Genomic DNA, 55,107 nt, shown 5'->3' on the forward strand with positions numbered 1-55,107 from the left:
AGGCCGTGCTCGACGGCCGCAGCGAATGTTTCGATGACCTTGCCGATGGAGTCGAAGGTCTTCGCGTCGTGATCGAGGAGATAGTGGACGCCGTGGTCCACCCAACTGCCAAGCGGGATGATTTCAGACATGGGAACCTCGATGGTGCGTAAGGACCTTCAGGACATTGGTCTTGTTGATCGAACCGCAGTACGAACCGTCCGCTTCGACGACCGGCAGCGGGGCGGGACTTGCGACCACGCGATTCACGACCTCGTCGAGCGCGACGTGACGCTCGATGCATTCGATCGGATTGATGCGCGGCGCGGCGTTGCCGTTCGCATCACGTCCGACGAAACCGCGGATGCGGCGCTCGGCGTCGAGCACGAACGCGTAGTCGGCGCTGCCGTTGAGCGTCGCCGCGACGCTCGATGCGTCGATCTGCGGCGAATGTTTGATGAGCGGCACGTCGTCGGTCTGCATCAGATCGCCGGCCGTGAGATAGCGGCTCGTGTCGATGCCTTCGAAGAACGCTTCCACGTAGTCGTCCGCGGGATTCGTGATGATTTCCTGCGGCGTGCCGATCTGTACCACGCGGCCGCCTTCCATGATCGCGATGCGCGTGCCGATGCGCATCGCCTCTTCGAGATCGTGCGACACGAACAGGATCGTGCGGCGCTGCTCGCGTTGCAGATCGAGCAGCACGTTCTGCATTTCCTTGCGCTTCAGCGGATCGAGCGCGGAGAACGCTTCGTCCATGATCATCAGCGAAGGATTCACGGCAAGCGCGCGGGCGAGACCCACGCGCTGCTGCATGCCGCCCGATAGTTGCGCAGGTAACTTTTGGGCGAACGGAGCCAGGCCGACCTGCTCCAGCACGGTCATGGCGCGCGCTTCGCGCTCCTTCTTGCCGACGCCCGCGACCTCGAGGCCGAATGCGGCGTTGGAAAGAACCGTGCGCTGCGGCATCAGCGCGAAGGACTGAAACACCATGCTCATGTCCTTGCGCCGCAGGGACGTGAGTTCGGAGCGCGGCACGGCGGCCACGTCGCGGCCATCGATCAGCACCTTGCCCGCCGTCGGCTCGACCAGCCGGTTGATGAGCCGGATCAGCGTGGATTTGCCCGAGCCGGAAAGGCCCATGAGCACGAAAATCTCACCTTCCTTGACGTCAAAGGAGACGTTATGGACGCCGACGATCTGTCCGGTGCGCTTGAAAACCTCTTCCTTCGTCGCACCACCGGCCAGCATGTCCAGCGCCTGTTTGGGACTGTTGCCGAAAACCTTGCACAGTCCTTCGACTACCACCTTGGGGGAATTCATCGAATATCTCCTGGCGTGTGCGGACGTGCGTCCGCGCTGTGCATACATAGTTGCCAGAAAAAAGTCACATCAGCCGACTATTTGCGACAACCACATGTGGAAATACGACACCGGAATAAGCGCGAAAGTGCCAGCGGTCGATCGAATCCTTGCTGGATAAGGGTTTGCGGGAAGCGCAGCGAACGATCTTGCGATTTTCGGCATGTCGCGCATGAACAAGTCGCGAAGCCTTTTTGCGATGCAGGCGGCTTGCGAACCGCGCGTCAGCAATACGAAAGAAAGAAAAGACTGGCGTCGCGCAGGAAGCGCGAAGAAGGGATGCGTTCGGCAGAAGCCGAAGCGATGTGGAATTGCTAGAAAAACTACATAAAACGGAAAACTGGCGGGCGGGTCGTACGGCTCGTGCCGTCGTAAGTTGCTGGTGTTGCGTTTCCCGCGCCGCCGTCAGCTGCGCATTACAGGCGGAAGCCGAAAGCCGTGCCGCGCGCCTTGCGCTGACGCTCGGATTCACGGAAACGCGCTTGATACGAGTAGTCTTTGTCCATCGGCAGGTGGGCCGATTCGAACATCGAAGCAAATTTTTGCAGCAGGGCGAAGAGGTAGCTCATGACTGACTCCGGTTAGTTACAGAGGGTTTTCCCTTAGAGAGGATTATAGGGTTGTCCCTAACCGATTTCTAGTGCAATGCAACATTTCGTGGCAAGAAACTTGGTAGTTTTTCTACATTCTTACCGGTTTGCCGTCTCCTTGAAACGGGGACGGATCTGCGAAGCCCGTACGACGGCATTCCGATCCGAGGACGAGCAGCTGCGCGACACGCCGCCGCAGAACGGCGTGTCGCGCGAATCTGACAGCGGGAATCAGTGCGCCGAGGAAGTGGCGCGATGGTGCGCGTGACGCGTGTGCTTTTTCGGCGCGGGATCGGGCGTCGCGGCGCTGATCGGCCGAACCGGTGATGCGTCCGTCAGGTCGGGAGGACGGCGCACGCTGATATTGGCGGAATCGGTATCGAAGAGCGACGCGAGCGTCGCCTGCTGGTTGAGCATCAGTTGCTCGGTGCGGTCCTGCTGCAGCTTGCTATCGTGGTTCATGCGCAGCAGTACAGCGGTTTGCGCGATGCCCGTCGCCACCGTGACGAGCACCACGCAGACGATGATCGTCAGCATCGTCTTCATGCGGCGCGCGTGGGCGGCCGTCGAAGTGCGCTGCTCCGCGATCACCGCATAGAGCGCGTCGATGGTGTCCGCGAACGCCGTGGCGCGGGCGCGGTCGAGTTCGGGCGCGGCGGCATCGCGGATGCCGGGCTGCGCGAACGGCGCCGCTTCGTTGCGGTCGCCGCGAGCCCCGCGATCGCGGGCGATGAGCGCTGAAGCGAGCGCGGCGAGCGATGGCGCCGCATTCTCCGGCGCAACCGACGTGCTGATGCTCGCCGATCGCGTCGTCACCGCGGCCATCGCGCCGGTTTTCGCGGCTGGTTGGCTCGCGTCCGGCGGCGGGGCATCGATGAGAGGGGAATCGTCCCCGAAGAGGCCCTGCTCCGGCGCAACCGATGTCACGCCGCCACGCGCCGCCCTTTTCGCGACGACGGATTCCGGCGCGTTCCCGCCATTCGATTGCACGGCCGCGAGAAACACTTCTGGCAGTTCGAAACCTTCGAACGTGCCTTGGCGGATATCGGTGTTCATCGCCTGAAGTTGCGCGCGCTCGGCGTCTTCGGCGAACAGATCGAGCGTTTCGCCCGCACGCGCGCCTTCGCTCAGTTGTGCGAGACGCTGCGCGGAACGTGCGGCGCGAGCGAGTTTCTTTTCCGTGTCGGCGCTGGTCTGCGGCGCCCGCATCTCATGCTTTTGCGTTGCGCGCCGGCGGCGGGACGAGGCGTCGGCGTCTCTCTTTACTGCGGAATCTGACATAGGTTCGAAAGGCGGCTGCCCGAACCGGCGTGCAAGGCGCACCGGCGCATCGGCGATTATTTCGAGAGGCCGCATTGTCGCATGGCTGCGCGTGCAAACCCGCATCCCGAAGGCGATTTCAGGCGGCATCGTCCTCACGAAACTCGCGCACGACGTCGAGTTGACGCAAACGATCGCAAATCGCGCGATATTCCACCGCAGATGCACGCGACAGTTCGACTCGCACCTCGTCGAGATCGGGCGAATCATCGCTTTGCTGCACGACGAACTGCTTCACGCGCACGCTGCCGGGCCCGAGCGCCTCGTGCAGCGCATGAAAACTGAGCGCGCCGCGATCGACGAGCATCGTCAGTTGACGGCGCTGCTTCACGCTGATGAAGCGGCGTTCGAGCGGCTTGATCCCCGCCAGAATGATGAGGATGATCGCCGTCGCCGCGATCGACGCCGTATAGAGCCCGCCGCCGACCGCGAGGCCAATGGCCGCGACCGACCAGAGGCTCGCCGCGGTCGTCAGGCCGCGCACGATCTCGCCGCGCAGCAGAATCGAGCCCGCGCCGAGAAAGCCGATGCCCGACACGACCTGCGCCGCGACCCGCGACGGATCGAGCACGACGTGGTCGTACTTCAGCGCATCCTCGAAACCGTAAGCCGACACGATCATGATGAGCGCCGAGCCGACGCACACGAGCATGTGCGTGCGCAGTCCCGCCGCCCACGAAAGCCGCTCGCGCTCGAAGCCGATCACGCTGCCGAGCGCCGCGGCCATCATGAGCCGCGACACGAGTTCGATATTTCCTATCATGTTCTCGTCCTCCTCTCGGTGAGTCGCCCGCGAATGCGTCGCGCTGCGGGCCGGTTTTGCTATCCTTTCCCGTTGCGTAGGCGCCTCACGGCCGCGCATCCCCCGAAACAATAAGAGTCGTCCTATGCAGGATCAGCAACCAAACGCATCGCCGGCGATGCAATCGGCGAACCCGGAATCCGCCGCGCCATTGCGTGCGCATTACGCGAACATCGTGCTGCCCATCTGGCGCGGTCCGGGCTTCAACGCGGCGCTCGGGCTCGCCTATGAAGCCGTCGCGCCGGGGGATCACGCGCCGCTGCCGCCGAAGCGCTATCGGGCGATGGCCTGCGCGCGCCAGCTCTTCGTGTTCTCGGAAGCCGGCGATCTCGCGCACGCCGCGACGCTGTTCGAATCGCTACGTCACTATTTTCAGGACAAACGCAACGGCGGATGGTTCTACAGCGTGGACGCGAGCGGCGCGCCGCTGGAGCGTCAAAAGGATCTCTACACGCATGCGTTCGTCGTTTTCGCGTGCGCGCATTACGCGAAGAAAAGCGGTTCCGCCGATGCTTTCACGCTGCTCGATGAAACGTCGCGGCTCGTCGAGGCGCGCTTTTCGAGCGGCGGCGATCTGCTGAACGCGGTGCTTGCCGAGGATTTCGGCGCGACCATCGAGACGCCGCTGCAAAATCCGCTGATGCATCTCGCCGAAGCGTGGCTCGCGGCGCGCGAAGCGACCGGCGAGCCCGCCTACGACAAGCGTCTCGCGCAGCTCGCGAAATCCGTCGCGGATGCGTTCGTGCACGAGCCGAGCGGCTCGATCGCCGAATTGCCGATGGGCACGGCGGGCAACCGGCTGGAGCCGGGCCATCAGTTCGAGTGGTATTTTCTGGCGCTGGGCAGCGGTCACGCCGCATTCGAAGCGGCGGGGCTGAACGAACGGCTCGCGCGCGCGTTCGACTTCGCGCAGCGGCACGGCGTGGACGAGCAGACGGGCGGCGTTCATGCCGCCATCGACGAAACCGGGCGCGTGATCGACGGGACGCAGCGCATCTGGGCGCAGACGGAATATCTGCGCGCGCTGGCGACGCGCGGCGACGCCGTCGGTCCGCAAATCGAGCGGTTTCGCGCGCGCTTCCTGCACGAAACCGGCTGGGTGGAATGCCGCTCGGCGACGGGCGAGATCAGCCGCGCCGAGATGCCGTCGACGACGCCGTATCACCTCGCGACGTCGTACGCGGCCTTGCCTCTTTGAGCGAACTCAGACGAGCTGAAACACCGAAACCGCAGCCTTCAGTTGCCGCGTCTGCTCATGCAGCGACGACGCGGCAGCCGCAGCCTGCTCGACGAGCGCCGCGTTCTGCTGCGTCATCTCGTCCATCTGCGTGACCGCCTGATTCACTTGCTCGATGCCCACGCTCTGCTCGAGCGACGACGCACTGATCTCCGCCATCATCTGCGTGACGCGTGAAATCGACGCCGACACTTCGCGCATCGCCGTGCCCGCGCGCTCGACGAGCACCGAGCCGTCGCTCACTTGCGCGACCGACTCGCCGATCAGTTCCTTGATTTCCTTCGCCGATTGCGCCGAACGCTGCGCGAGACCGCGCACTTCGCCCGCGACGACCGCAAATCCACGGCCCTGCTCGCCCGCGCGCGCCGCTTCGACAGCCGCGTTCAACGCGAGGATGTTGGTCTGGAACGCGATGCCGTCGATGACCGAGATGATTTCCGCGATCTTGTCCGAGCTCGACGCAATGCCACGCATCTTCTCGACGACATCGTCGACCACGCTCGCGCCGCGCGACGTCGCGTTGAGCGCTTCGCCCGCGAGCGTGTTGGCCTCGCGCGCGTGCTCGGCGTTCTGGCGCACCGTCGCGGTCAGCTCTTCCATGCTCGATGCGGTTTCTTCGAGCGACGCCGCCTGATTCTCCGTGCGCGCGGACAAATCCGCGTTGCCACTCGCGATTTCATCGGCGCCGAGGTTGATCGAATCCGACGTTGCGCGCACCGTTTTCACCGTGTTCGCGACGCTTGCCTGCATCGTCGCGAGGCCCGCGAACAGACGGCCGATTTCGTTCGTGCCGCGATCTTCGATACGCTCGTCGAGACGGCCGTTCGCGATGCGCTCGAAATGGCGGCCCGCTTGTTCCAGCGGCTCGATCACGGCACGGCGCAGCGCGACGTGCACGAGCGCGATGCCCGCGACCAGCGTCACCAGAATCGCGATGCCGACCGCGCGGAACCACGCGTAGCGCGTGTCGATCGACGACAGATAGCCGCGGCCCGCTTCATCGCCGAAATCGACGAACTTCTGCTGTTCCGCGAGATAGCGATCCTGGAAGCCTTGCGTCGGCTGGTCGAGGAACGCCTGGAGATTGCCCGCGTCGAGATACTGCACGAGCTCGCTCAGCGCCTTCGAATACTCCGCGTATTTGGCCTGCAGCGCGCTCATGCGCGCCGTGTTTTCATCGCCGGTCTTCGGCGCGTTCAGGAACGCCGTGAACGACTTGTCCGCCGCCGCGATCTGCTCGCGCGCGTGCTGGACGATTTCCGTCGGCTCGCTTCCGCCGCGCACCATGCGCGTGCCCGCGCGCGACAGGTTGATGCGCGCATCCATCAGATGCTGGGTGGTCTTGTTGACCGCGTTGACCTGCTTGAGCGCGATGTTGGACAGACTGCCGACATCGTCATGCGTGCGCGACAGGGACCAGAAACCGAGCCCTTCGGTCACCAGTTGAAAGAGACAGAACACCACCAGAACGGCGAGCAAACCCGATGAAACCTTGATCTTTCCGAACATCACTAGCACCCACACTTTCCGAATTAAGGCCCGCCGATGCGGGGACACTGCGGGTTTACGGCAGTCGGGCGACAAAGCTTGAATCGTTTGCCGCAGCGGCTTGTCTATGCGAATGCAGGGAACGCGCCGCTTCGGCGAATCGTCATCGGAGAGCGCGCGTGCCGCCCGAAACGCACCATTGCACAATTTTTGCGTGACTTCCTTGCAGTGCGCGCGATCGCTTCCTATTGTCTTTGCAGGACGGCACCGAACCCACCCAAGGAGTGTCCGAATGGCCGAAATTGTCGATATCGCGCGCGGTGCGCTTAATGCGCAACCGTTCAGCGCCTTGCTCGGAACAAAACTGATGCAGGTCGATTCAGCGAGTCTCACGCTGTGTCTGACGATCAGGGACGAGCTAAGGCAACAACACGGCTTCGTACACGGCGGGGTGGTGAGTTATCTCGTGGACAACGCCCTGACCTTCGCGGGCGCGCTGCGGCTCGGGCCGAAGGTCGTCACCGGCGAATACAAGATCAACTATCTGCGCCCGGCCGTCTCCGGAACGCTGATGGCGCGTGCTCGCGTCGTCCATGCCGGCATGACGCAGGCAACCTGCCAGTGCGACGTGTTCGTCACCGATGGCGGCGCCGAGCGGCTCGTCGCGGTCGCGCAGGGCACGATCACGCGCATCTCCGAAGGCGTTGCGGCGGAACCCGTCTATCACGCCTGAACTTTTCGAATCCCGTCGTCCGAAACGAAAAACCTCGCCGCGGCGAGGTTTTTTGTCGTTGCTGCGGGCCGATTACTGCGCCGCGACGGTCTTCTGCGTCTGCTCGCCGAGACCCTGAATGCCGAGCTTCATCGTCTGGCCGGCCTTCAGGAAGACCGGGTTCGGCTTCACGCCCATGCCGACGCCCGGCGGCGTGCCCGTCGAGATGACATCGCCCGGCTGCAGGCTCATCACCTTCGACAGATACGCGACCAGTTGCGCGACCGTGAAGACCATGGTCTTCGTGTTGCCGTTCTGATAGCGTTTGCCGTCGACTTCGAGCCACAGATCGAGCTTCTGCGGATCCGCGACTTCGTCCTTCGTGACGAGCCACGGACCGATCGGGCCGAACGTGTCGAAGCCCTTGCCCTTGTCCCATTGCGTGCCGTGTTCGAGCTGCCATTCGCGCTCGGAAACGTCGTTGATCACGCAATAGCCCGCGACGTAATCGAGCGCGTTGGCTTCATCGACATACTTCGCTTCCTTGCCGATGACCACGCCGAGCTCGACTTCCCAATCGGTCTTCACCGAGTTGCGCGGGATTTCGACGTCGTCGTTCGGGCCGCAGATCGCGCTCGTCCATTTGTTGAAGATGACCGGCTCGGTCGGCACCGGCAGATTCGATTCGGCGGCGTGATCCGCGTAGTTCAGGCCGATGCACACGAACTTGCCGACGCGCCCCACGCACGGTCCGATGCGCGGATTGCCGTCGACGACCGGCAGCGTCGCCGGATCGGTCGCGCGCAATTTGGCCAGGCCCGCTTCGGTCAGCGTCGCGCAGGCGATGTCATCGACGACCTTCGACAAGTCGCGAATCTGGCCTTCGGCGTCCAAGAGACCCGGTTTTTCCTGACCCTTGGGGCCGTAACGAAGCAGCTTCATCTGATGTGATCCTCCTGGTTCCAAATAACGTGAGCGGTCGGTCAGTTCGACCAGCCGCCGTCGATGATGTGAATCTGTCCCGTCGTGAACGACGATTCGTCGGAGCCGAGATACAGCGCGAGCGCCGCGATTTCTTCGGCGCGGCCGACGCGTCCCATCGGCTGGCGCGCGACGAACGCGGCCTGCACCTGATCGACGCTCGCGCCCTGCGCCTTCGCCTGCTCCGCGATGCGGTCCTTGAGCGACGGCGATTCCACCGTGCCCGGACAGATCGCGTTGCAGCGAATGCCGCGCGTGACGAAATCGGCGGCGACGGATTTCGTGAGGCCGATCACCGCCGCCTTCGACGCGCCGTACACGAAGCGGTTCGGCACGCCCTTCACGCTCGATGCCGCCGACGACATGTTGATGATCGAGCCGCCGCCTTTTTCCAGCATCTTCGGCAGGAACGCGCGAATCGTCCGATACATCGCCTTCGCGTTCAGATCGAAGGCGAAGTCCCAGTCTTCCTCGCTCGCCTCCAGAATCGAGCCGGCGTGCACATAGCCCGCGCAGTTGAAGAGCACGTCGATCGCGCCGATCTCGCCGGCCAGCGCGTTGATCGCCTGCGGGTCGCGCACATCGAGCTTGCGCACTTCGAAGGGCTTGCCTTCGAGCGATTGCGTGCGGATGTCGGTGGCGATCACGCGCGCGCCCTGTGCCGCGAACAGTTCGGCGGTCGCGAGCCCGATGCCTTGCCCCGCCGCCGTGATCAGCGCGGTCTTGCCTGCCAGTCTTTGTACCATCTACTGCTCCAGTCGGAAGTGTTTTTGAGACATGCCGGGTATATCAGCCGTTTCTTAGGCGATAGAAGGCGCGGGCGTTCGCGCCGAAAATCGCGTCCTGCTGCGCCTTTTCGAGATGTGACGTGAGATTGCGCGCCGTGTCGTGCCACGCCGCGTAGCTGCCATTCATGTCGAGCACGGGCCAGTCGCTACCCCACATCAGCCGTGCATATCCGAAATGTTCGAGCAGATGCGCGACGTAGGGTTTCAGCGTTTCGTCGGTCCAGTTCGGGTTCGCTTCGGTCGCGAGTCCGGACAATTTGCAATGCAGCTTTTGCGGCAGTTTCGCGAGTTGCGCGATGCCATCGGCCCACGGTTGCCAGCCCACGTCGATGCCGTCGCGGATCGGCGGCTTCGCGCCATGATCGACGACGATTCTTAGTTCTGGATATCGCTCGACGAACTTCACGAGCGACGGCACATGCCGCGCGAAGATCAGCGCGTCGAAGGCGAGATCGAGATCGATCAGACGCTCGATCGCGTCCTTGCGCGGCGCGTGCTCGATCCACGTATCGTCGGGCAAGTCCTGAAGCATCGGGCGCACGGCCTTGAACTTCGGCTCGCGCGCGAGTTCGTCGATGATCGCCGCGGCATCGGCCGAATCGAGCGGCACCCAGCCGACGACGCCCGCGATCGAATCGTCGCTGCGCGCGAGATCGAGCAGATAGCGCGTTTCGTCGACCGTCGGCGCGGCCTGCACGACAACCGTTTTCTGAACGCCGGCCGCCTTGCGCAGCGGCGCGAGATCGTCGGGACCGAACACGCGATACAGCGGCTTCATGTCGGGCGTGAGCCAGCCATAGTCGCCGCGCGCGGGATCCCAATAGTGTTGATGCGCGTCGATGTTCACATTCGATGTCATCGCGGCACCGGTGCATTCGCATGAAGCAGACCTTCCGCGCGCAACGCGTCCCACAGCGCGGACGGAACCGGCGTCGCGAACGATGCAGCATTCTCGCGCACTTCGTCCGGCGTGCGCGCGCCCATCAGAACCGTGGCCACAACTTTATGCGCATAAGGAAACTGGATGGCCGCCGTCGACAGCGCAACGCCATGCGCGCGACATACGCGTTCCAGCTTGCCGACGCGCTCGACGACGTCCTTCGGCGCATCGCCGTAATTGAACTTGAGATCGCCATGCGCGTTGGCATCGAGACCACGCGCGAGAATGCCCGAGTTGAACGCGCCACCCAGCAAAATACTCACGCCGCGCTTCTCGCATTCGGGCAATAAATCATCGAGCGTGTTTTGCTCGAGCAGTGTGTAGCGGCCGGCGAGCAGCGCACAGTCGATGTCGAATTCGGCCATCGCTTCCATCACTGCCGCGCCTTCGTTCACGCCGAGGCCGACCGCTTTCACGCCGCGCGATTGCTTCAATTCTTCGAGCGCGCGGAAGCCGCCTGCATCGGTCAGTTGCTTCCAGTAGTGCGCGTTCTTGTCGCCGTGCGTCACGCGGCCGATATCGTGGATCAGCACGATATCGATATCGGTCATGCCGAGCCGCATCTGACTGTCTTCGAATGAACGAAGGATGCCGTCGTAGGTGTAGTCGTAAATCGCCTGAAACGGCAGCGGCGCGGCCCAGCCTTCCCTGCCGTCGTCGGGCGTCGTGCGCGGCACGAAGCGGCGGCCGACTTTCGTCGACAGCACGAAATCGCCGCGCGGATAACGCCGCAATGCATCGCCGAGCCGATGCTCCGCTTTCGTGTGGCCGTAGTGCGGCGCCGTGTCGAAGAAGCGGATGCCCGCCTGCCACGCGGCATCGACGGTCGCGCGCGCCTCGTCTTCCGTCAGCTCGTGATACAGACCGCCGAGCGGCGCGGTGCCGAGCGACAACGCGGTGACTTCCAGCGACGTGCGGCCAATCCTGCGTCGACGTGAAACTGCCTCTTGCGCTTCTGCGGTCATCTGCAAACCCCGAATGATTTAGAGATGGCGAAACTCAAGCCGCCACAGTAACGCGTCGCGCGGCGCTCGGCAAACACGCGGGGCCGACCGGCTCGAAGGTTTTGTAAGTCAGGATGAACTCCTGATGCCCGAGCGCCTCCGACTTCGACGCCGCGCCCGCCGCCACCGCAACGGTCACGTCGACGATCTCGCGGCCCACCTCGTCGAGCGTCGCGCGGCCCTCGAGGATGCGGCCCGCGTCGACGTCCATGTCGCCGGACAGATTGCGATACGTCGACGGATTCGCGCAGACCTTGATGACGGGCGATATCGCCGAGCCGACGACCGAGCCGCGCCCCGTCGTGAAGAGAATGACGTGACAGCCGCACGCAATCAGCTCGCCGATCTCCGCGTTGTCGCTGATATTCGGAAAGCCGAAGCGCGGCTCGCCATCGGGCACGACATCGAGCAGATAGAGACCGCCGGTCGGCGGAATATCGCCCGGCTTGATGATGCCGACGATCGGCGACGCCCCGCTCTTCGAATATGCGCCGAGCGATTTCTCTTCCTGCGTCGTCAGTCCGCCGTCCGCGTTGCCGACCGAGAACGAGCCGTGGCCCATCGTCGTGTAATAGCGCGCGGCCTTTTGCACGCATTCGACGATGGCATCGCCCAGTTCGGCCCGCGCCGCGCGCCGCTTCATGTGGAATTCGCAGCCGACCAACTCGCCCGTTTCCTCGAAGATGCACGACGCGCCTTGATCGATGAAAGCATCGAACGCGCGCCCCACGGCCGGATTCGCCGTGATGCCGCTGGTGCCGTCCGAGCCGCCGCAGATCGTCCCGACGATCAGTTCGTCGAGCGCCATCGGCACTTTCTGTTGAGCCGCGAGCGTCGCGCGCGCCTCGCGCACCCAGTCGAGACCGTTCTGGATCGTGCTGCGCGTGCCGCCTTTTTCCTGAATCGTGAGCACGGCGGCGGGACGGCCGCTCGCGCGCACGACATCGGCGAGATAGTGCTTGTTCATGCTCTCGCAGCCGAGCGACACGAACAGCACCGCACCTACGTTCGGATGCGTGCAGATGCGCTCCAGCATCTTTTCGGCGTAGCTATTGGGATAGCAGCCCGGAAAGCCGATCAGATGCACGGGCGGTTCGACTTGCGGATCGAAGGAATCGAAATCATCGAACGATGGACGGAAGTGCGCGACGATCTCGCGCGCAACGTGATGCGCGCATTCGACGAGATACGCCACCGCGACGACATTGCGGATGCCTTTGCGGCCATCCGCCCGGAGATAGCCCTGCAGTGCGGAAGTGTCCATGGAAGTGTTCAGTGCTGCACGTAGGCGTGTGCGGCATCGTGCGTGTAAGTGGGTAGGTAGTCGCTTTCCAGGTTGTGCGTATGCAGATGCTCGCCGCGCGCGACATCGACGCTTACGTGGCCGATGATCGCGCCATAACGCAGTACCTTTTCGTCCTTCGACAACGCGCGCCGCGCGATCTTGTGCGCAAGCTCGATGGTCGTCACGAGCGTGACAGACTCGCCTTCGATCATCAGCGTCTCGCCAGCGGGCAGGCGCGCGGCGGCGATCAGGCAGTTGTCTTCCGGACTGAGAAGAATCAGGCGCGGATCGGTGGTTTCTTGCATCGTCGATCTCAGAAGGAGGATTGCGCCGAACGTCCAAAGCAAGTCGCCGCGGGAAAACGTGGATGCAACGATTCATCAGTGAACGTAATATTCATAGACGCACCAGTCGAAGTCAACAATGACGCAACCCGGATCGATCAGTGATTTCCCTAGCCGGCGCATGCGAATGGGATCGCGCTCCCTGACGGAAGGCTTAAACTCGCGCGAATTCATGAACCAACTCAGACAGCACATGGACGTGGAAGACAACGACGCCGATCGTTATCGCGCGCCCGCGCTCGATAAAGGGCTCGATATTCTCGAATTGCTTTCGGAACAGAAGTCGGGCCTCACGCGTGCGGAAATCACGAAGATGCTCCGGCGCAACGCGAGTGAGATGTATCGGATGCTGGAGCGGCTGGTCGCGCGGCAGTACGTTGTGCGCTCGCCCGAAGGCGATCGTTATTCGTTGAGCCTGAAGCTGTATGCGCTCGCGCATCGGCATCCGCCGATGAATCGGCTCATCGCCGAGGCGCTTCCGGCGATGCAGCGATTCGCAGATGCAGCCGAGCAATCCGTGCATCTCGTCGTCTACGATCGCGGAAATTTGCTCGTCATCGCGCAAGTGGACGGCCCCGGCACGTGGGGCATTTCAGTGCGGCTCGGCTCGCGCGTCGGGTTGATCGACACGGGCTCCGGCCGCGTCATGCTCGCGTTTCAGACCGACGAACAGCGCGAACACATGCTCGCCGAGCATACGAAGGTCAAAGGCGAACTCGCGGTCGATCGCGCCGTGCTCGACGCCGACTACCGGCGAGTTCGCGAACTCGGCTATTCGCAAAAGGATAGCCAGCAGACTTTCGGCGTGACGGACGTGACGTATCCGCTGCTCGGGCCGTCCGGCCAGGCGATCGCCGCCCTCACCTGCCCGTACCTGCGGCGCATCGACGAATACGTGGCGCCGTCGATCGAAGACGTCACGTCCTTGCTGAAAAATGCAGCCGCGTCGCTTTCGATGACGCACGACTGAATGGCGCACGCTTCGCGCGTTAGAATGGCGGCCCTCTCAAAAAGACGGCGCGCCGCGATGGCGTGCCGCCGTATACAATCCGACGCATTCCCGATGGCGAAACTCCTTTCCGACTCCGAATTCCTCCGCTTCACCGAACTGCAGCAAAAACAGGCGAACTTCACGATCACATCCGAAGAAGCCGACGAACTGCGCGAGATTGTCGCCCGCGCGCAAAAGAAACGCGACGATCGCGCGGCCGCGATGCAGGCGATCGAAACGTATATCGCGCAGTTCGACATCACGCCCGACGAGCTTTTTTCGGCCGAGCAGATCGGCGATGCGGCACGGACATTCGGCCTGATTCCCGCCGCGAAGAAGGAGCGCACGCTGCCGCCGCAACTGACGTACAACGGCAAGCCGTATCAGTGGACGTCGCGCGCGCTGCCCGACGACATTCGCGTGCCGCTCTTCGATGCGTTCACTTCGGGGCAATCGGTGAAGCCGTTCATCGCGACGTTGAAGGACACGTCGCGATGCGCGTTGACAATCGCGCGCCTCGAAAAGGAAACGGGCAGTTTGTACGCCGAAGCATTGCTCGACGAGCTTTCGCTGTCGCGCGCCCAGATCGACGACGCGCTCGCCAAATTCGCGGCTTAATCGCCGCGCGGCTGTGACGGCGCATCGCACAGCCGCATCCTGAAACCGACGACGCCCGGGTCGTCGGTCTTCGTCACTTCGAAGCCGGTGTTGCGTGCGAGCGCGATCATGCCGGCGTTCTCGCGCAACGCCTCGCCGACCATCCAGCGGGTGCCGCGCTGTCTCGCGTAGTCGATGATGCGCGACAGCAGCAGCGAGCCCAATCCCCTGCCCTTCATGTCCGAGCGCGCGGCGACGGCGAATTCCGCGGTCTCGTTGTCCGGATCGGCGATCGCGCGCGCGACACCGAGCGTCTCGCCCGTGCCGTCACCGTTCGCTCGCGTGACGATCAGCGCCATTTCGCGGTCGTAGTCGATCTGCGTCATGCGCGCGAGTTGCGAATGATCGAAGTTACGGACAGCGCCAAAGAAGCGCAGGCGCAAATCCTCGGCGGTATTGGCCGCGACGAACGCCGCGTGCGCTTCTTCGTCTTCGGGACGAATCGGCCTCACGGTGACGCGCATGCCGCGCCAGTCGAGCGTCTCTTCGAGGCAGCGTGGATACGGCACGATCGCCAGCGGCTTGCGATGCGCGCCGAGCGTGAGTTGCGGTTCGTGAACGGCGACTGAATCGCGCGTCACGCGCAACGTGAGACGCAGCGCAACGATTTCTTCGATATAGCAAACGAGTTGCGATAACGCCGTCAGCGCATTGAGCAGCGACTCGGCGGGCAGTTCGCGCGAACGCGGCGAGCGCATGACGAGATCGCGCGAAAGCACTGGATTGAGCGGCGGCAAGGCAAACTCGTGAAGTGCGTCGGCAAGGCCGAGCGCGCCTTCGGCCTTGAATTCGAATACCGGACCGAACACGCGATGGTTGAGCAGGCGCGTCTGAATTTCGACGGCATCGCTCGTAAGCGAGTCGGGCGGCCCCGGTTTCACCGAGATGCCGAAACGAGCGAATACGCGCGCCGCACGTTCGCCATTCAATTCGGCGATGCCGTTTGCGAGCGCCGTGCGAATCTCGTTGTGCGCGGCGTCGATGTCTTCGGGAATATTCGCGGGGAGGCCGTCGGGCGTTTGCATCAAGAGTTCGCGGCCCTGCCGGAAATCGACGAGCCGGGCAAAACCGCGCGCCAGCCGATGCGGCGTCGTGTGCACGGGAATGCCGTTCGCGTGCAACTCGTCGCGCGTGGCGGCATCGACACAGCCGAAAAAGCACGCGAGCAATCCGCGATATGCGTGACGTCGCTCGGCAATCAACGTGCGGGCGACTTCGGCGACGGGCGCGCTATGCGTCGGCGCATGCACGACGAACACTGTGCCGGTCTCGCGATGCGATGCGAGCGCTTCGAGCGCCGCGCCGAAATCCGCGGGCGTGGCGTCGTCGCCGAGAAGAAGTGGATTGCCCGCGCGAGCGCGAGGCAGCGCGGCGGCGACGGCGTCGCGCGCGGCGATCGGCCATTGCGCGAGGTCGTCGCCGGCTGCGCCAAAGGCGTCCTGGGCAAGTGCTGCGACGCCGCGGTCGCTTGTGATGACAGTTGCGACATCGCTTGTCGCGACGCGGCCGATGCCCAAGGTCTCGATCTCATCGAGCAGATCATCGAGCGAATCGACGCGGACGAGTCCGGCACGGCGGAAGGCCGCGCCGTAGAGGCGGTCGAAAGGGTCATCGCGACCCGTGCGCAGCACGAGCACCGGTTTGTTTCGCGCGGCGGCGCGCGCGGCGGACATGAATTTGCGCGCCGACCGAACCGTTTCGATGGCGAGCAGAATCGCACGCGTCGATGCATCGCTTGCAAGGAAATCGAGGATGTCGCCGGAATCGACGTCGGCTTCATCCCCGAGCGCGACGATTCGCGAGAAGCCGAGTCCGCGAGCACGCGCCCATCCCAGTACGCCGTTCGTCAGCGCGTTCGATCCCGACACCCACGCGACGCCGCCCGATTTGACACTGCATGCGGGCGCGCCGAGACATGCGCCGATTGCCGGCGTGACGACGCCGAGACTGGCAGGTCCGATCACGCGCACAAGAAAAGGCCGGGCGGCGGCGAGCGTACGAACGGTCCATTCGTCGGCGTCCGCTGCGGAAGACTCTCCGCGTTGCTTCGCTTCGCCGACGATCACGACGGCTTTCGTTCCGCGTCGGCCGAGGCGCTCGATGAGGTCCGGCCAAGTGTGCGGTCGCGTGCAAATCACGGCAACGTTCGGCGCTTCCGGTAACGCGTCGACGTCGCGGTACACGGTTTCGCCGGTCAGCGAGTCGTATTTTGGATTGACTGGCCAAAGAGAACCTGTGAAGCCAGCGCATTGCACACGCGCCCAGACCATCTGGCCGATGCTGCCTGCACGCGAGGAAGCGCCGACGACAGCGATCGACTTCGGCGCGAACAGGGTGTCCAGGTTGCGAACGGTCATGGAGGCTCCGGCATAGGCGCAGTTGTGTCAGCGCCTAGGATAGGCGATTTCGTTTTGCAGGTGATGACTGGCGTCCAGGCCACCGAGGGAGTGCGACTTTATGCGCATAAAGGCGAGGCGGCGGTGCTTGTAAGACCCGCCTCGCCATAGGATGGCGGCGGCTTTATGCGCATAAGGTCGGGCACTTCCGACGCCGGCGCCGCCGGCCGGACAAGGACTTTATGCGCATAAACCTCGGCCGAACGGCTAACGCGAGTCAGTTGTTGCGGAATATCACTGGAAAAACAACAACGACAATGTAGAATTCAACGGACTTCAAAATACGGAGTGGAACGTGGCGGCGGAAATCATAGCGATCACGCAACAAAAGGGCGGCGTCGGCAAAAGCACGATTGCGATGCATCTCGGTGCGGCCTTTCACGAAAAGAAGAAGCGTGTGCTCGTAGTCGACGCCGATGGTCAGAACACGCTGATCCATTGGTCAAGCGCCGCATCGGATGACGCAAGCGGCATCCCGTTTCCAGTCGTCAATCTCTCGGAGGCCGGCGGGCAGATTCATCGGGAAATCAAGAAGTTCGTCAACGACTACGACATCATCGTCGTGGATTGCCCGCCGTCGATCACCGAGAAGGTATCTGGCGTCGTGTTGCTGGCGGCGAGCGTCGCGGTGATTCCGACTTCGTCATCGCCGGCGGACTATTGGTCGAGCGTCGGCCTTGTCAAGCTCGTTCAGCAAGCGCAGGTGATGAACGAAGATCTGCGCGCCGTCTTTCTGCTCAACAAGACCGAAGAAAAGCGCATGCTCACGCGCGAACTCAAGGTTGCGCTCGAAGAGCTCGGCTTTCCCTTATTGAAAACGCAGATCCCAACGCGCGAGTGTTACAAGCAGGCGATGGCGCTTGGACAGACCGTGCTTCAAATGAGCGATCGCGGCTCGCGCCTCGCAGCGGCGGAAATCCGCTCGGTCGCGGACGAGATCCTCGACATGCTCTCCTGACTTTATGCGCATAAAGGACCCTGAATGAAACCGTCCCAATTTGCCAAGGGCTTCAAGGCTCGGCCCGACACGACGAGCAGCGAGAAGCGCACTGCGCTGGATCGTCTGAATGCGATCGATGGCATCGTCGACATTCAACATGTGGGGCAGGCCGCCGCGAACGGCCGATCGAGCGCCTTCGTGGCCGACGAGCCGGGCGACATCAACGCCGGACCTGAGTCCGATGAATATCGTGCGTGGCGCCGTGCAAACCGCTACACGGCCGGACAGATAATCGAGTTGCCGCTCAAGTCGATCAAGCCCAGCCCGTTCAACCCGCGCCATTTCTATCTGAAGACGTCAATCGCGGAATTGGCCGTCAATCTGGCGAAGCAGGGCCAGCAACAGGCGATTCACGTCATTCCCGATTACGAGAATCCGGGAACGTTCTTCGTCAGCGATGGCGGTCGGCGCGTGCGAGCACTGAAAGAGGCAAACAAGGAAACCGTGAAGGCAGTGGTCGTCGATCTGCCGATCGGCATTCAGAGCTACAAGCTCGGTTATGACCTGAACGTTCAGCGCGACTCGCAGACTGTTTTCGACAACGCCGTGGTCTGGCGACGCTTTCTCGACGAACAGCATTTCCAGAGCCAGCGCGAACTGGCGGATCACCTCGGGCTGGACGAATCGACGATCGCCGTCGCTTTGTCGATCGCGAAGCTTCCTGAGAACGTCATGCACGAGATGGTTGCGCGGCCGGACCGATTCGGCTCGAACATGGCCTATCAGATCGTGCGCTATCACGCCGCGCGCGGCACCGACGCCACGCTGCGGCTGATCAACAAGATCACGTCGGATGACCTGAGCACGCGGCAGGTCGCCGATATCGTCAAGGGCCGCGCGAACGCTCAGGAAGCGCCGAAGACGCCTGGCCGGCAACGCTATGCGCGGCGCCTCGAAATCAAGCTGGACGGCGTCGCAGTCGGCGATCTGAAGTCATACGGCGAAGATCGTCTCGAGTTGCGTTTGCGCGGCTTGTCGCGCGAGAAGCGCGATGAGCTACTGCATCAGATCGAACTGATGCTTCAGCCTGTCGAGACCAAGAAGTAAATGCACACGATGGCCGCCGAGATCATGGACCGGCGGCCATTTTCGAATCGGACGTTTTCGGTTGCGCGCGGAGACTTTAGCGCGATTGACTGAGCGTAAATGCCAGCAAGTCGCCATCGGTCGGCTCGCCCCACGTCTTTCGCGCCAGCCAGTCGAAGAAGGATGTTTCCGCCAGCTTCGAATCCAGTCCGCGCTTGCGCCAGTCGTCGCGCATGTGGGCACCGAGCCCCGGCAAAACGTCTTCCTCGAAGGATTGACGCGCGACCTCCCGTTCTTCCTCACCTTGCTCGTCGTACAGCACGCGCGCTTCCTTGCGGCGGTACGCCGAGAATTCGCTCAACAAGCGGGCTTTGAGATCGTCGGCGGCAGCCGGCGTGCGGGAGGCCGTACCGCTCGTTGCCGGGGGCAGCGCTTCTACCGGTGGCGCGTAGCCCTTTTTGAGCGCGTCCTTGAAAAGCGCCGCGCCGCTGCGAACCGGCGGCAAAGTCGTGCTGCGCATGCGCTGTTCGGTCATCTGCAACGCCGCGCGGATGCGGTTTTCTTCGCTGTCGGCATACAGCGTCTGCGCGTCCTTGAGCGGAATGCCAATCTTCACCATCCGATCCACCAACGTGCTGTCGAAGACGTTCGGATGTTCGTCCAGCGCGAGCATCGGCTGCTTTTGTTCGGTCACGCGGAACTGAATCTCAGCCACGCGGCGCCCTTCGCGGTGTTCCACCAGTTCGACGAAGATATTGGTCACCGCATTCACCTCGGCGATTGCGGGCCGCAGATAATCGCGTTTGAAGTATTTGTATTCGCGCTTGGCTTCGTCGCCGGCTTCGGTATCGGGCGTTCCTGAAAGAATAGGCCGCCACCATTCCCACGTCTCGCGCATCGTCAGATGGCTGGGATTCGTGAGATAGCGAACGCAAATTTCATAGAGTGCGAGGCCGGCGCTGCTGCGCAACTGACTCTGGAATTGCAGGCTCAGGCGCGCATACTGCACAGGATCCAGCAGCTTCTTTTTGATTTTCGGCGCGAATGAAAATTCGACCCAGACGCGGCGCGTCGTCGGATCTTCGAGGATTTCGGCGTCGGCGATCAGCGTCGATATGCCCCACTTGCGACCCGGCTTCTGACTCGATGTGCCGGTGCTCCATTCGACCTGCACCGACACCATGCGACGCAAATGCTCCTTCACGAGCGCAGTGTCGTTCGAGTCGAACGCCGAATTTGCGACGATATCCGACAGCAGCGCGCGATACGTGTCACCGGAGTCGTCGGCTTGTTGAGCAACGGCTAGCAGCACATTGAACAACTTTCTGGTGAGCAGCGTGATCTTGCCGCTTTTCGGCTGAATCGCAATGGCCTCGACTGCCTTGCGCAGTTCCGCCGAACTGGGGCTGACGACATCGGTTTTCTTTGCGCGCTTGGTGGCCATGAAATGGTCAAGATCGATATTGCGAGCAAGGATACCGATTGGGGTGAAGCCCGTCTATAGGGACACCCTCACCACACAGGGGTGATTGCCAGACAGACAGCACGGCTCACTGCGGTGCGCTCCCGAAAACACTCACCGCTCACCGATCGAGGGTATCTTTTAGCTGTAGTGTCCACGCGGGTAAACGGATTGCGACGGTTTTTCGGCGCCATCCGGGAGCTAAAGCAGTCTCCCGAATAGGCTCACCTTAAAAATTTTTCGGCTCGTTGAACGACGTGTGGCGCGGCAGAGACAGCCGAAAGTCCGTCCTTCTCCGCTTCGGCCGCGCATCGGTGCGGTGCAAAGTTATAACGGCGCGCACTCACTTCAAAAGATCGGCATCGACAGGTCCCGAAAAGTCTCACCTCATCGAGTTTTCTTCAACCCGATCGCCGCCGTTCAGCCCCGTTCTACGGGCTTCGCGCCGCCTATGGCCCCCGAAAACTATCACTTTTGACCTGCTGCACGTCATATCGCCTGTCCCGCAAATGCTCACCCTGCTGCGTCCTGCAAAGCCTCACCTTTTTTCCGTCGTCGCTCAAAAATGGTGCTCTCCCAGGCACTTATCTCGCTTTCGACACAAAACGTGAAGAAGGTGGCTCCCGTAAATCCTCACCGACGGTTTCTTGGCACTATCCCGCACCGACGCTCCTAGCTCCCGCATTCCCTCACCATACCGTGTTTCCGCTAAACGCAACGACAGACCATCCTGGTCTATCCACTTGTTTCTAATATGTTTTTTCATGCGCGCGATTTCTCATCTAGTGCAGCGACAGTTCTCGTACAGCGCGCGTGATCCCGGATTTCCTCACCATGCGAGGCGCATGACAGGGAAGATGCACTGAAAAAGCAGGCGCAGACACTCCTGGAAAGGCTCACCTTAGACGCTCTCACCGGCCCTGCGAGCCCATCCAGGAAGAGACCACGGCTGCACCGAGACGTGCATCTTCCATTTCGCTCCCGGAAAAGCTCACCTCAGACATCGGCAGATGAAAATTTCAGCGAAAAGCAGCCTTCGCCCCCGAAAACGCTCACCTTTCTCTCGGAAATTACCCTGAAAACCCTCACCGATCGGTAAGCGTTACCCGAATCGACTCCAAAATGGTGCGATTCGAATGCTCCCGAAAATTCTCACCGAACGAAGCCGACAGACCAGGGGGGGCGCCCTCGGAAATCAACGCGTTAGCGTGCGCGTGCCCCGAATAAGCTCACCCATCATTTTGGAACCTCCCCGAACCCGCTCACGATTCTTCCCGAGAGCCCTCACCGATCATCCCGAAGCCCGTCACCGTTCGCTCCCGCAGAGTTTCACCATAGTTCCCGTACAATCTCACCTGACGTCCGGCAGAGCCTTATCCGATAAGGGTTCTGGCTGGCGTTAACGATGTTAACAAGGTTCAAAGGTGTTAACTTCTAATACTCTCTAGCGGTGCAGTGTTTTGCACGCAGTAATCAGAAAAATGAAAAGCTGCGTGAAACAGACACCCATGGCGCGTATGGGACTAAAATCCGCGACAAATCATCGACTTGCAGCGGTATCTTCAGGATGTTTCACGACGGCGGACATGTGTACCATGCCAAGTTGTCGAAAACGGCCTAAATGCTCTGTTATCGACGTTGGTGTCAATGATCGAACGAAAAACATAACGATCAACACGTAAAACGTTATGATCATCATGTTGAACTGCTAGATTTTCGCCATGGATCAATCTACTCGCGACACGCTGCGCCAAGAAATAGAAGCGATGCGCGCCACCGGCGCACGGCGGCAAGACCTCTCTCAACACGCCTGCAAGCGACTCTTCTTCGACCTGGGCGTTCGGCCCTCGGTTACGACTGTCCGCGAACTGACTCAAACCGGCAGCGCAAGCGACATCCCCAAGGACATCGAGGCGTTCTGGGCCGGTCTGCGTTCGACGTTGCGCGTTCGCATCGACGCTGGGGCGATGCCGGAATCATTGCAGGAACGTGCCGGCGAACTGCTGGCGGCTTTATATGACGAGGCTCAAACGGCCGCGCGTGCCGCCCTTAACGAGGAAAAGGCCCGTCTGGACATGGCCATCCAGGCCGCGCAAGCCCAGGCTCGCGATGCCGATATTCGTCGCGAGGCGATCGAGCGGGCTCAGCAGCGTGCCGAGGCGCGCGCCGAAGCAGGCGCTGCTCAGATCGCGGCGCTGGAAGCCGAATTGAAGACGCTGCGCAGTCAAGGCACAGACGCTCAGGCGGGCTTGCGCGAAGTCATCGCCCGATGGGAGAAGGAGAACGAGACGCTCTCGGCGCGTCTGCAGCAGGAGCAGGACGCTGCGGCACGGCTGCGCGACCGCATCGACGAGCTTCAAAACGAGCTGCGCCACAGCACCGAGCACTACGCTCAGCAGATCAAGGACGCGGTCAAGGAGGCCGAACGGCGCGTGCATCCGATGCTCGTCGAACTCGACTCCCTGCGCGGCATGGCCGCCACCTATCAGACCAGCGCACGCGAAGCGAGTCAGAAGGAATTCGATTTCATTCAACAACTTAGCGCAGCCCGAAGCCGCGCCGACCGGCTCGAGTCGCAAGTGCGGGCGCAGTCCGACGAAATCGATGCGCTAGTTCTCGAGCGCGATGCACGGCGGGTTCAATCCTGTGCGAGCGCGGAAGTCGGCGCGTTGATCGCGTCGCTGGCGGCGCAGGGGCGCCTCACTTCCGCCGAGATCGCCCGCCTCGGCACGCAGATTGACGCGCACGTCGCCGCGCCAACTTCCTGTCCGGCGTGCGAGGCTGGCGAACCGGAACTGCAGCGCCACGAAGACGAATACGAGCTTTCCTGCCCGAACTGCGAGCGCACGTCCGGGGCCACGGCATCGAAGCTTGCGGCCGTCGACGAATTTATCCGGTCGGCGCGCGTCAGCACCTCGTAATCGCGCGTCGAGTGAGCGCCGGCGTTAAAGGTGAGGGTTTTCGGGATCGTCGACGGACATGTGCCGTTCCCCGTCGGCGCGCGCGTGAGCAATGTCACGCTCCCGTATTTGCTCACCCATCCATTCTTGCCAGGCACGATGCAGCCGGTGAACCGAGATCGTCTGCTGGAATCCGAGCCACTGGCCGACGCGATCGGGGTCCGTGCCATCCTCGAACAACTCCGCCGCGTACGTGTTGCGCAAGGTCTGCGGACTTGCGCGCGCGACGCGCGATGCCGCTATCCCGGATGCGGCCACGACGGCGTCGATCGCGCGCAGCATCGTCGCCTTGTGCATGGAGCGTCCCGTCGGTGCTGCCGGGAATAGCAATTCGCCTGCAAGGCCAGCCGTCTTGCGCTCGCTGATCCAGTTGTCGAGCAGTTCGACCGCGAACGGAGCGAGCCGCGCCTGCCGGATCAGCAGCGGATTCGACGCGTCGACGGTCACGTAAGGCGCGCCGGCCGCGTAGCAATCGACGGTCAATTGCGCCGCTTCGCCCGTTTTCACGCCTGCGCCGAGAAAGACGGCGACCAACGCCCGGTCGCGCCGCTCGCGCCAGCGCTGCCCGGCCGGCAAGGCGCCGATCGGAGAAAACAGATGCGCGACGAGCAGCGCGCGCTCATCGTGGGTGAGAAAGCCCGTCGGCTCGTTGTCGCGTGCCTTGCGCCATGCCGCGTCGCCGTCCTGAGCGATGAAGCGCGCCGGATTCGTCGCCGCCGAGTCCACTTCCCGAACGTGATCCAGCACGCGCTCGATCAGCCGCAGATACCGCATGCGCTGCGGGCGTCGGATGTCCAGTTGCGCGACGAACTGTTCGATGACCGGACGTTGCACCGTATGCAGCGTCGCGCGTTTGGTGGCCAGCCACTCGAGAAAATTTCCCCATTGCGCGCGATACACATCGGCCGATGACGCCCTGAACGATTGCTGGGCGAGCCATGCATCGAACGCGGCGTGCGGGTCCGCCTGCCAGTCGGCGCGCTGTTGGTCGAAGAGATCGGAAGTGTTCGGCATATTGTTCGAAGGCGCGTTGCGCGCTGTATTGCACTGCGCACAGGGTCGGGCTTCGGGCGCGCGACGTCAAGCGCGTGTGTCCGCCAAAGTGTCGATAACTGTCTTGGCGGGCGTGCGTTTCGTCGACTACTGTCGTCTATACGGCTTCCTTCCATCCACGAACACAAGAGCAAAAAGGAGCGAGCGATGCCCCAGCAATCCTGGCAGGAACGTCGCGCGAATGGACGCGCCAGGCGCGAACGCACACCGCGGGCCGCGCAAGAGGCGATCGGCGATGTCGATCGCGATCCCATCGAGCTTCTGCGGACAAGCAGCAAAGGCCGCGTCGATGCGCTGATTCCCTTGCGTTACGGCCGCATGCTCGTTTCGCCGTTCACGTTTTATCGCGGCAGCGCGATCCTTCAGGCGCACGACCTGGCCGGCACACCGGACAGCGGCATCGCCATTCAGATCTGCGGCGACTGTCATCTTTCCAACTTTGGCGGCTTCGCAACGCCGGAGCGCGCGCTCATTTTCGATCTCAACGACTTCGACGAAACCGCGCCCGGTCCGTGGGAATGGGATTTGAAACGGTTGGTCGCGAGCTTCACGATCGCCGGCCGGCATCTCGGCCACGGCGATCTGGCTGCGGACGAGTTCGCGTTTGTCGCCGCGCGCAGCTATCAGACGCATCTGCGCGAGTACGCTGAAATGAGCGTGCTCGATCTCTGGTACGAGCGCATCACCTTCGATCGCATGTACCAGGCCGTGCAGAGCGAAGACGCGCGGCGGCGCATCAAGCGCGGCATCGAACGGGCTTCGCGCCGCACGCACGAAACGATGCTGCCGAAACTCGCCGACCGAACCGGCGACACGTGGCGCATTCGCGATGCGCCGCCTGCCGTGTTTCACATCCACGGCAAGAGCACGCTGATCGATAAGAACGACGGCTGGATGACGCTCAAAGCCAGTCGTGAAGATGCGCTCGCGACGCTCGTGCGCGATTATGTCGCGACGCTTACGCCGGAGCGCGCGAGATTGCTGTCGCAATTCAGCCTGCAGGATGTCGCGTTCAAGGTGGTCGGCGTGGGCAGCGTCGGCACGCGCTGCCTCATTTTGCTGCTCACGGATCATCACGACAAGCCGCTTTTCCTGCAGATGAAGGAGGCATCGACGTCGGTCGTCGCGAGATTCACGAAACATGCGAAGCACGCCGACGATATCAAACACGACGGGCACCGCGTCGTTCACGGACAACGTCTGATGCAGGCCGCCACGGACCCGTTTCTCGGCTGGGCGACGGGACCGCTCGGGCGCACGCTCTACATCCGCCAGTTACGCGACATGAAAATTTCCGCAGAACTCGATACTTTCAGCGACGACGTCTTTCGCGAGTACGCCGTGCTTTGCGGCTGGGCGCTTGCCCGCGCGCACGCGAAGTCCGGCGGATGCGCGCCGGAAATCTCGGGCTACCTGGGCAACAGCGATCGAATGGCCGACGTTCTAGTGCGCTACGGTCGCGCCTACGCGGATCAGGTGGAAAAGGACTACGAGGTGTTTCGCGTTGCGTGCCGGGACGGCAAGCTCGAATCGCGTTCGGATGCGGACATCGCGGCGGAGTTCGCGCCGTGAAACGATCCGCTGCGCGATGACATGAACCGGGGCACGCGGGTTCAGTCGCGTGCCGCGGGGATGCGTCAATGCGCAGCGCTGACTGCTCGTGGCCGATCCTGTCGCGATGCGCGCTCGTAGGCGTCTACGGCGAAGGCGAAAACGGCGGGCAAGGCATCCGAGGATGCAACGTCGACGACGTCATCGGTTTCGGGGAAATGAAAGTCATCGGGACGCGCGAACAGCTCGCGCAAGGCGGCTTCGTGTCGTCCCGCGAATCCGAGGTCCGCGACGGCCTCCGCCTCGATGGCATGCAACAGCCGCCAAGTCAGCGGCACTCCTTTATCGATGTAACGCCCCGCGATCTGACGCGTGATGCGCTCGAGGTCATGCACCGCGCGGGCGAACTGCCTTCTGCTCAGGTTTTCACCATTCGACTCCATGATCCACCCCTTCCAGCCGGTCTTATTGTACTGTACAAATATACAGTACTTGTTGCAATGAAAATAGCGTCGCGCGAGTCGAACCGGCTGTATGTGCGATTCCGCCTACGTGCGTTTCAGACATGCGCGGCTATGCGCGCCTGCCGACAAAGCGCATCGTTTAACCGTGCTTGGGAAACTCCTGAGCGGAACGCGCAGGCAGTTTCTGCGTTCGTTCGACGGCACCGCGCGGCCAACAGCGCTGCAAACCACGGGAGAACTGACATGAACAAGGATCAAGCCGAAGGCGTTGGCAAGCAGGTCAAGGGAAAGATCAACGAGGGCGTCGGCAAAATGACGGGGGACACGGCTCAGGAAGCCAAGGGCGACATGCAGCAAGCAGCCGGCAAGGTCCAAAAAGGCGTGGGCGATGCACGCGAGGATCTGAAGGACAGCGTGAAAAAGAACCCGTAAGACGGGCCAACCGGCGCCGCGACTCCGGCGCCGCTTTGAGCGGGACGTGCTCGATGCGCGTCCCGTTTTTATTGGCGGGCGCACGGCGGCGCGCCGACTTTATGCGCAAAAAGTTCCGGACGCTCAGCGCATCAGCCGTGGATGACGACGAGCAACGCCTTGGCCTCCGCGCGCCCGACATTCCGGATCGCGTGCGCCTCGTCCGCGGCATACCGCGCGGTTTCCCCCACCTTCAGACGACGCGTCGCACCCGACGCATCTACCTCAATGGAACCGTTCAGCACCGTGAGATGCTCGCGCGTTAACGGTTCGTGTGCATTCGACGTGAGCGCGGCGCCCGATTGCAGGGTAAGTTCGTACCACTCGAACTTGCCGGCGAGTTCAATCGGTCCCCACACGCGCAACTGATAGCCGCCGTTGTCTCCACTCAGGGTCGGTATTTCATGCAGCCCCGAAACGCGGATCGCTTCGGCGGGCCTTTGCTGCGCGAACAATTGGTCGAGGCTGATGCCGAGCGCATTGGTCAGTCGCCACGCGACGGCGATCGTCGGATTTGCCTTGTCGCGCTCGATCTCCGACAGCATCGACTTCGACACGCCGGCCGCGCGCGACAGATCGTCGAGGGTCAGCTTCCGTTCGCTGCGCAAGCGTTGAATGATCTCTCCGACGCGCGGCGGTGTTGCGCCTGCGCCCGCGAGATCGCCTGCTTTTCCCTCTGAACCCGTGCTTGCCATGAATCGACCAATCCCGTAAAGTGTTCGGCATATCGGAAATGCGTTCGAAATATCGAACATGTCCGATGCGATGGATGCACTATAACAGGGCTAAGGACGGCGCGCGCGAGTCACGAGGCGCGGATTGCATTGGCAGGCCCAGAACAAGGATTGCGATGAAAGACCGATATCTCTCCCATTTGCGTTCGACGCTCGACGAAATTCGCGCTGCGGGGTTCTACAAGACGGAGCGCGTCATCGCGAGTCCGCAGTCGTCGGACATTCGGCTCGCGAACGGCGCGGCGGTGCTGAACTTCTGCGCGAACAACTACCTGGGTCTTGCGGACGATCGCCGGCTCATCGAGGCCGCGAAGGACGGACTGGACGCCGATGGTTTCGGCATGGCGTCCGTGCGTTTCATCTGCGGCACGCAGACCGTGCACAAGGAACTCGAACAGGCAATCGCGCGTTTTCTCGAAACGGACGACGCCATTCTTTATTCGAGTTGCTTCGATGCAAATGGCGGCCTCTTCGAAACGCTGCTGACCGAAGAAGACGCGATCATCAGCGACGAACTGAATCACGCCAGCATCATCGACGGCGTGCGGCTCTCGAAGGCCCGGCGTCTGCGCTATAAGAACAACGACCTCGCCGATCTGGAAGCGCGTCTTCATGAAGCCGATGCAGCCGGCGCACGCTTCAAGCTGATCGCGACCGACGGGGTTTTTTCGATGGACGGCATTATCGCCAACCTTTCCGGCATCTGCGATCTCGCTGACCGTTACGGTGCGCTCGTCATGGTCGACGATTCCCACGCCGTCGGCTTCATCGGCGAGAACGGGCGCGGAACCCCGGAGCACTGCGGCGTGCTCGATCGCATCGACATCATTACCGGCACGCTCGGCAAGGCGCTTGGCGGCGCGTCAGGCGGCTATGTCGCCGCGCATAAGGAAGTCATCGATTTGCTGCGTCAGCGCAGCCGGCCGTATCTTTTCTCGAACACGTTGGCACCGAACATCGCCGCGGCATCGCTGAAAGTGCTTGAACTGCTCGCAAGCGACGAAGGCGCGACGTTGCGCCGGCGCGTCCGCGAGAACGGGGCGCACTTCCGCAAGGCGATGTCCGCGCTCGGCTTCGATCTTGTCCCCGGTGAACATCCGATCATTCCGGTCATGCTCGGCGACGCTCAACTCGCGTCCAAGATGGCTGATGCGCTGCTCGACGAAGGCGTCTATGTGATTGGCTTTTCCTACCCTGTGGTGCCGAAAGGACGCGCGCGCATCCGGACGCAGATGAGCGCGGCACACACGCCGGAACAGATCGATCGCGCAGTCGATGCGTTCGCTCGCGTCGGCCGATCCCTCGGCGTCATCGGCTGACTTTATGCGCATAAAGGCCCGCGACCTTCGAAGCAGCATCATCAAGACCAAACGCCAGGATCAAACGCAATGAAAGCCCTCGCCAAACTCGAACGCGCACCCGGCCTCACCCTGACGCGCGTGAAGCGACCCGAAGTCGGTCACAACGACGTTCTTATCCGCATCCGGAAGACGGCGATCTGCGGCACCGACATCCACATCTGGAAATGGGACGAATGGGCGCAGAAGACGATTCCGGTGCCGATGCATGTCGGTCACGAGTACGTCGGCGAGATCGTGGAGATGGGACAGGAAGTACGCGGCTTCGCCATCGGCGACCGCGTGTCGGGCGAAGGCCATATCACATGCGGTTTTTGTCGTAACTGCCGCGCGGGCCGTCGTCACCTGTGCCGCAACACGGTCGGCGTGGGCGTGAATCGTGAAGGCGCATTTGCGGAGTTTCTCGTGATCCCGGCGTTCAACGCGTTCAAGATTCCGCCTGACATTTCCGACGATCTCGCTGCGATCTTCGATCCGTTCGGCAACGCGACGCACACTGCCCTCTCGTTCAATCTCGTCGGCGAGGATGTGCTGATTACCGGCGCCGGGCCGATCGGCGTGATGGCTGCGGCGATCGCGCGGCACGTCGGCGCGCGCAACGTCGTCATCACCGATGTGAACGACTATCGGCTCGAACTTGCCCGCAAGATGGGCGCGACGCGCGCCGTCAACGTGGCCAACGAAAACCTGCGCGACGTGATGAGCGAACTCGGCATGACCGAAGGATTCGACGTGGGCCTGGAAATGTCCGGCGTGCCGAGCGCATTCACGGCGATGCTCGAATCGATGAATCACGGCGGCAAGGTCGCACTGCTCGGCATTCCGCCGGCGCAGACCGCCATCGACTGGAATCAGGTGATTTTCAAGGGACTCGAAATCAAGGGCATCTACGGACGCGAGATGTTCGAGACCTGGTACAAGATGGTCGCGATGCTGCAAAGCGGCCTCGATCTCTCCCCGATCCTCACGCACACGTTTCCCGTCGACGACTATCAGCGCGCATTCGACACGATGCTTTCCGGCAACAGCGGCAAGGTCGTGCTCGACTGGACCGCCGTCGCGGCCTGAGGGGCACGCATCACGGCGCGTTGTCCGCAGACGCCTTCGAAAATTCGGCCTGAATGGCGACGTGCACATCGTCGCCGACGGCCGGATACCACGTCGTCAGTCCGAACTGAGCGCGGCTGAAATGTCCGTCGGCGGAGAAGCCCAGCGTTTCCTGCTTCGTGAGCGGATTGACCGCGTGTCCGTTGAACGTCACGTTGAGCGTGACCGGCTTCGTCGTGCCGCGTATCGTCAGATCGCCCGTCAATATGCCCTTGTCTTCGCCGGTGCGTTGAAACGCCGTGCTGACGAAAACGATGTCCGGATAACGCGCGCCATCGAACATGTCCGGCCCTTTCAGCATGCGATCGAGCAGCGGCACATTGGTGTTGACGCTGGACGCGTCGATTCGCGCGCGTACCGAGCTTCCGGACATTCCGTCCGCGTTCCAGTCGAGTTGCGCCGTGGTCTTATCGAATCGGATGACGAAGCGCGAGTAGTGGAAATGATCGACGTCGAAACTCACGTTCCAGTGATGCGGATCGAGCTGATAACGTCCTGCCGGCACGCTCGATTCACTCGACGAAACGTGATGCGTCACGACCTGAAGCGGCGTGCACGCCGTCAATGCGATCGCCGCGAGAAAAAGAACGAGACGCTTATAAGCCTTCATCGCGCATTGCCTCGAAAACAAAAATAGAACGTCGACAAGTTTCGCCGAGATCATCCGAACGCGCGCAAGCCGTCACGGACTTTTCGTCAGCACACACGAAAATGTCGCGATCGGGTAGAGTTCGCCTCGACCTACATCTCAAAAAAGCGGCGCCACCGTACGCGCGTTGGCGGATAAAACATGTGCACATGGCTGTCCCGATTCCGAACGTTTCGCGCGCACTTGTCGGCGGTTGCCGCGCTCGTCGCGCTGGGCTGGACGCCCGCCGCGCACGCAAGCTGGTGCGGCGACGGTCTCTGGCTCGACGCGATGGTCGCTTCGCATCACTTTCACCCGGACAAGGACTTCGAGCAATTCAATCCGGGCATCGGCGTGGAATGCTGGGTCGCGCCGCAATGGGCGGTGACAGGCGGCTACTTTCGCAATTCGCTGTCGAAGCCGTCGTTCTACGGCGGCGGCGTGTGGGGACCGGACTTCCTTCACTGGAATTACATCAGGCTCGCAGTCATGGCCGGGCTCATCTCCGGCTATGACTACGGCAGCTACGGCCTCGGCCATAACCATACGGTCGGTCCGGTTGCCGCGCCGCTCATCATGCTGGAATACAAGCGCGTCGGCGCGAACATCATCCTGATTCCGCCGATCCCTTCGAGCGATCTTCCGTTCACGCTTGGGTTCATGCTCAGACTGCGATTCTGAACATCGTGCGGGGTTTGTGGTTTGTAACGTACTCCCGAGCTCCAGACGACTGAACGAGAATCCAGCTAACGCCTTCGCGGCCGAGGCAAACCGGCGACGCTGTCAGGCGCGCCGCGCATGCGTTCATTACACCAGCGTTGGCGGCCCAACGATTGCTGAGGGGTGCGATGTGACGCATCGTGCACAGCAGACAAGAGAAAAGAATCAGCACGTAGACGAAAGAAAACGCCGCACGCATGGCTCAACGTCATAGGCCCGGCTTTGGCTCGCTACGCGATGTCGGCGTCACTCCGTGCCCGAGTCTCTCTGCGACCCTATCCATGAGCAAGCCAACCCAGATTCGCATGAAGCTCGACGAATATCGGCTGCAATGGCGCGTGCTGACCTTCTACGAGCGCTTCGAGCAGATCATCGCCCACATCCTGAGCGTCGTGATCTCGGTGATCATCGTCGTATCGCTGTGGCAGTTGATTCGGGCGGTCATAGCGCTGACGCTGTCGGGGGCGCTCGATCCGCTGGATCATGCGATCTTTCAGGCGGTTTTCGGCATGGTGATGACGTTGTTGATCGCGATGGAATTCAAGCATTCGATCACTCGCGTCATGTTAAGACGCGATCACATCGTGCAGGTCAAGACAGTGCTTCTCGTGGCGATGCTCGCGATAGCGCGCAAGTTCATCATCCTTGACCCTGCCACGGACCCGGGCCGCATTGCCGCACTGGCGGCCGCGCTGATCGCGCTCGGCAGCGTCTACTGGCTAATGCGGCAACGCGACGATCCCGTCGATGCGGCGATTGCAGAGCGCGCCGCGCGGGATCGCGAAAAGCGCGATTGATATTCTGTTGGCGTGCTGCCGATGCTTTCAGCGTCAATCTGGCAGCACGAACTCGGTACGCATGTCTTCGATCACCTTCTCGACGTGATGTACATAGTCCGCACCGAGGTCGTTGAGCGGCACGATGTTCCAGTTGCGGCCGGATGCGTCGGGCGGATGCCGCTCTGGCAGCGGTATGCGCACGCGCAAGGCTCCCGGCGCGTCAGCGGAGATTTTGGCCATGCGGCTTTGCAGTTCGTCGCGAATCTGCTCAGGGGTTCGAACGGTTTTCGGCATGGGTCTGCCTCCTTCGCTTGCACGTCTGGATCGTGACTGGTTGGGCGCAGACGTTGGACGCATGCACCGACGCCTCTTTGAAGTTTAGTCGCTAATCCGGATAGGCATCGACTGATGCAATGATCGTCCAGAAAAAGTGAGTGCATTCCTCCTCACAGCCCCGATTCTCGCTGTCTATTCCACGAATCCGGAATCTTCTTGAAGCGCACCTGCCTCACTGTCCCCGCGCCGCGTGTCGCAAGCACTCCAGCATCAACGTCGCAGCGGGCGTCAGCGGACTGTCCCTGCGCGTCACGATTCGCACCGACACGGCAGGCAACGGATCAACGATAGGAAAGATCGCGAGCCCTTCGCCGACCCATGGATGTTCCAGCAACGCGGCGGGCATCGCGGCGAGCGCATCCGAGCCACGCAACAACCCGTGCGCGATGATGAAGCTCGGACATTCGATCACGCGTTTGGGCACCATCAGACCGCGCTCGGCGTACGAATCGAGCAGCGCCTGCGTCGAACTTTCCGGCGACGGATTCAGCAGCCACTCCGCATCCGACAACTCCGCGAGCGACGTGCAGTGCCGCAACGGATGATCCGCGCGCCCGACGATCGCCGAGCGGCTCTCGTACAGCTCGATGTGATCGAACTCCGGCGCGAGATGTTCGGGCACGACGACCGCCACGACGAAGTCCAGCGAACCATCGCGCAGACGCGGCATCGCGACGCCCGGAAAGCCTTCGATAAAACTCACGCGCGCGTCCGGCATCTGCTTGCGAAACGCCCGATACGCCTGCGGCAATATCGATAGCGCGGCAGTCGGCGTGACGGCCGCGCTCACGCTGCCCGCGCCGGCGCCTTTCATCTGCGCGATGTCGTCTTCCGCGCGGCGCATTTCGCTGACGATCAGATGCGCCCGCACGCGCAACTGCTGCCCGAACGCCGTCAGTTGCACGCCGCGCGCGGTGCGCAACACGAGCGGTACGCCCAGATCCTGTTCCAGTTCCTTGATCGCCTTAGTCAGCGCCGCTTGCGACAAATGAAGGCTGCGCGCCGCCGCGCGAATGCTGCCTTGCTCGGCGGTCGTCAGGAAAGCGCGCAACTGATGATATTTCATGCTCATGGCCGACATCCTAGGGTTATCGCCGACAACCAATAGTCATCACGCAATAAATTTACCGTCTTTTGGTTTGCTTATCGGCTTTATATGCTTGGCACACATCGAATCGCATCGAGCAAGGAGCGTCATATGTTGTCAGTCGAGCCCGTCATCCCCGGCATTGCCGCCATCGCGTCGGAATTCGTCGATGTGCGCCGGCGCATTCACGCGCATCCGGAACTTGCGTATGAGGAAACGCAAACCAGCGATCTCGTCGCGGGATTGCTCGCGCAATGGGGCTACGAAGTGCATCGCGGGCTGGGCAAGACGGGCGTCGTCGGCATGTTGACGGAAGGCGAGGGCGGCAAGCGCATCGCACTGCGCGCCGACATGGACGCGCTGCCGATCGAGGAAGCCACCGGCCTGCCGTATTCCAGCAAACACGCGCGCACGATGCACGCATGCGGCCACGACGGCCACACCGCGATGCTTCTGTGCGCCGCGCGCCATCTCGCCGAAAGCCGCCAGTTCTCGGGCACGCTGATCGTGATTTTCCAGCCCGCCGAGGAAGGCGAGGCGGGCGCGCGCGCGATGATCGAAGACGGTCTCTTCGAAAAATTCCCGTGCGACGCCGTGTTCGGCCTGCACAACATGCCCGGCCTGCCCGCGGGCGACATGTTCTTCACGCCGGGTCCGGGCATGGCGTCGTCGGATCGCGTGAACATCACCGTGCGCGGCGTCGGCGGACATGGCGCGATGCCGCACGTCGCATGCGATCCGATGCCCGCGGTCGCATCGATCATGCTCGGTCTCAACAGCATCGTCGCGCGCGAAGTGGATGCGCAGAAATCCGCGGTCGTCACCGTCGGCAGCGTGCAGGCGGGCGAGGCGTGCAACGTGATCCCCGAGACCGCGCTGCTGAAGCTCTCCGTGCGCGCGCTCGACGCGGGCGTGCGCAAGCAGCTTCAGGAGCGCATCACCGCGCTCGTGAACGCGCAGGCATTGGCGTTCGGCTGCACGGCCGACATCGACTACGAACTCGGCTATCCGGTGCTCGTGAATCACGCGGAACCGACCGCCTTCGCCACCGATGTCGCGACGAAAATGCTCGGCGCGCAACGCGTCGATCCGGCCGCGCGTCCGCTGATGGGCAGCGAAGACTTCGCCTTCATGCTCGAAGCGTGCCCCGGCACGTATGCGTGGATCGGCAACGGCATCGGCTCGAAGGGCGGCTGCATGGTGCACAACCCCGGCTACGATTTCAACGACGACATCCTCGCGATCGGCGCGAGCTACTGGGTGCGCCTGGCCGAAGCCTGGCTCGCCGACTGATCCTTCGGAATCCATCATGAACGCACCTACCTTTGCCAGCGCGCCCGCGAATCCTTCGATGCAAACCAGCCGCGCGGCGCGCACGCGGCTCGTCCTGGCGGCGGCGGTCGGCAACGCGCTCGAGTTCTACGACTTCATCGTCTATGCGTTCTTCGCGCTGACCATCGGCAAGCTGTTCTTTCCGGTGGACGATCCGGTCGGCCAGTTGCTGCTTGCGGTGGCGAGCTTCGGCGTCGGGTTCTTCACGCGGCCGATCGGCGGCTTGCTGATCGGCATGTACGCCGATCGCGCCGGCCGCAAGAAGGCGATGCTCCTCACGCTCGGGCTGATGGCGCTCGGCACCGCGATGATCGCCGTCGCGCCGACTTACGCGCAAGCGGGCATCGCCGCGCCGATCATTCTCGTGATCGCACGGCTGATTCAAGGCTTCTCGGCGGGCGGCGAAGTCGGCGCATCGACGACGCTGTTGCTCGAACAGGCGCCCGCGAACCGGCGCGGCTTCTATGCATCGTGGCAGTTCTCGAGCCAGGGACTCTCGGCGCTCGCCGGCGCGTTGACCGGCGTCGCGCTCACGGCGACGCTCACGACCGCGCAACTCGAAAGCTGGGGCTGGCGCGTGCCGTTCTTCATCGGCACGGCGATCGTGCCCGTCGGCTGGTGGCTGCGTCGCACGATGGAAGAAGCGCCGCCGCAAAACGTCGCCGCCGCGCCCAAGGCACCGAAGATTCCGCTTGTCACCGTGCTGCGCGAACATGGCCGCGCGGTGCTCAACGGACTCGGCCTGACGATCGGCGGCACGTCGGCGCACTTCATCATCGTGTTCTATCTGTCGATCTACGGCGTGAAGACGCTCGGCCTGCCGAGCTGGACGTCGATGCTTTCGGGCTGCGTGTCGGGCGCGATTCTCTTTATCGTCGCGCCGATAGGTGGCTATCTGTCGGACCGCATCGGCCGCAACAAGCTCGCGCAGACGACGCGCATCCTGCTGATGCTCGCGATCTGGCCGGCCTTCGCGCTGCTGAACAAATCGCCGAACGCGACGACGCTGCTCGCGGTCGTCACCGTGCTCTCTATCGTGCATTCGCTCAACGTCGGTCCGACCGGCGCGATGCTCGGCGAGCTGTTCCCGCGTTCGGTGCGCGCGACGGGCGCGGCCATCGTCTACAGCATCGGCGTGGCGATCTTCGGCGGCTTCGCGCAGTTCTTCGTGACGTCGCTCATCGTCATTACGAAGAGCGTGATGGCGCCCGCGTGGTACGTGATCGGTTGCGGCGTGCTCTCCGTGATCGCGGTGGCGTGCATGCGCGAAAGGTCGCAGGAAATGCTCGACTGATCGTCAAATCTTGCGCTGCACGCGCGCCGGATGCGTATGCGAGGTGTATAACTCGACGTGTCCGGGTTTCTGAAAAGGCCGCCCGCGCGGCCTTTTTTACTGGATCCCACACTATGAAGAAAGCGCGATAAAGGGGACTTCCATGCGCAAGAAGCTACGCTCGCAAAGCTGGTTCGGCGGCAACGATAAAGACGCGTTCATCCATCGTTCGTGGATGAAGAACCAGGGCATACCTCACGATCAGTTCGATGGCCGGCCGGTCATCGGCATCTGCAATACATGGTCGGAACTCACGCCGTGCAACGCGCATTTTCGCGAGCTCGCGGAATACGTGAAGCGCGGCGTGCGCGAGGCGGGCGGCTTTCCGCTGGAGTTTCCGGTGATGTCGCTCGGCGAATCGAATCTGCGGCCAACAGCCATGTTGTTCCGCAATCTCGCGTCGATGGACGTCGAAGAATCCATACGCGGCAATCCGATCGATGGCGTCATTCTGCTCGTCGGCTGCGACAAGACCACGCCCGCCTTGCTGATGGGCGCGGCGTCGTGCAATCTGCCCGCGCTCGCGGTGTCGGGCGGACCGATGTTGAACGGCCGCTTTCGCGGCGGCACCATCGGCTCGGGCACGGGCGTCTGGCAGATGTCGGAGGAAGTGCGCGCGGGCACGATGACGCAGGAAGAATTCGTCGAAGCCGAATCGTGCATGAACCGGTCGCGCGGCCATTGCATGACGATGGGCACCGCATCCACGATGGCCTCGATGGTCGAATCGCTCGGCATGGGCTTGCCGCACAATGCCGCGATTCCCGCCGTCGATGCGCGCCGTCAGGTGCTCGCGCACATGGCCGGACGACGCATCGTCGATATGGTCAAGGACGATCTCACGATGGACAAGATCCTCACGCGCGAAGCCTTCGAGAACGCGATTCGCACGAACGCGGCGATCGGCGGATCGACGAATGCGGTCGTGCATCTGATCGCGCTGGCGAAGCGTATCGGCGTGGAGCTCACGCTCGAAGACTGGGAACTCGGCAGCAAGGTGCCTTGCCTCGTGAATCTGCAGCCATCGGGCGAGTATCTGATGGAAGACTTCTATTACGCGGGCGGCTTGCCCGCGGTGTTGCGTCAGCTCGGCGAGCAAGGCTTGCTGCATCGCGATGCGCTCACGGTGAACGGCCGCACGATTTGGGACAACGTCAGCGACGCGCAGAACTACGACGAGAAGGTCATCACGCGGTTCGAGAAGCCGTTCAAGCCGCACGCGGGCATCGCCGTGCTGAAGGGCAATCTCGCACCGAACGGCGCGGTCATCAAGCCATCGGCGGCGACGCAATCGTTGCTGAAGCATCGCGGGCGCGCGGTCGTATTCGAAAACGTCGAAGAGTTGCACGCGAAGGTCGACGACGATTCGCTCGATATCGACGAGCACTGCATCATGGTCCTGAAGGGCGCGGGGCCGAAGGGTTATCCCGGCTTCGCGGAAGTCGGCAACATGCCGCTGCCGAAAAAGGTGCTGCAAAAAGGCATCACCGATATGGTCCGCATCTCCGATGGCCGCATGAGCGGCACCGCCTACGGCGCGGTCGTGCTGCATGTGTCGCCGGAAGCGGCGGCGGGCGGTCCGCTCGCGCTCGTGCAGACCGGCGACATGATCGAACTGGACGTCGAAGCGCGGCGTCTGCATCTCGAAGTATCGGACGAAGAACTGGCGAAGCGCCGCGCCGCATGGCAGGCGCCCGAATTGCCGAAGCGCGGTTATTACCGCTTGTATGTCGAGCATGTCTTGCAGGCGGATCAGGGCGCGGACCTGGACTTTCTCGTCGGTTCGAGCGGCGCGCCCGTGCCGCGCGATTCGCATTGAGCGGAGGCAATCGATGACGAACCTGCAAACGCCGCCGCCCGGCATGTGGCCGGTGCTGTACGCCTATTTCGATGCGCTGAACCGCCTCGACCACGACGCCACGCGCAAGCAGATCGACGCGACCCTCGCGGCGGGCGCGCCGGCGATCGTCACGCTCGGTCTCGCGACGGAAGTGCATCGCCTGTCGGAAGACGAGAAGCGCACGATGATCGACGTATGCGCCGCGCATATCGCCGGTCGCGTGCCGCTCGCGGTCACGATCACCGGCGACAGCGTCGATGCACAAGTCGCGCTCGCAAGCCATGCGCTCGAACGCGGCGCGTCGTGGTTGATCCTTCAACCGCCGTCCAAACGCGGCGAGCCGGAAGCGTTCTACTACGACTTCTTCGCGTCGGTGCTCGAACGGACCGGCGCGAATGCGGGCATTCAGAACGCGCCGGAATATCTGGGCGTGGGTTTGTCGGCGGAATCGATTGCCGCGCTCGCTGCCGAGCGGCCGAACTTCCGTTTGCTGAAGGGCGAGGGCCCGGCCGTGACGATCCGCGCGACCATCGAACGATTGCGCGCGCTCGAACAGACGCTCGCGGTGTTCAACGGGCGCGGTGGCCAGGAACTCGTGGACAACTTGCGTGCGGGCTGCGATGGCCTGATCGTCGCGCCCGACGCGTTCGATCGTCAGGCCGCCATTTACGACGCGTTCGCCGAAGGCCGCGAGGACGATGCCGAATCGCTGTATGCGGAGACGCTGCCGGAAATCGTCTTCGTGATGCAGTCCCTGGAAACGCTCACCTGTTACGGCAAGCGCATCGCGGCGTGGCGCATGGGCTTCGACGTGCAGCACGATCGCGGCGCGCGTCCGACGCCGTTCGGCATCGAATGCGCGCGCCGTTTCGCGCAACGACTAGGGCCGACATCGCGCGTCTTGCGCCGATGAATCAGCGCGCCGCGTGCCGCGTGAAGCGCTGCTCGATCACGGATGTGCCCCATTGCGTGCCTTCGGCTTCATCGCTCAACGTGAATCCGAACGATTCGTACAAGTGCCGCGCGGCGTCCAGGCTCTTGAAGGTCCAGAGATACGTTTCGTCGTAGTGCGCGTCGACGAAGCTCATCGCGCGCGCCATCAATTGCCTGCCTATGCCGCTGCCCCGCAACGAATCGTCGACGATGAACCAGCGCAGATGCGCGACGCGCGTGGTGAGATCGCCATCGATCGCGAGCGAGCCGAGCGTGCGCTCGCCTTCCATCACGAGCCACAACGCGCGGCCTTCGACCGGCAGACTTTCCGCGAATGCGGCCAATTCCGTCGCGACCCTGCGCTCGAAGAACACGCCGAAGCCCGCGTGATGCGCGTAGAAACGCGCGTGCAGGCTCGCCACATCGCCGATGCAGCCGGGCCGGTATCCCTCGACGATGCGCGCGCTTTCCGTATGCGCGGCATGCGGCGTCCTGTGATCGATCTTGTGTTCGTGACCGTGGGCGAGCGCATCGGCGTAGAGCGCGAGCGAGCGCACGAGCGTCTGCTGATCTTCGGGCACCATGCGGCGCAGCGCGTCGGAAACCTGATCGGTCGCGAACTTGTCGATCTTTCTGCGCAGCTTCTGTCCGTTCGCCGTGAGATACAGCTCGGACGAACGCGCGTCTTCGCTCGATGTCTGCCGCGTGACAAGCCCCGCCGCTTCGAGCCGCGCGATCTGCCGGCTGGCGTTGGATTTGTCGAGCCGCAGAATTTGCGCGATGTCGCGCGCCTGAATGCCGGGCGTCGCCCCGATCTCGATGATCGCGTGAACCGCCGAAGGCGCGAGTCCGCTGTCGGCCAGCGTGTTGCGCATGAAGCCCAGTTCGCGCACGAGCTTGCGCGAGAATTCGCGCAGTTCGAGAATGGTTTTGTCGCGCGATTGAACGGGTGTGTCGATGAAGTCCATGTCCTCTCCATCGGTTGCGAGGCGCAACCAAATGCCTCTAATTTAGTTGCGATCTGCAACTTTCGCAAGAAAAATCGCGCTCCCGAAAAGCCTCACCTTTAGCCGCGATCGCGCGCCAATTCGCTCGCGCGCCGCGGTTCCGCCACGCGCAGCAACACGATTGCGATGCCGCCCCACGCGAACTCGCGCACGCGCCGCGCACGATACAGACGGGGATGCTTAGGTAAGCGAACGAATGGACATTGAAATGCGAGCGAAAGCAATGTGTAGTGCGAGACGCGGTAAATATTCGCGGACAAAAAAAACCCGGCTCATGAGCCGGGTCGAAGGAGGTCGGGCGCGATTCCGAGGTCACGCCCGACCGCGTGGCACTCTGCTGGACGCCGCTGCGTGGGGACACGCGTGCGCGGCGCTCGACCGTGAGCCGTCGGGATGAAGCTCCACATGGAGCTGCACGAGCCAGGCGCCGGGACAGGTTCCGTCGATGACGAATCTGTCGGTGGTCCAGGCGATGCGCCTTGCGGCTCTGGCCGCATCGAATTCGAGCTTGGCGATGCGTCGCACGATGAAGACGATGCCTGCCGCGCTCCCGAGCGTCGCGAGACGCATCGTCGTGGTTTCGAGCGCATGCACATGGCCCGTGCAACCGCAGACCGCGAGCCACGCCGCATCCGATGCCGCGACGCACAATGCGATCAGCACGGCGTTCGCACGCAGGGAAACGACAGTGGACGCTCGCATCGGCATCTCCGGGGCCGCACGGCCGCGAATCGGCGCGCTCGACGTATAGTGCGTGGACAAACCTTATGCGATGCTTAAGCCGCCGGCGCCGCAAGGCGTTATCGGGGACATAATGTGCGGCTGCGCGCAAAGCTTAAGTGGCGCTTAAGCATGCAAGCCGGACAATCGGCGGCGACCTGTTGAGCCTGGAGAAAGTGCATGCGCCTGTTATTGGTGGAGGACGACGAGATGATCGCGGAGACCGTGCTCGCCGCGTTGCGCCGCGCCGGCTACACGGTGGATTGGGCGCAGGACGGACGGGCCGCGGAGCTGTCGCTCGGCAACGGCGTGTACGACCTCGTGCTGCTGGACCTGAACCTGCCCAAGCGCGACGGCCTCGACGTGCTCGCCACGTATCGCAAGAACGGCGGCGACGCGCCCGTGATGATCCTGACGGCGCGCGATGCCGTCGATGACCGCATCCGCGGCCTCGACGCCGGCGCGGACGACTATCTGATGAAGCCCTTCGATCTCGACGAGCTCGCGGCTCGCGTCCGCGCATTGTTGAGACGCCGCACCGGACACAAGCATCCGGTGTACTCGCACGGCGAGCTGACGCTCAATCCGGCCGCGCACGAGGCGACCAAGGGCGGCGTCGCGCTCAATCTCGTGCCGCGCGAGTTCGCGCTGCTGCAGGCGCTGATCGAAGAGCCGTCGCGCGTATTTCGCCGCCCCGAGCTCGAAGAAAAACTGTACGGCTGGGGCGAGGAAGTGGGCAGCAACGCGATCGAAGTCCACGTTCACAGCTTGCGGCGCAAGATCGGCGCGGATGAGATCGTGACGGTGCGCGGCGTCGGTTATCGATTGAAGAGGATCGGATGACAACGATCCGCCGATGGCTGCTCGGCTGGCTCATCTGCAGCCTTGGCATCGCGTGCCTGATTGCGGGCGTCGGCATATTCGACGCCGCGCGCCTCGAAGCCGGCGAACTCTTCGACTACGAACTGCGCACCGTCGCGCTCTCGCTGCCGCATAACATCACCGCCGACGACGTTGCAGAGGGCCGCAATCCCGAACTGCACGGCATCGCGGACGACCGGCTCGTCATCGACATCTGGGATCGGACGGGCCGCCTCATCTATCACTCGCCGCGCGAGCCCGCGTTGCCGCGTTTCGGCGACGGTTTCGAATCGGCGGAGCGGGAAGGGTATCGCTGGCGCGCGTTCGGCGTCGCGCAGCCGGATCGCTTCGTGCAGGTCGCGCAGCCTTATTTCATCCGCGACGATCTCGCCATGGCGCTCGCATTGCGCACGATCTGGCCGCTCGCATTGCTGATTCCGGTGATCGTCGTGATCGTGCTTCTCGTCGTCGCGCGCGGGCTTTCGCCGGTGCGCTGGCTGTCGCAATCGCTCGTCGCGCGCTCGCCGGAATCGCTCGAGCCCGTCGTCTTCCACAAGCCGATGCCCGATGAGCTGCGTCCTCTCGTCGATGCGTTGAATGGCCTGCTCGCGCGTCTCTCGGAGGCATCGCAGGCGCAGCGCACGTTCGTCGCCGATGCCGCGCACGAACTGCGCACGCCGCTCACCGCGCTCAAGCTGCAAATCCAGGGCGCAATCGGCGATGGCTCGCTTCAGGTCGATGCCGCGACGCTCGCGAAGATCGACGGCCGGTTGAATCGCCTCATCCATCTCGCGCAGCAGCTACTCAGCATGGCGCGCGAAGACGCCGCGCGCGAAGCGGCCATCGCGCCGATGAGCCTGCGCACGCTCTGCGAACTCCGCGTGAGCGATTTCTCGTTGCTGGCCGAAGCACGATCGATCGACCTCGGCCTGGAACTCGAACATGCGCTGGACGATCACGATCCGTTCACGATCATGGGCGACACGCACGCGCTCGCCGTCCTCGTGAACAACCTGCTCGATAACGCGATCCGTCACACGCCGCACGGTGGGCGCGTCGACGTGACCTTGCGGCGCCAAGCGGATGGCATCGCGCTCACCGTGCTGGACTCCGGCCCCGGCATTCCGCCGGACGAGATCGATCGCGTATGCGACCGCTTTTATCGTTGCGTCGGGACGTCGGGACACGGCAGCGGGCTCGGTCTCGCAATCGCGCTGCGCGTCGCGCAACGGCATCACGCGACGCTCGACGTCAGGAACCGCGATGACGCGAGCGGTCTGATCGTCGCGGTGCGCGGCTTGTGTCCGGTTGCGTCGGCGGCGCGCGCGAAGGATGTCGTCAGCGGAATGCATGCCTGAATGAAACCGCAAGAAGCGGGGCGTCGTGCGCTCGCCGCGCGGCGAAGCTGCTCGTTTCATCTTTCATGGCGGTCTGTCATGAAGACACTCGTTCTTCTATGCGCTTGTCTCGCGTGGACCGGCGCCGCGCTTGCAACGGACGCAGCGGAAGCGCCCGTTGCGGCTTCGTCCGCCGCACCGGAACCGAAGACCTTGAAGGAACGTCTCGGCGACAAGGCCAGCGACGATCAACGCGTGGACAATTGCCACGTCCCGGCGGACCGGCGCGGCACGAAAGTTCGTCCCGACAAGTGCATGCCTTGAAGCACGCGATTGTGTTACCTTTGACGCGGTGAACCATTTGGTACAAATTCAGGAGCCCGCCTTGTCATCCACTCAAGCATCGTCCGTCCTGCGCCTCGGCATTCTCGGTGGCGCGAACATCGCCAGACAATTCACGCGTGACGTGAGACCGAGCGAGCGCGTGCGCGTCGTCGCGGTCGCGAGCCGCAGCGACGAGAATGCGCAAGCCTTCGCGCAAGCAAACGGCATCGAAAAATGGTTCGGCAGCTACGACGCGCTGCTTGCGAGCCCGGACATCGACGCGGTTTACATTCCGCTGCCCAACAGCCTGCATGCCGAATGGGCGATCAAGGCCGCGGATCACGGCAAGCACATCCTGTGCGAGAAGCCGCTCGCGCTGGATCGCGACGAAGCCGCGCGCATGTTCGAGGCCGCCGATCGCAATGGCGTGCTGCTGCTCGAAGCGTTCCCATACTATTTCCAGCCGCAGACCGCGACGATGATGGCGCTAATCGGCGAAGGCGCGATCGGCGACGTGCGCGCGATTCAGGCGAACTTCGGCTTCACCGTCGGCAATCCCGGCGCAAACATCCGCATGAAGCCCGAGCTCGGCGGCGGCGCGCTGCTCGATGCGGGGAGTTATCCGCTGAGCCTCATTCGTCTCGTGATGGGCAGCGCGCCGCAACGCGTCGATGCAATCGCGACATGGGCCGACAGCAACGTCGACATCAGCCTCATGGCGACGCTCATCTACGCCGATGGCCGCCGCGCGCAAGTCTCGTGCTCGATGGATGCGGCGAATCATCGGCACGCGACGATCATCGGCACGCAGGGCACGATCGACACCGAATATCTGAATCACACGAGCGCGCAGACGGCGGGCGATCAATACGGCTATCTGCCGAGCCAAATGCGCGTGCGTCGCGGCATTCCGAATTCGGTGCCGTTCGAGACGGTCGAGTCGGACACCGGAAGCGGCTTCTTCTTCGCGGCGGAAAGCTTCGCGCGCATGGTCGCAACGCACGATGCCGCTGCCATCGAGTACTACGCGCAAGTGAGTCTCGACAATGCCGCGACGCTCGCCGCGATCATCGCAAGCGCGCGCAGCGGCAAGCCCGTCACGCTGTGATTCGCGCGCGAGCGCATCTCGTCAACGCCTGACGATCACCACTTCCATGTATTCGCTCGGCACGACGAGCGAAGACGGTCCCGCAACATTGCAGCGTTCGAGCAGGCCGCCGATCTCGCGTTCGAGATCGGCCTGCTTCGCTGCATCGAGCGCCGCGAACGCGCGATGCACGGGCCCGTAGAAATCGCGGAACACCTGTATCCAGTGCGCCGGCGATTCATAGCGCATGTTGAAGTACTTGCGTACGCAACGAATATCAGCTGCCTCGGCGCCGAAGAGCGCGACGAGATGCGGCTCGGTGCCCCAAAGCGCGGGCGATTGCAGCCCCGCGGGCGGCGGCACGTAAGCGCCGATGGTCTTGAACAACTGGCCGATGAAACCCTCGGGCGTCCAGTTCGCCATGCCGATGCGTCCGCCGCTCTTCGCCACGCGCAGCATTTCGCTCGCCGAGCGCCTGTGATCCGGCGTGAACATCGCGCCGAATGTCGACAGCACCACATCGAAGCTGCCGTCGTCGAAGGGCAGGTTCTCGGCATCGGCGACCTCGAAGTCGATCGCGAGTCCTTCGGCTTGCGCGCGCGCACGGCCTTTTTCGAGCAGCGCCGGAACGTAATCGGTCGATGTCACGCGGGCAAAACGTCGCGCGGCGGCGAGCGTCGCATTGCCGTTGCCGGCGGCCATATCGAGCACGCGCTCGCCGGCGCGCACATCGATCGATTCGGCAAGCATCTCGCCGACGATCTGCAATGTCGTGCCGATCACCGCGAAGTCGCCACTCGCCCAGGTGGCTTGCTGGCGGGCCTTAATCGCGGCGAAATCGGGTTGCTGTGATTTGGCCGGCTCGTCGCAGACCGCGGATGTATTCAACGCATGCATGGTTCGTTCTCCAGTTCCGGATGATGTGTCGAGCGTCGCCCTGATAGCGGGCAGATGCAGTATCCCGTTACCATCGCTTCGACGCCTGTCCGCAAGTCGCCGCGAATTGTCCGTTCGTCCGCTTTGCGATGCTTACGATCACCGGGAGACGCCATGAGTCTCGACATCCTGTCCGACGTGCTGCGCACCGTGCGCTTGCGCGGCGCGCTGTTCTTTCACGTGAGCGGCAATCGAAGCTGGGCGGCCGAAGCGCCGCCCGCGCGCGACATCGCGAGCATCGTCATGCCGGATTGCGAGCATGTGATGGAGTATCACGTCGTGACGCACGGCAACTGCTGGGGCGCGCTCGTCGGCGAAGCGCCGGTGCGTCTTGCGAGCGGCGACATCATCGTGTTTCCGCACGGCGACGCGCATGTAATTTCGAGCGCGCCGGGCATTCGCGCCGAAGCGGATATCGATCCGTTCTCGATGAAGATCGATCAGCTGCCCTTCACGCTGACCTACGACGCGGTCGAGGCGCGCAACAATCGACGCCCCGACGACGCGTATGAAACGATGCTCGTATGCGGCTTTCTCGGCTGCGATCTGCGTCCGTTCAATCCGCTGATCGCGACGTTGCCGCGCCTCTTGCATCTGAAGGAATCGGGCGCGCAGGGCTGGATTAATCACTTCATGCAGCAGGCCGTCGTCGAATCGCGTCACAAGCGGCCGGGCGGCGAAGCGATGCTCGAACGCATGAGCGAGATGATGTTCGTCGATGCCGTGCGCCGTTACGTCGATGTACTGCCCGATGAAAGCCGCGGCTGGCTCGCGGGCCTGCGCGACCGATTCGTCGGGCGCGCGCTCGCCGTCATGCACGATGCGCCCGCGCACGAGTGGACCGTCGAAGAACTGGGCGAGCGCGTGGGCCTCTCGCGTTCGGCGTTGCACGAGCGCTTCAGCGAGATCATCGGCTTGCCGCCGATGCAGTACCTCGTCAACTGGCGCATGCAGGTCGCGGCCGGACTGCTGCGCAACACGAACGCGACGATCGCAGCGGTCGCGCAGGACGTCGGCTATGCATCCGAAGCGGCGTTCATTCGTGCGTTCAAGCGCCTCGTCGGCAAGCCGCCCGCGACGTGGCGCCGGGAGAAAACGCGCGTGGAAGCCGAGACCCAAGCACATTGATTGACGCCGGGCGATCCTCTGACTAGAGTCAGAGATATGATCCCGACCGACATCAGCCAGATTCGCAGCTTCAATCGCACCGTTGCCGAGGGCATCGGTGCGCTCAACGAGCATTTTCTCGGGCGCGGCCGTCCGATGGGCGAATCACGGCTCATCTGGGAAATCGGTGCGCAGGGCGTCGATCTTCGCGTGTTGCGCGAGCGTCTCGGTCTCGATTCGGGTTACGTGAGCCGCACGCTCGCCGCGCTGCAGCGACAAGGTCTCGTCGCGGTCGAGTCTCGTCCCGATGACCGCCGCGTGCGCCGCGCGAGCCTCACCGATGCGGGCTGCGCCGAACGTGAAGAACTCGAAAGGTTATCGGACGCGGTCGCGGGGGGCATGCTCGCGCCGTTGAACGATGCGCAGCGCAAGCGGCTGATCGCGGCGATGGCCGAAGTCGAGCGCTTGCTGCAACCTTCGCTGATGCGCTTCGCGATCGAAGACCCGACGAGCGAGGATGCGCAATGGTGCATCGACCAATACTTCGCGGAGTTGAACGCGCGCTTCGAAGCGGGCTTCGATCCGTCCGTCAGCCTGTCCGCCGATGCGCGCGAATTGACGGCGCCGCAGGGCGCGCTGATCGTTGCGAGGCTGCGCGGCGCGGCGATAGGCTGCGTCGCGCTCAAGTTCCACGGCGCGTCGCCGGCCGAGTTGAAGCGCATGTGGGTGAGCGCCGGCGCACGCGGACTCGGCGTCGGACGTCGGCTGCTCGAAGAGGCCGAACGGCTCGCGTCGAAGAACGGAGCGAAAGCCGTGCGTCTGGAGACGAACAAGGCGCTCGGGGAAGCGATCGGCCTGTATCGGCGATCCGGCTATGTCGAGGTCGCGCCGTTCAGCGACGAGGCTTACGCGCATCACTGGTTCGAGAAGAGTTTGCGTTGACGCCTCCCGTCAGCGCGATGACGAGATCGAGAAACGCGCGCGTCTTCGCCGGCGGATGATGCCGCGACGGATAAAACGCATACAGCGGAAAGCGCTCGTCGGGCCAGTCGGGGAAGAGGTCGATGAGCTTGGCATCGGCGATCAGATGTTCGTGACCCAGCAGCAGAATCTGCGCGACGCCATAGCCTGAGAGCAGCGTGCTCAGCATCGTGCCGGGATCGTTGAGCGTGAGACGGCCGTGCGTTTCCACCGTGATGCGCTTCTTCTTGCGATGAAACTCCCACGCGAACGGCCGTCCCGTTTCGGGATCGCGAAACTCGATGCACGTATGCGTGCCGTCTGCGAGCGCCTGCGGGGTAGCGGGCGTGCCGCATCGCTTGATATACGACGGCGCGGCGACGGTCCGCACCGGCGTATCGAGCAGCTTGCGCGCGACGAGACTCGAATCGCGCGGCTCGCCGAAGCGCACGGCGAGATCGAAACCATCCGCGATCATGTCGCCGAGACGGTCGCTCGTGATGAGTTCGAGTTGCAGATCGGGATGCGCCTTCAGAAACGCGTCGAGCTTCGGGCCGAGCAGAAGCCGCGAGAAGATCGGATCGACGTTCACGCGCAAGCGGCCGCGCACCGCCGTCGCGCCTTCGGATGCCGTGGCCGCCGCTTCCTCCAGTCCCGCGAGATGCGGCATGACGTGCTCGAAGAACCGCCGGCCATCGTCGGTGAGCGAAACGCTGCGCGTCGTGCGATCGAAAAGACGAATCTTCAGACGCGCTTCGAGACGCGCGATCGCGCGGCTCACGCCGGGCTGCGACATGCCGAGCCGATCGCTCGCCGCGGCGAACGTGCCTGCATCGACGATCGCAGCGAACACGCTGATGCCGTTGAGGATGCGTTCGTTGAAGCCGGCCATTCATGCCTCCGCGTCATGGATGAGAAGGCATTCATGTTATCGCGTCACGCAAAAAAACGGGCCCCGAAGGGCCCGGAAGATCACTCCAACACGGTCAACTTATGCGTGGTGCGCTTTCGCGACCTTGTCCACGGAGATCGAATCGGCGCGCAGGCGCTCGTATTCTTGCTGGCTCATCGGCACGGCGTCCTTCTTGCCGAGATCGCTCAGGCGGATGCGATACGTCTCACGCGCCGAGTAAGCCGCGATCGCCGCGATGATCGTCACGCCGAAGGCAATGGCGCCGACCGTCAGCGGAATGTTGTCCGACCCCGGCGGCGCAACGGCCGCGAAGAGTGCGGGCAACAGCGCGGTGATCGTCGTGCCGATGTTCTGCGAGATCGCCATCGCCGAAACGCGCGAACGGGTCGGGAAGAGTTCCGGATAGAAGCTCGGGAAGATCGCGTTATAGCCTTGATACACGACACCCCACATCAGCAGCGACATCAGGAACGCGAGCGGCACGCTATGGATGCTGATCGCGTAGAGATACGCGAAGGCCAGCAGACCGGAGATGAGCGAGCCGCCGATCATCATCGGGCGACGGCCGATCTTGTCCGACAGATTGCCGACGAACGGAATCACCAGCACCGCGACGATGTTGCCGACGACCGGAATCCACAGATACACGCTCTTGTGGAAGCCGATGCCGTAGGAAGACTGCACCGCATACGCCGCACCGAAGATCGTCGCGACCACGGGAATCACGTTCATCAGCGCCATGCAGACGACGCGGATCATGTCGGGCGTGCTGTTGGCGAACGCTTCCTTGATCGGCGACTTCGGCACACCGCCATGCGATTCCTCGGACGTGAACGCGGGCGTTTCATGCACTTCCTTACGGATGATGTAGCCCGCGACCAGCACGAAGGCCGACAGCAGGAACGGCACACGCCAGCCCCACGAGTTGAACATGTCTTCCGGCATGAACGTGGCGAGCGGCAGGAAAACGGCGGCCGCGAGAATCTGGCCGGCCTGCACGCCTTGCAGCGTGAAGCTCGCGTAGTAGCCGCGTCGGCCGAACGGCGCGTGCTCGAGAATCATCGAGCTTGCACCGGAGATTTCACCGGCCACCGCGAAGCCTTGAAGCAGGCGCAACACGACGAGCAGCGCGGGCGCGGCCATGCCGATCTGGTGATACGTCGGCAGCAGGCCGACAGCCATCGTCGAGATACCCATCAGGAACATGCAGACGAGCAGCACGTTCTTGCGGCCGTGCGTATCGCCCAGATGGCCGAGCACGAATGCGCCGATGGGACGCGCCACGTAGCCGACGCCGTAGGTCGCGAGCGACGCGATGATCGCCACCTTCGGATTGCCCGACGGGAAGAACAACTGCGGGAAAATGAGTGCAGCAGCCTGGGCGTAAATGAAGAAGTCGTAATACTCCAGCGCCGAGCCGATCCAGCCGCTCGCGGTCGCTTTTTTCGCCTGGCGGCCGCCGTGCGCGTCTTCCTTAGGGCTAGCCATAGAGATGTCTCCGAACAATGGGTTTATGGAGTTGAGCCTGGAATCTGGCCGAGCGGCGGAGCGTTTTGGTTTGTCGCAATACGCGCGCTCTGAAAGTGATTGGAGAATAAAAGCGCAACCCCTTTCGATCAACGATTTATGATAAATTTTGCGCGATTATCGCACGCGCGTGTCCGATAATCGATCACTTTGGGGGTTAGCACTAGCAATTGACTTTGATGGAGCGCCGAAACATCGGCCCATCCATAACTAAACAAGCATGCAAGCATGACTAAACCGGAACTCGACAAGCGCGACTGGATCGCCGGACTGGAGAAGGGACTGGCGATTCTCGAAGCCTTCGACGATCAGCACGCGCGCATGACGCCGACGCAAGCCGCGGCGCGCACCGGCCTCACGCGCACGGCGGCGCGGCGTTATCTGCTGACGCTTGCGCATCTCGGTTACGTGCAGACCGACGGCAAGCTCTTCAATCTCACGCCGCGCGTGCTGCGCATGGGCTGGTCGTATTTCGAGTCGGCGCGGCTGCCGCGGATTGTGCAGCCTTATCTGCAGCAATTGAGCGCGCTGATTCACGAGTCGGTGTATGTCAGCGTGCTCGATGACTGGGACCTCGTGATCATCGCGCGCAATGGTTCGACGCGCGTGATGACGACCGGCTTCGTGCTCGGCGCGCGCGTGCCGGCCGCGCTGATGTCGGGCGGCATCGCAATGCTCGCGTATATGGACGAGGCATCGGTGCGCGGCTGGCTCGAAGCGACCGAGTTCAAGCCCTTCACGCCGCTCACGATCACGAACAAGGAAAAGCTATACGAGAAGATCAGGCAGGCGCGCGTGGATGGCTACGTCGCGATCGAGCAGCAATTGCAGATGGGCGTGCGCGGCATCGCGGTGCCGATGAAGAACCGGCACGGCGAAGTGGTCGCGGCGTTGTCGGCGAACATGCCGATCGGAAAGGAAACCGCCGAGGCAGCGCTTGCCCGCGTGCTGCCGCCGTTGCAGGAGACGGCGTTGTCGATGTTGAACGTGATCTGACCGCGGCGAGATCGCGCAAAGGTGAGGATTTTCGGGAATGCGTGTCGAATGGCGCTCGCAGCCCTTGTTTAAAGGTAATTTCTGAATCGCCTATGACGCAAAGGTGAGCGTTTTCGGGATCAGACCGCATCATCCTCACTTTTACCTAATTCCCCAGCTCCACATTCCCCCCACGGTTGCAGCGACCAGCGTTCGCAACGCCAAGCGGATATCGACACAAGGAAAGGGGAATCGACATGACTCAGTTCGACGCGAAACGGCTTCTCAGTCTGTCGGCAGCAACGGTCGCCACCGCGCTTTCACTCGGAGTCGGCTCAGCGCCGGTTTATGCGCAGACATCGCCGGTCAACATGCGCGTTGCACGACCAACTGAGCTCTGACACGATGACGCTCACGACGCGCCCGTGAAGATCGGGCCTTGCCCGCCCGGCACGAATGCGCGATGCGCGCTATCGCCGTTCGCGCCCGACGCGGGCGCCGGATCGCGCAACGTCACCGCCGTTTCGGGCGTGATCGGCACGCTCGGTTGCGCGAGCAGTTCGGTCTTGCGCATCGAGCCCGCCGACGTCCCGAAGTAATACCCGATGATGCTGATCCACGCGGTCCCGAGCGCGCCGACCACGACGTTCACGAGATCGCGATTCGCCTCGGGCAACGCGCGCAACGCCATCAGCAGCAGAATGCCGAAGAAGCCGCCGGTCACGGCCATCGCGAGGAACTTGGGCACCCAGTCCCTGTTCGCGATGCCCATTGCGCGCGCATCGGCGCGGTCGCCCGCCGAGATGCGCGCCATGTCCGCTTCGAACGACAGACGCGCCTGCGCCGCCGCCACCACGAGTTGTTGCAACTGCAACGAGTTCGCGTTTTCGGCCTGGCTGATCTTGTCGAGCGCGGCGGGATCGTTGAGCGCGGTCGCGACGATATCCGGATCGTTAGGCGTCCCGAGCGCATGGGAGATGATCGCGGCCGCCGTGCTGACGCCAAGCCCGACGGGCCCGCCGATGAGACCCGCGAGAAGAGGCGCCTTCGCGCCGATGGTTGCCGCCACTTTCGACCAGTCCATCATGCTGCTCCCAAAAGAAGATTCGTCGCCATGCGCTCGGTCCAGCCGCGGCTGAACGTCGGCCATGCATGCAGGCCCTTCAGATAACGCAATCGATAGGCGATGAAGCGCAGGACGAAGCGCATCGGATCGGCGGCTTTCACGGCATCGACGGTATCGGGGCCGAACTTGCCGTCTTCCTTTGCGCCCGATGCCTTCTGCATCCACAGCACGACGAGCCCGCCGTTGTAGTTGGCATCGAAGATCTGGAACGCGACGCGCGGATCGAATTCGTCGAGATGCAGCGGGTCCCAGTACTTCTGCTTCGCGATGCGCTTCGCGAGATCGAGCGGCAAGTCCTTCATCGCGCCCGCATAGCCATAGCCGCGTGCGACGCGCGCCGTCACGCCCCACATCGTTTCGCCGCCCGGGTCCGCCGGATGGAATGAGTAGCCGCCTTCGCTGCCGATCAGCGCTTCGAAGGCGTCGTCGAAGCTGTTCATGTCGATCTCCTTGGCGCCTGCGCGTGCCGCCGGAACCATCGTCGCGGCGCCGGAAGAAACGGGCCGGCGCGCGAGGCGTCGGCCCGGTCGCGTCAAACAGTGGCAGGCAGTCATGACGCGACGGCAGGCCTTATGCATCCGCCATGCCAGTCGGTGCATCGCGCGCGCGAAAGCCTTGTGTGGCAAGGCGCACAGAACGGGAGTAGCAGGCGCGCGGAGATGCGAACTGTCGTGCCAAGGCCAACGCTTTTTCGGCGCCGCTGTGCGGCTCGCGCAGACATCGCACGCTCATTCGACGCTCATTGTCCGCGCCTACGATGCAAGGCATCCGGGCGGCGCGGTCCTGATCGAAACCATCGCACTGCCTTTCATTGACGACGTTTCATCGAAGGAGTAATGCCATGCGCCACTATCCATCGGACAGTCCTCGCGCGGCCGCGCGCATCGTCGTGATGTCGCTGATCGCGGACGGGCATATCGGCAGTGCGGAAATCGAAGCGCTCGAACGGCGCGGCTTCTATGCGCGGCTCGGGCTTCATGCGGGCGAGTTGCACGACGTCGTGCGCGAGGTTTGCGAGGATCTCACGCGATGCTCGTATCTCACATGGGACGACGTGTGCCGCGTCGACCCGCATGTCGTGCATCAGCTCGCGCAGGACGTATCCGACGAGCGCGTGCGACGCGATGTGCTCACGCTGTGCGAATCGGCGGTGGTCGCGGATGGCGTCATGAGTTGCACGGAAGCCGCCGTGATCGATGCAGTGAAGCGCGCGTGGCGCATGCACTGAACCGCGCGACACTCAACCGGAGACGACATCATGCAACAACACGTTCTCGTCGCAGTGGGACCGGATGGCAGCCATGCAGCGCTTGCGCTCGGCATCGCGCGGGCCCGCGAATGCAACGCGCGCCTCACGGCGCTTCATGTCGTGGACCGCGCGCCGTTCTGGGTGATATCGTCCGCGCAATACGACTTCGGCGTGGCGCTCGCGCAGGTCGACGACCTCGCGCGCGAAGTCGAGAAGCGCACGCTTCAGGCGATACGCGCATCGAGCATCAACGGCATGTGCGTGACGATGGACCTGCCGGGCGGCACGACGCTCGCGCGCACGATCGCGCAGGCGGCGCGCGAGTTCGACGCGGATCTCATCGTGATAGGCCGCGCGAAAGCCACGCACTGGCGTTTCTGGGAAGAACGCGTGGCCGATGCCGTGAGCCGCCACAGCAATCGCCGCGTGCTGATCGCATCGAACCGCGCGGGTAATGAAGCGAGCGTTGAAACAAAAGCGACACCGTTACGCTTTACCATCGTCGATTCGACGCAGCGCACAACCCCATCATTCAGTTCGAGAGGAAGCTCGCCATGCCGGATCGCATCATCAAACCGTCCCGACGCACCTTGCTGAAGGGCCTCGTTTCCGGCACGGGCCTCGCCCTGACAGGCGCGGGTCTCGCCGATGCCCTCGCGCAAGGCGTCGCGCCCGCCGTCGTCACCGCCGACAAGTTGCGTCCGCAACTACCCAGCGGCGTGATGAGCGGCGACGTCACCGCGACGAGCGGCATCGTCTGGAGCCGCACGGACCGGCCCGCGCGCATGATCGTCGAGTATTCGGCGAGCGAAAGCTTCAGGACGATTCAACGGCGCATCGGACCGGCCGCGCTCGAAAGCAGCGGTTTCACGGCGCGCGTCGATCTGACCGGCCTGCCGCCCGGCGCCGATGTGTTCTATCGCGTGCGCTTCGCCGATCTCGTCGATGGCAAAGCCTACAGCGAGCCGGTGACGGGACGTCTGCGCACGGCATCGATCGAAGCGGAGAAGCCGATCTGCTTCGTATTTTCCGGCGATGAAGCGGGGCAGGGCTGGGGCATCAACGAGCGCTTCGGCGGCTATCGCATCTATGAAGCGATGCGTCGCGAAGCGCCGGATTTCTTCATCCATCAGGGCGATCAGATCTATGCGGACAGCGTGATCGAACCGGAAGTGAAATTGCCCGACGGCACGATGTGGACGAACATCGTGACCGAAGGGAAGTCGCATGTCGCGCAGACGCTCGACGACTATCGCGCGGCGTTCGCCTATAACCAGCTCGATAAAAACAAGCGCCGCTTCGCAGCCGAAGTGCCGTTCCTCGTGCAATGGGACGATCACGAAGTGCGCAACAACTGGTATCCGGGACAAGTGATCGGCGAAGCGGAGAAGCGTTATCAGACGCGTTCGATCAACCTGCTCGAAGCGCGCGCGAAGCAGGCGATGTTCGAGTACAACCCGTATCGCATCAATCAGCTCGATCCGGAACAGGTGTATCGCGGCTTTCAGTTCGGGCCGCTGCTCGATGTGTTCATGCTCGACGAGCGTTCGTATCGCGGCGCGAACTCGCCGAACACGCAAACGCGTCTCGACGCGGATTCGGCATTTCTCGGCTCGCAGCAGACCGCGTGGCTGAAGGCATCGCTCAAGGCATCGCGCGCGACGTGGAAGGTGATTGCGAGCGACATGCCGATCTCGCTCGTCGTGCCCGATGCGAACCCCGATGTGCCCAAAGGCACCTTCGAGGCATGGGCCAACGCGGACAACGGCGCGCCGTCCGGCCGCGAACTGGAGCTTGCCGACATCCTGCGCTTCATCAAGCAGGAAGACATCAGGAACGTCGTGTGGATTACGGCGGACGTGCACTACGCGCAGGCGACGCACTACGATCCGTCGCGCGCGAAGTTCACGGAGTTCAAGCCGTTCTGG

At 63.1% G+C, this 55,107-nt stretch carries 55 protein-coding genes and 2 pseudogenes (2 of these 57 only partly in view); 30 read left to right on the forward strand and 27 right to left on the reverse strand.

Annotated elements, in window-relative coordinates:
- The 5 genes from choW to QCE49_RS25260 form a co-directional block, all read right to left on the reverse strand.
- On the reverse strand, window positions 1–131 hold the 5' end (the start) of the coding sequence (gene choW, locus QCE49_RS25240) for a choline ABC transporter permease subunit (protein ID WP_008354184.1). The gene continues 772 nt to the left of window position 1, outside the view; 131 of the gene's 903 nt are visible here — the first part of the coding sequence; it begins with the start codon at window positions 129–131; its stop codon lies beyond the left edge, outside the window.
- A complete protein-coding gene (locus tag QCE49_RS25245) occupies window positions 124–1,302 on the reverse strand; it encodes a glycine betaine/L-proline ABC transporter ATP-binding protein (RefSeq protein ID WP_008354185.1) in 1,179 nt (392 codons plus the stop codon). The genes choW and QCE49_RS25245 overlap by 8 nt, the downstream gene beginning before the upstream one ends.
- 455 nt (window positions 1,303–1,757) lie before the next feature.
- Window positions 1,758–1,910 carry a hypothetical protein gene (locus tag QCE49_RS25250; RefSeq protein ID WP_008354186.1) on the reverse strand — a complete coding sequence of 51 codons (153 nt, stop codon included), beginning with the start codon at window positions 1,908–1,910 and terminating at the stop codon, window positions 1,758–1,760.
- A 252-nt stretch (window positions 1,911–2,162) separates the two neighbouring features.
- The gene (locus tag QCE49_RS25255; protein WP_250457890.1) at window positions 2,163–3,140 is read right to left on the reverse strand and encodes a hypothetical protein; all 978 of its coding nucleotides are present in this window, start codon (window positions 3,138–3,140) and stop codon (window positions 2,163–2,165) included.
- Window positions 3,141–3,330: 190 nt separating this feature from the next.
- Window positions 3,331–4,014 (reverse strand): MgtC/SapB family protein, encoded by a 684-nt coding sequence (locus tag QCE49_RS25260; protein ID WP_008354188.1) that lies wholly within the window; start codon window positions 4,012–4,014, stop codon window positions 3,331–3,333.
- Between the two features lie 124 nt (window positions 4,015–4,138).
- On the opposite strand from QCE49_RS25260, the gene QCE49_RS25265 reads away from it, so the two are divergent.
- The gene (locus tag QCE49_RS25265; RefSeq protein WP_008354189.1) at window positions 4,139–5,251 is read left to right on the forward strand and encodes an AGE family epimerase/isomerase; all 1,113 of its coding nucleotides are present in this window, start codon (window positions 4,139–4,141) and stop codon (window positions 5,249–5,251) included.
- A gap of 6 nt (window positions 5,252–5,257) precedes the next feature.
- Here QCE49_RS25265 and QCE49_RS25270 read toward each other — a convergent pair whose 3' ends face one another.
- Window positions 5,258–6,799: a methyl-accepting chemotaxis protein gene (locus QCE49_RS25270; protein WP_008354190.1), complete on the reverse strand. Its 1,542-nt coding sequence runs from the start codon at window positions 6,797–6,799 to the stop codon at window positions 5,258–5,260.
- A gap of 271 nt (window positions 6,800–7,070) precedes the next feature.
- Between QCE49_RS25270 and QCE49_RS25275 the strand changes: the two genes are divergently transcribed.
- Window positions 7,071–7,511 carry a PaaI family thioesterase gene (locus tag QCE49_RS25275; protein WP_008354191.1) on the forward strand — a complete coding sequence of 147 codons (441 nt, stop codon included), beginning with the start codon at window positions 7,071–7,073 and terminating at the stop codon, window positions 7,509–7,511.
- Window positions 7,512–7,583: 72 nt separating this feature from the next.
- Here the strand turns inward: QCE49_RS25275 and QCE49_RS25280 are convergent, their stop codons facing one another.
- From QCE49_RS25280 to QCE49_RS25305, 6 genes are read right to left on the reverse strand one after another with little or no spacing between them, the layout of a single operon-like run.
- Window positions 7,584–8,432 (reverse strand): ureidoglycolate lyase, encoded by an 849-nt coding sequence (locus QCE49_RS25280; RefSeq protein ID WP_250457899.1) that lies wholly within the window; start codon window positions 8,430–8,432, stop codon window positions 7,584–7,586.
- A 41-nt stretch (window positions 8,433–8,473) separates the two neighbouring features.
- Window positions 8,474–9,217 carry an SDR family oxidoreductase gene (locus QCE49_RS25285; RefSeq protein ID WP_250457902.1) on the reverse strand — a complete coding sequence of 248 codons (744 nt, stop codon included), beginning with the start codon at window positions 9,215–9,217 and terminating at the stop codon, window positions 8,474–8,476.
- A 43-nt stretch (window positions 9,218–9,260) separates the two neighbouring features.
- Window positions 9,261–10,106: an amidohydrolase gene (locus QCE49_RS25290; protein WP_175982390.1), complete on the reverse strand. Its 846-nt coding sequence runs from the start codon at window positions 10,104–10,106 to the stop codon at window positions 9,261–9,263.
- A gap of 8 nt (window positions 10,107–10,114) precedes the next feature.
- A complete protein-coding gene (locus tag QCE49_RS25295) occupies window positions 10,115–11,164 on the reverse strand; it encodes an aldo/keto reductase (RefSeq protein ID WP_250457911.1) in 1,050 nt (349 codons plus the stop codon).
- 34 nt (window positions 11,165–11,198) lie between these two features.
- Window positions 11,199–12,467 (reverse strand): UxaA family hydrolase, encoded by a 1,269-nt coding sequence (locus QCE49_RS25300; protein ID WP_175982369.1) that lies wholly within the window; start codon window positions 12,465–12,467, stop codon window positions 11,199–11,201.
- Window positions 12,468–12,475: 8 nt separating this feature from the next.
- Window positions 12,476–12,793, reverse strand: coding sequence for a UxaA family hydrolase (locus QCE49_RS25305; RefSeq protein WP_175982368.1), 318 nt, complete (start codon window positions 12,791–12,793; stop codon window positions 12,476–12,478).
- Window positions 12,794–13,004: 211 nt separating this feature from the next.
- Between QCE49_RS25305 and QCE49_RS25310 the strand changes: the two genes are divergently transcribed.
- Together QCE49_RS25310 and QCE49_RS25315 are read left to right on the forward strand one after the other, a co-directional pair.
- Window positions 13,005–13,802 (forward strand): IclR family transcriptional regulator, encoded by a 798-nt coding sequence (locus QCE49_RS25310; RefSeq protein WP_409017491.1) that lies wholly within the window; start codon window positions 13,005–13,007, stop codon window positions 13,800–13,802.
- Between the two features lie 93 nt (window positions 13,803–13,895).
- Complete coding sequence (locus tag QCE49_RS25315) at window positions 13,896–14,441, forward strand: hypothetical protein (RefSeq protein ID WP_008354201.1); 546 nt, start codon at window positions 13,896–13,898, stop codon at window positions 14,439–14,441.
- Here QCE49_RS25315 and QCE49_RS25320 read toward each other — a convergent pair.
- On the reverse strand, window positions 14,438–16,837 hold the full coding sequence (locus tag QCE49_RS25320) for a GNAT family N-acetyltransferase (RefSeq protein ID WP_250457913.1): 2,400 nt from the start codon (window positions 16,835–16,837) through the stop codon (window positions 14,438–14,440). The two genes, QCE49_RS25315 and QCE49_RS25320, sit on opposite strands and share 4 nt — an antisense overlap.
- A 334-nt stretch (window positions 16,838–17,171) precedes the next feature.
- Between QCE49_RS25320 and parA the strand changes: the two genes are divergently transcribed.
- The 3 genes and pseudogenes from parA to QCE49_RS25330 all read left to right on the forward strand — a co-directional run.
- A complete protein-coding gene (gene parA, locus QCE49_RS25325; protein ID WP_175982366.1) occupies window positions 17,172–17,834 on the forward strand; it encodes a ParA family partition ATPase in 663 nt (220 codons plus the stop codon).
- A gap of 24 nt (window positions 17,835–17,858) precedes the next feature.
- A pseudogene (locus QCE49_RS34625) lies at window positions 17,859–17,964 on the forward strand (chromosome partitioning protein ParB); the annotation flags it as partial.
- 77 nt (window positions 17,965–18,041) lie between these two features.
- Window positions 18,042–18,923: pseudogene (locus QCE49_RS25330) on the forward strand (ParB/RepB/Spo0J family partition protein); the annotation flags it as partial.
- A gap of 76 nt (window positions 18,924–18,999) precedes the next feature.
- On the opposite strand, the gene QCE49_RS25335 reads toward QCE49_RS25330, so the two are convergent.
- Complete coding sequence (locus tag QCE49_RS25335; RefSeq protein WP_008354205.1) at window positions 19,000–20,346, reverse strand: replication initiation protein; 1,347 nt, start codon at window positions 20,344–20,346, stop codon at window positions 19,000–19,002.
- 1,739 nt (window positions 20,347–22,085) lie between these two features.
- On the opposite strand from QCE49_RS25335, the gene QCE49_RS25340 reads away from it, so the two are divergent.
- Complete coding sequence (locus QCE49_RS25340) at window positions 22,086–23,285, forward strand: DNA-binding protein (RefSeq protein ID WP_250457917.1); 1,200 nt, start codon at window positions 22,086–22,088, stop codon at window positions 23,283–23,285.
- 24 nt (window positions 23,286–23,309) lie between these two features.
- On the opposite strand, the gene QCE49_RS25345 is transcribed toward QCE49_RS25340, so the two are convergent.
- On the reverse strand, window positions 23,310–24,338 hold the full coding sequence (locus tag QCE49_RS25345; RefSeq protein ID WP_250457919.1) for a tyrosine-type recombinase/integrase: 1,029 nt from the start codon (window positions 24,336–24,338) through the stop codon (window positions 23,310–23,312).
- A gap of 186 nt (window positions 24,339–24,524) precedes the next feature.
- Between QCE49_RS25345 and QCE49_RS25350 the strand changes: the two genes are divergently transcribed.
- Window positions 24,525–25,949 carry a DUF2252 domain-containing protein gene (locus QCE49_RS25350; protein ID WP_250457921.1) on the forward strand — a complete coding sequence of 475 codons (1,425 nt, stop codon included), beginning with the start codon at window positions 24,525–24,527 and terminating at the stop codon, window positions 25,947–25,949.
- A gap of 65 nt (window positions 25,950–26,014) precedes the next feature.
- Here the strand turns inward: QCE49_RS25350 and QCE49_RS25355 are convergent, their stop codons facing one another.
- Window positions 26,015–26,371 carry a DUF2471 family protein gene (locus tag QCE49_RS25355; protein WP_008354210.1) on the reverse strand — a complete coding sequence of 119 codons (357 nt, stop codon included), beginning with the start codon at window positions 26,369–26,371 and terminating at the stop codon, window positions 26,015–26,017.
- A 264-nt stretch (window positions 26,372–26,635) separates the two neighbouring features.
- Here QCE49_RS25355 and QCE49_RS25360 point away from each other — a divergent pair, with 264 nt between their 5' ends.
- A complete protein-coding gene (locus QCE49_RS25360) occupies window positions 26,636–26,824 on the forward strand; it encodes a CsbD family protein (protein ID WP_008354211.1) in 189 nt (62 codons plus the stop codon).
- Window positions 26,825–26,955: 131 nt separating this feature from the next.
- Here the strand turns inward: QCE49_RS25360 and QCE49_RS25365 are convergent, their stop codons facing one another.
- The gene (locus QCE49_RS25365; protein WP_250457993.1) at window positions 26,956–27,558 is read right to left on the reverse strand and encodes a helix-turn-helix domain-containing protein; all 603 of its coding nucleotides are present in this window, start codon (window positions 27,556–27,558) and stop codon (window positions 26,956–26,958) included.
- A 155-nt stretch (window positions 27,559–27,713) separates the two neighbouring features.
- Between QCE49_RS25365 and QCE49_RS25370 the strand changes: the two genes are divergently transcribed.
- The gene (locus tag QCE49_RS25370; RefSeq protein ID WP_250457922.1) at window positions 27,714–28,916 is read left to right on the forward strand and encodes a glycine C-acetyltransferase; all 1,203 of its coding nucleotides are present in this window, start codon (window positions 27,714–27,716) and stop codon (window positions 28,914–28,916) included.
- Between the two features lie 69 nt (window positions 28,917–28,985).
- A complete protein-coding gene (gene tdh, locus QCE49_RS25375; protein ID WP_008354214.1) occupies window positions 28,986–30,023 on the forward strand; it encodes an L-threonine 3-dehydrogenase in 1,038 nt (345 codons plus the stop codon).
- A 10-nt stretch (window positions 30,024–30,033) separates the two neighbouring features.
- On the opposite strand, the gene QCE49_RS25380 is transcribed toward tdh, so the two are convergent.
- Window positions 30,034–30,672: a YceI family protein gene (locus QCE49_RS25380; protein WP_034472270.1), complete on the reverse strand. Its 639-nt coding sequence runs from the start codon at window positions 30,670–30,672 to the stop codon at window positions 30,034–30,036.
- Window positions 30,673–30,852: 180 nt separating this feature from the next.
- On the opposite strand from QCE49_RS25380, the gene QCE49_RS25385 reads away from it, so the two are divergent.
- Both QCE49_RS25385 and QCE49_RS25390 read left to right on the forward strand, forming a co-directional pair.
- Window positions 30,853–31,371: a hypothetical protein gene (locus QCE49_RS25385; RefSeq protein ID WP_250440836.1), complete on the forward strand. Its 519-nt coding sequence runs from the start codon at window positions 30,853–30,855 to the stop codon at window positions 31,369–31,371.
- A gap of 344 nt (window positions 31,372–31,715) precedes the next feature.
- The gene (locus QCE49_RS25390; RefSeq protein ID WP_008354218.1) at window positions 31,716–32,207 is read left to right on the forward strand and encodes a phosphate-starvation-inducible PsiE family protein; all 492 of its coding nucleotides are present in this window, start codon (window positions 31,716–31,718) and stop codon (window positions 32,205–32,207) included.
- A gap of 33 nt (window positions 32,208–32,240) precedes the next feature.
- Here the strand turns inward: QCE49_RS25390 and QCE49_RS25395 are convergent, their stop codons facing one another.
- Both QCE49_RS25395 and QCE49_RS25400 read right to left on the reverse strand, forming a co-directional pair.
- Window positions 32,241–32,483 carry a hypothetical protein gene (locus QCE49_RS25395; protein ID WP_008354219.1) on the reverse strand — a complete coding sequence of 81 codons (243 nt, stop codon included), beginning with the start codon at window positions 32,481–32,483 and terminating at the stop codon, window positions 32,241–32,243.
- A gap of 214 nt (window positions 32,484–32,697) precedes the next feature.
- Entirely contained in the window at window positions 32,698–33,591 is an 894-nt protein-coding gene (locus QCE49_RS25400; RefSeq protein ID WP_033535848.1) for a LysR substrate-binding domain-containing protein, read from the reverse strand.
- Window positions 33,592–33,723: 132 nt separating this feature from the next.
- Between QCE49_RS25400 and QCE49_RS25405 the strand changes: the two genes are divergently transcribed.
- From QCE49_RS25405 to QCE49_RS25420, 4 genes are all read left to right on the forward strand, one after another.
- On the forward strand, window positions 33,724–34,905 hold the full coding sequence (locus QCE49_RS25405) for a M20 aminoacylase family protein (protein ID WP_250457924.1): 1,182 nt from the start codon (window positions 33,724–33,726) through the stop codon (window positions 34,903–34,905).
- A gap of 16 nt (window positions 34,906–34,921) precedes the next feature.
- Window positions 34,922–36,238, forward strand: coding sequence for an MFS transporter (locus QCE49_RS25410; RefSeq protein WP_034472267.1), 1,317 nt, complete (start codon window positions 34,922–34,924; stop codon window positions 36,236–36,238).
- A gap of 142 nt (window positions 36,239–36,380) precedes the next feature.
- Window positions 36,381–38,096, forward strand: a complete 1,716-nt coding sequence (locus QCE49_RS25415) for an IlvD/Edd family dehydratase (protein ID WP_008354222.1) — start codon at window positions 36,381–36,383, stop codon at window positions 38,094–38,096.
- Between the two features lie 13 nt (window positions 38,097–38,109).
- Window positions 38,110–39,030: a dihydrodipicolinate synthase family protein gene (locus QCE49_RS25420; RefSeq protein WP_008354223.1), complete on the forward strand. Its 921-nt coding sequence runs from the start codon at window positions 38,110–38,112 to the stop codon at window positions 39,028–39,030.
- Window position 39,031: 1 nt separating this feature from the next.
- Here the strand turns inward: QCE49_RS25420 and QCE49_RS25425 are convergent, their stop codons facing one another.
- Both QCE49_RS25425 and QCE49_RS25430 read right to left on the reverse strand, forming a co-directional pair.
- Complete coding sequence (locus tag QCE49_RS25425; protein WP_175982358.1) at window positions 39,032–40,018, reverse strand: helix-turn-helix domain-containing GNAT family N-acetyltransferase; 987 nt, start codon at window positions 40,016–40,018, stop codon at window positions 39,032–39,034.
- Window positions 40,019–40,369: 351 nt separating this feature from the next.
- Entirely contained in the window at window positions 40,370–40,759 is a 390-nt protein-coding gene (locus QCE49_RS25430; RefSeq protein ID WP_175982357.1) for a hypothetical protein, read from the reverse strand.
- Between the two features lie 198 nt (window positions 40,760–40,957).
- On the opposite strand from QCE49_RS25430, the gene QCE49_RS25435 reads away from it, so the two are divergent.
- From QCE49_RS25435 to QCE49_RS25450, 4 genes are all read left to right on the forward strand, one after another.
- Window positions 40,958–41,620 carry a response regulator gene (locus tag QCE49_RS25435; RefSeq protein WP_008354227.1) on the forward strand — a complete coding sequence of 221 codons (663 nt, stop codon included), beginning with the start codon at window positions 40,958–40,960 and terminating at the stop codon, window positions 41,618–41,620.
- Window positions 41,617–42,996, forward strand: a complete 1,380-nt coding sequence (locus tag QCE49_RS25440; protein ID WP_008354229.1) for an ATP-binding protein — start codon at window positions 41,617–41,619, stop codon at window positions 42,994–42,996. The genes QCE49_RS25435 and QCE49_RS25440 overlap by 4 nt, the downstream gene beginning before the upstream one ends.
- A gap of 78 nt (window positions 42,997–43,074) precedes the next feature.
- A complete protein-coding gene (locus QCE49_RS25445) occupies window positions 43,075–43,299 on the forward strand; it encodes a hypothetical protein (RefSeq protein WP_239295342.1) in 225 nt (74 codons plus the stop codon).
- A gap of 61 nt (window positions 43,300–43,360) precedes the next feature.
- A complete protein-coding gene (locus QCE49_RS25450) occupies window positions 43,361–44,407 on the forward strand; it encodes a Gfo/Idh/MocA family protein (RefSeq protein ID WP_175982354.1) in 1,047 nt (348 codons plus the stop codon).
- Window positions 44,408–44,428: 21 nt separating this feature from the next.
- On the opposite strand, the gene QCE49_RS25455 is transcribed toward QCE49_RS25450, so the two are convergent.
- The gene (locus tag QCE49_RS25455) at window positions 44,429–45,283 is read right to left on the reverse strand and encodes a class I SAM-dependent methyltransferase (RefSeq protein ID WP_250457926.1); all 855 of its coding nucleotides are present in this window, start codon (window positions 45,281–45,283) and stop codon (window positions 44,429–44,431) included.
- Window positions 45,284–45,436: 153 nt separating this feature from the next.
- Between QCE49_RS25455 and QCE49_RS25460 the strand changes: the two genes are divergently transcribed.
- Window positions 45,437–46,450: an AraC family transcriptional regulator gene (locus QCE49_RS25460; RefSeq protein ID WP_250436292.1), complete on the forward strand. Its 1,014-nt coding sequence runs from the start codon at window positions 45,437–45,439 to the stop codon at window positions 46,448–46,450.
- Between the two features lie 36 nt (window positions 46,451–46,486).
- Entirely contained in the window at window positions 46,487–47,371 is an 885-nt protein-coding gene (locus QCE49_RS25465; RefSeq protein ID WP_250457928.1) for a bifunctional helix-turn-helix transcriptional regulator/GNAT family N-acetyltransferase, read from the forward strand.
- Here the strand turns inward: QCE49_RS25465 and QCE49_RS25470 are convergent.
- A complete protein-coding gene (locus QCE49_RS25470; RefSeq protein WP_008354235.1) occupies window positions 47,322–48,281 on the reverse strand; it encodes a LysR family transcriptional regulator in 960 nt (319 codons plus the stop codon). The two genes, QCE49_RS25465 and QCE49_RS25470, sit on opposite strands and share 50 nt — an antisense overlap.
- 99 nt (window positions 48,282–48,380) lie before the next feature.
- Window positions 48,381–49,790: an MFS transporter gene (locus QCE49_RS25475; protein WP_008354237.1), complete on the reverse strand. Its 1,410-nt coding sequence runs from the start codon at window positions 49,788–49,790 to the stop codon at window positions 48,381–48,383.
- A gap of 267 nt (window positions 49,791–50,057) precedes the next feature.
- Here QCE49_RS25475 and QCE49_RS25480 point away from each other — a divergent pair, with 267 nt between their 5' ends.
- Window positions 50,058–50,825: an IclR family transcriptional regulator C-terminal domain-containing protein gene (locus QCE49_RS25480; RefSeq protein WP_008354238.1), complete on the forward strand. Its 768-nt coding sequence runs from the start codon at window positions 50,058–50,060 to the stop codon at window positions 50,823–50,825.
- A 236-nt stretch (window positions 50,826–51,061) separates the two neighbouring features.
- Window positions 51,062–51,205, forward strand: a complete 144-nt coding sequence (locus QCE49_RS25485; RefSeq protein WP_160172899.1) for a hypothetical protein — start codon at window positions 51,062–51,064, stop codon at window positions 51,203–51,205.
- A gap of 11 nt (window positions 51,206–51,216) precedes the next feature.
- Here the strand turns inward: QCE49_RS25485 and QCE49_RS25490 are convergent, their stop codons facing one another.
- Window positions 51,217–51,888: a hypothetical protein gene (locus QCE49_RS25490; protein ID WP_008354239.1), complete on the reverse strand. Its 672-nt coding sequence runs from the start codon at window positions 51,886–51,888 to the stop codon at window positions 51,217–51,219.
- Entirely contained in the window at window positions 51,888–52,370 is a 483-nt protein-coding gene (locus tag QCE49_RS25495) for a glycoside hydrolase family 108 protein (protein ID WP_008354240.1), read from the reverse strand. Before QCE49_RS25495 ends, QCE49_RS25490 begins: the two co-directional genes overlap by 1 nt.
- Between QCE49_RS25495 and QCE49_RS25500 the strand changes: the two genes are divergently transcribed.
- The 4 genes in view from QCE49_RS25500 to QCE49_RS25515 are tightly spaced (at most 30 nt apart) and all read left to right on the forward strand, a layout consistent with a single transcriptional unit that may run on beyond the window.
- Window positions 52,369–52,767, forward strand: a complete 399-nt coding sequence (locus QCE49_RS25500; RefSeq protein ID WP_250457930.1) for a hypothetical protein — start codon at window positions 52,369–52,371, stop codon at window positions 52,765–52,767. The two genes, QCE49_RS25495 and QCE49_RS25500, sit on opposite strands and share 2 nt — an antisense overlap.
- A gap of 4 nt (window positions 52,768–52,771) precedes the next feature.
- A complete protein-coding gene (locus QCE49_RS25505; RefSeq protein ID WP_008354241.1) occupies window positions 52,772–53,158 on the forward strand; it encodes a TerB family tellurite resistance protein in 387 nt (128 codons plus the stop codon).
- A 30-nt stretch (window positions 53,159–53,188) separates the two neighbouring features.
- On the forward strand, window positions 53,189–53,776 hold the full coding sequence (locus QCE49_RS25510; protein WP_250457931.1) for a universal stress protein: 588 nt from the start codon (window positions 53,189–53,191) through the stop codon (window positions 53,774–53,776).
- On the forward strand, window positions 53,734–55,107 hold the 5' portion of the coding sequence (locus QCE49_RS25515; RefSeq protein WP_250457932.1) for an alkaline phosphatase. It continues 243 nt past the right edge of the window; 1,374 of the gene's 1,617 nt are visible here — the first part of the coding sequence; the start codon lies at window positions 53,734–53,736; its stop codon lies off the right edge, out of view. The genes QCE49_RS25510 and QCE49_RS25515 overlap by 43 nt, the downstream gene beginning before the upstream one ends.

Origin of the sequence: Caballeronia sp. LZ008 (assembly GCF_031451435.1) — a bacterium.
Taxonomy (GTDB): Bacteria; Pseudomonadota; Gammaproteobacteria; order Burkholderiales; family Burkholderiaceae; genus Caballeronia; species Caballeronia zhejiangensis.

What these genes read in the sequence shown, in the direction of transcription:
- QCE49_RS25470 (WP_008354235.1), bottom strand. Translation starts at nt 48,281, where the DNA reads ATGGCCGGCTTCAACGAACGCATCCTCAACGGCATCAGCGTGTTCGCT.
- QCE49_RS25255 (WP_250457890.1), bottom strand. Translation starts at nt 3,140, where the DNA reads ATGCGGGCGCCGCAGACCAGCGCCGACACGGAAAAGAAACTCGCTCGC.
- QCE49_RS25495 (WP_008354240.1), bottom strand. Translation starts at nt 52,370, where the DNA reads ATGAACAGCTTCGACGACGCCTTCGAAGCGCTGATCGGCAGCGAAGGC.
- QCE49_RS25440 (WP_008354229.1), top strand. Translation starts at nt 41,617, where the DNA reads ATGACAACGATCCGCCGATGGCTGCTCGGCTGGCTCATCTGCAGCCTT.
- QCE49_RS25500 (WP_250457930.1), top strand. Translation starts at nt 52,369, where the DNA reads ATGTCGATCTCCTTGGCGCCTGCGCGTGCCGCCGGAACCATCGTCGCG.
- QCE49_RS25510 (WP_250457931.1), top strand. Translation starts at nt 53,189, where the DNA reads ATGCAACAACACGTTCTCGTCGCAGTGGGACCGGATGGCAGCCATGCA.
- tdh (WP_008354214.1), top strand. Translation starts at nt 28,986, where the DNA reads ATGAAAGCCCTCGCCAAACTCGAACGCGCACCCGGCCTCACCCTGACG.
- QCE49_RS25305 (WP_175982368.1), bottom strand. Translation starts at nt 12,793, where the DNA reads ATGCAAGAAACCACCGATCCGCGCCTGATTCTTCTCAGTCCGGAAGAC.
- QCE49_RS25250 (WP_008354186.1), bottom strand. Translation starts at nt 1,910, where the DNA reads ATGAGCTACCTCTTCGCCCTGCTGCAAAAATTTGCTTCGATGTTCGAA.
- QCE49_RS25430 (WP_175982357.1), bottom strand. Translation starts at nt 40,759, where the DNA reads ATGCGAGCGTCCACTGTCGTTTCCCTGCGTGCGAACGCCGTGCTGATC.
- QCE49_RS25380 (WP_034472270.1), bottom strand. Translation starts at nt 30,672, where the DNA reads ATGAAGGCTTATAAGCGTCTCGTTCTTTTTCTCGCGGCGATCGCATTG.
- QCE49_RS25435 (WP_008354227.1), top strand. Translation starts at nt 40,958, where the DNA reads ATGCGCCTGTTATTGGTGGAGGACGACGAGATGATCGCGGAGACCGTG.
- QCE49_RS25475 (WP_008354237.1), bottom strand. Translation starts at nt 49,790, where the DNA reads ATGGCTAGCCCTAAGGAAGACGCGCACGGCGGCCGCCAGGCGAAAAAA.
- QCE49_RS25360 (WP_008354211.1), top strand. Translation starts at nt 26,636, where the DNA reads ATGAACAAGGATCAAGCCGAAGGCGTTGGCAAGCAGGTCAAGGGAAAG.
- QCE49_RS25340 (WP_250457917.1), top strand. Translation starts at nt 22,086, where the DNA reads ATGGATCAATCTACTCGCGACACGCTGCGCCAAGAAATAGAAGCGATG.
- QCE49_RS25465 (WP_250457928.1), top strand. Translation starts at nt 46,487, where the DNA reads ATGATCCCGACCGACATCAGCCAGATTCGCAGCTTCAATCGCACCGTT.
- QCE49_RS25385 (WP_250440836.1), top strand. Translation starts at nt 30,853, where the DNA reads ATGTGCACATGGCTGTCCCGATTCCGAACGTTTCGCGCGCACTTGTCG.
- QCE49_RS25280 (WP_250457899.1), bottom strand. Translation starts at nt 8,432, where the DNA reads ATGAAGCTGCTTCGTTACGGCCCCAAGGGTCAGGAAAAACCGGGTCTC.
- QCE49_RS25355 (WP_008354210.1), bottom strand. Translation starts at nt 26,371, where the DNA reads ATGGAGTCGAATGGTGAAAACCTGAGCAGAAGGCAGTTCGCCCGCGCG.
- QCE49_RS25485 (WP_160172899.1), top strand. Translation starts at nt 51,062, where the DNA reads ATGACTCAGTTCGACGCGAAACGGCTTCTCAGTCTGTCGGCAGCAACG.
- QCE49_RS25445 (WP_239295342.1), top strand. Translation starts at nt 43,075, where the DNA reads ATGAAGACACTCGTTCTTCTATGCGCTTGTCTCGCGTGGACCGGCGCC.
- QCE49_RS25370 (WP_250457922.1), top strand. Translation starts at nt 27,714, where the DNA reads ATGAAAGACCGATATCTCTCCCATTTGCGTTCGACGCTCGACGAAATT.
- QCE49_RS25260 (WP_008354188.1), bottom strand. Translation starts at nt 4,014, where the DNA reads ATGATAGGAAATATCGAACTCGTGTCGCGGCTCATGATGGCCGCGGCG.
- QCE49_RS25365 (WP_250457993.1), bottom strand. Translation starts at nt 27,558, where the DNA reads ATGGCAAGCACGGGTTCAGAGGGAAAAGCAGGCGATCTCGCGGGCGCA.
- QCE49_RS25265 (WP_008354189.1), top strand. Translation starts at nt 4,139, where the DNA reads ATGCAGGATCAGCAACCAAACGCATCGCCGGCGATGCAATCGGCGAAC.
- QCE49_RS25275 (WP_008354191.1), top strand. Translation starts at nt 7,071, where the DNA reads ATGGCCGAAATTGTCGATATCGCGCGCGGTGCGCTTAATGCGCAACCG.
- QCE49_RS25420 (WP_008354223.1), top strand. Translation starts at nt 38,110, where the DNA reads ATGACGAACCTGCAAACGCCGCCGCCCGGCATGTGGCCGGTGCTGTAC.
- QCE49_RS25285 (WP_250457902.1), bottom strand. Translation starts at nt 9,217, where the DNA reads ATGGTACAAAGACTGGCAGGCAAGACCGCGCTGATCACGGCGGCGGGG.
- QCE49_RS25295 (WP_250457911.1), bottom strand. Translation starts at nt 11,164, where the DNA reads ATGACCGCAGAAGCGCAAGAGGCAGTTTCACGTCGACGCAGGATTGGC.
- QCE49_RS25310 (WP_409017491.1), top strand. Translation starts at nt 13,005, where the DNA reads ATGAACCAACTCAGACAGCACATGGACGTGGAAGACAACGACGCCGAT.
- QCE49_RS25270 (WP_008354190.1), bottom strand. Translation starts at nt 6,799, where the DNA reads ATGTTCGGAAAGATCAAGGTTTCATCGGGTTTGCTCGCCGTTCTGGTG.
- QCE49_RS25335 (WP_008354205.1), bottom strand. Translation starts at nt 20,346, where the DNA reads ATGGCCACCAAGCGCGCAAAGAAAACCGATGTCGTCAGCCCCAGTTCG.
- QCE49_RS25405 (WP_250457924.1), top strand. Translation starts at nt 33,724, where the DNA reads ATGTTGTCAGTCGAGCCCGTCATCCCCGGCATTGCCGCCATCGCGTCG.
- QCE49_RS25425 (WP_175982358.1), bottom strand. Translation starts at nt 40,018, where the DNA reads ATGGACTTCATCGACACACCCGTTCAATCGCGCGACAAAACCATTCTC.
- QCE49_RS25345 (WP_250457919.1), bottom strand. Translation starts at nt 24,338, where the DNA reads ATGCCGAACACTTCCGATCTCTTCGACCAACAGCGCGCCGACTGGCAG.
- QCE49_RS25395 (WP_008354219.1), bottom strand. Translation starts at nt 32,483, where the DNA reads ATGCCGAAAACCGTTCGAACCCCTGAGCAGATTCGCGACGAACTGCAA.
- QCE49_RS25415 (WP_008354222.1), top strand. Translation starts at nt 36,381, where the DNA reads ATGCGCAAGAAGCTACGCTCGCAAAGCTGGTTCGGCGGCAACGATAAA.
- QCE49_RS25320 (WP_250457913.1), bottom strand. Translation starts at nt 16,837, where the DNA reads ATGACCGTTCGCAACCTGGACACCCTGTTCGCGCCGAAGTCGATCGCT.
- QCE49_RS25245 (WP_008354185.1), bottom strand. Translation starts at nt 1,302, where the DNA reads ATGAATTCCCCCAAGGTGGTAGTCGAAGGACTGTGCAAGGTTTTCGGC.
- QCE49_RS25390 (WP_008354218.1), top strand. Translation starts at nt 31,716, where the DNA reads ATGAAGCTCGACGAATATCGGCTGCAATGGCGCGTGCTGACCTTCTAC.
- QCE49_RS25490 (WP_008354239.1), bottom strand. Translation starts at nt 51,888, where the DNA reads ATGGACTGGTCGAAAGTGGCGGCAACCATCGGCGCGAAGGCGCCTCTT.
- QCE49_RS25480 (WP_008354238.1), top strand. Translation starts at nt 50,058, where the DNA reads ATGACTAAACCGGAACTCGACAAGCGCGACTGGATCGCCGGACTGGAG.
- QCE49_RS25315 (WP_008354201.1), top strand. Translation starts at nt 13,896, where the DNA reads ATGGCGAAACTCCTTTCCGACTCCGAATTCCTCCGCTTCACCGAACTG.
- QCE49_RS25410 (WP_034472267.1), top strand. Translation starts at nt 34,922, where the DNA reads ATGAACGCACCTACCTTTGCCAGCGCGCCCGCGAATCCTTCGATGCAA.
- QCE49_RS25505 (WP_008354241.1), top strand. Translation starts at nt 52,772, where the DNA reads ATGCGCCACTATCCATCGGACAGTCCTCGCGCGGCCGCGCGCATCGTC.
- QCE49_RS25460 (WP_250436292.1), top strand. Translation starts at nt 45,437, where the DNA reads ATGAGTCTCGACATCCTGTCCGACGTGCTGCGCACCGTGCGCTTGCGC.
- QCE49_RS25400 (WP_033535848.1), bottom strand. Translation starts at nt 33,591, where the DNA reads ATGAAATATCATCAGTTGCGCGCTTTCCTGACGACCGCCGAGCAAGGC.
- QCE49_RS25300 (WP_175982369.1), bottom strand. Translation starts at nt 12,467, where the DNA reads ATGGACACTTCCGCACTGCAGGGCTATCTCCGGGCGGATGGCCGCAAA.
- QCE49_RS25455 (WP_250457926.1), bottom strand. Translation starts at nt 45,283, where the DNA reads ATGCATGCGTTGAATACATCCGCGGTCTGCGACGAGCCGGCCAAATCA.
- QCE49_RS25350 (WP_250457921.1), top strand. Translation starts at nt 24,525, where the DNA reads ATGCCCCAGCAATCCTGGCAGGAACGTCGCGCGAATGGACGCGCCAGG.